Genomic DNA, 57,671 nt, shown 5'->3' with positions numbered 1-57,671 from the left:
GAGGGATTACATCTTCAAAATGGTTATAGGAATAGGTGTCCGCTTCATGACTATATGTAAAAGCACCCATACGCTCAAAACGCATCTCTTTTACAAATGCGACCAATTCTTCGAAATCCTGATCAGTTTCACCCGGGTGACCAACCATCAGGGTAGTACGCACATGAATACCCGGAACCTCTTTACGTATACGTTCAAGGAGTTCGTATGTCTGCTCTTTTGTAATATTCCTACGCATATTCTTCAGCATATTATCGCTGATATGCTGTAATGCTATATCAAGGTATTTACATACATTATCACGTTCGCGCATTACACGTAACAAATCGTAGGGGAAATGAGCCGGATAGGCATAATGAAGTCGTATCCACTCAACGCCCGGTATATCTGAAATCCGTTCAATTAATTCGGGTAAAGCCATGCGTTTATATAAATCCAACCCATAATAGGTAAGATCCTGCGCAATAACCTGGAATTCCTTTACGCCCCTTTTTACAAGCAATTTAACTTCTGCTTCAATATCCTCAATCGGTCTGGAATGATACTTACCTGTAATAATAGGAATAGAGCAATAAGAACAAGTGCGATCACAACCTTCGCCAATTTTCAAATACGCATAATGTTTGGGAGTAGTAAGCATACGGTCGTCCGACAATTCATTGTGATAGGCTTTGCCTAAATCAGACAACACCTCTTTCCAGTTGAATTTGCCGTAAAACTTATCCACCTCGGGTAATTCCCGTTTAAGGTCGTCCAGGAAGCGTTCGGTAAGGCATCCCATAGCTATCAGCTTGCCAATTTTACCATTCTTTTTGGCTTCTGCCAGTTGAAGAATCATATTAATGGATTCTTCCTGTGCATCACCAATAAAACCGCAGGTGTTAACCACTACGATTTCGCCGTTTATCTTTTTCGGATCGTGCTCCACAGTATACCCATTCGCCTTGAACTGACGCATTAACTGCTCAGAATCAACCAGGTTTTTGGAACACCCCAATGTAATAATATCAACTTTATTTTTTCTCATATATAAAAATGGAGAAAGAAGAGCAAGCCCTTCTTTGTATATTTATTCTCCGAATAATGAATTTACAAACTCTTTTCTCTGAAATACCTGAAGATCTTCCATACCTTCACCCAGTCCGATATATTTTACGGGTATTCGGAAGTGATCTGATATACCTATAACCACTCCCCCTTTAGCCGTTCCGTCTAATTTAGTGATCGCAAGTGCATTTACTTCCGTAGCAGCCGTAAACTGCTTAGCTTGTTCAAAAGCATTCTGTCCGGTCGATCCATCTAAAACCAGCAGAATTTCGTGTGGAGCATCCGGAACAACCTTCTTCATCACATTTTTTATTTTGGTAAGCTCGTTCATCAGGTTTATCTTGTTATGGAGACGTCCAGCAGTATCAATAATAACCACATCCGCATCATTGGCAACAGCCGAATTCAAGGTATCGTAAGCAACCGAAGCCGGATCAGAGCCCATCTTCTGTTTTATCACAGACACCCCTACCCGTTCGCCCCAGATTACCAACTGCTCTACCGCTGCAGCACGGAAGGTATCAGCAGCACCCAGATACACTTTTTTCCCTGCTTTTTTAAATTGATAAGCAAGTTTGCCAATTGTAGTGGTTTTACCCACGCCATTCACTCCTACAACCATAATTACATACGGCTTCTTATCATCCGGAGTTGTAAATCCCTCCGTATCTTCTGTATTGTTTTCGGTAAGCAGACTGGCTATCTCATCACGCAGAATGGCCGTAAGCTCTTGCGTATTTACAAATTTATCTGAGGCCACCCTCTTCTCGATGCGGGAAATAATTTTAAGTGTAGTATCCACTCCAACGTCCGAAGTGATAAGTACCTCCTCCAGATTATCCAATACTTCATCGTCTACCTTGCTCTTGCCGGCAATTGCCCGGGCAATCTTGGTAAATACATTTTCTTTTGTCTTCGATAATCCCTTATCTAATGTCTCTTTTTTTTCTTTACTGAAAAAGCTGAAAATACCCATACTTTATATTGCTAGTTTATACCACTCTAATTATTGCGCTAAAGTACAAAAAATATTGTTTAGAACATTAACTCATTCTGTTTTTGTAATCTTCGTAGCCAAACGATCTGTAAAGTACAAGCTCGTCCTCTTTGCTCCACAAGGCCAATGAAGGGTGTGGAATACCATTGAACATAGATGTTTTAACAATCGTATAATGAATCATATCTTCAAAAATGACTTTATCACCCACTTCAAGCGGTTTGTCGAACGACCAGTCTCCCATATAATCGCCACTCAGACAGCTGTTTCCTCCAATCCGGTAGGTAGGTTTACCTTCCACGGCGTCCGTAGCATTCCGTATAGCCGGTTTGTAAGGCATTTCAAGGCAGTCGGGCATATGACAGGTGAATGAAGCATCAATAATCGCTGTTTTAATACCTTTATTCTCCACGATATCCACCACTGTAGTAAGTAAAAAACCGGTTTGCCAGGCAAAAGCGCTTCCAGGCTCCATAATTATTTCCAGATTTGGATATTTAGTTTTAAATGCACGAAGTACAGAAACCAGGTGAGCCGTATCGTAATCTTTTCGGGTCATCAGATGACCTCCTCCCATATTCAGCCATTTAACCTGAGAAAGAAGCGTCCCGAATTTTTTATCAACCTCCTGCAAAGTCCTTTCAAGATCATACGAAGAAGATTCGCACAAGGTATGAAAATGTAACCCTTCCACTCCTTCCGGCAAAGTTTCGCCCAATAAATCACGTACGATCCCCATACGTGAACCTGGAGCGCACGGATTATACAAATCGGTCTCCACATCCGAAAATTCCGGATTAATACGTAGGCCGCATGAAATGCCACGTCCATCAGCCTTCACCAGCGGATAAAAACGGTCAAACTGAGAAAGAGAGTTGAAAGTGATGTGACTACTATACTTCAGAATAGCCGGAAAATCAGCCTCGGTATATGCAGGAGAATAGGTGTGCGCCGGGCTACCCATCTCTTCGAAAGCCAACTGCGCTTCAAATTTTGAACTGGCAGTGGAATATGGAATGTATTCCCGCACAATCGGAAACGATTTCCACAAAGCAAAAGCTTTAAAGGCAAGAATAATATTTACTCCCGCTTCCTCCTTCACTCTTTTTATTAAGGCAAGGTTATTGCGTAACAATTTTTCCTCCATTACGTAGCAAGGAGATGGAATCGCATTTAAATCTATCATACTTAAATCAATATTATCATAATTCAGGCTGCAAAGGTAATTAAAAAAACCCTAAATCACCTGCTACATCTTATATCTAAACAAGTGTAAGTTTTGCAAACTTAAGAAGCAACTGTTTTTGTCCGAAGTTATCAAATAAAACGGTTGCTTTCTGATTGGCATCTGTCCCTTCAATCTGAAGAATTTCACCCTCACCAAATCGCTCGTGACGCACCCTGCAGCCCGGTTGTAAATTACTATTCAATGCCGAAACATTCCCGCCGGAAGTAGCCGCATCATTTATTTTAGTAAGGTGTGAAACACGTTGTTGTGCAGCAGCTGTAACAGGCGAACTGAATACATCCTCGGCTTTCGTCTGATTACGGAATGAGGATAGAGCTGCCGACTGATACTCAGCTCGTTTTGATTGGAAAGTATCTTCAGTTGAAGCAACTGACGGAATATCCAAAAATTCGGCATCAATATCTTTCAGAAACCTGCTGGGCGAACAAATAGAACTCTGTCCGTTACGGAAACGGCTTTTGGCATACGTGAGCAGACAATTTTCTTCGGCGCGGGTAATAGCTACATAAAACAGGCGACGTTCCTCCTCGATAGCCCGAAGACTATCCTTAGCCATAAGCGAAGGGAAAAGATCCTCTTCCAGTCCAACTACGATTACATTTTTAAACTCCAATCCTTTAGCCGCATGAACAGTCATCATCGTCACCTTGTTGGCATTTTCATTTTTGTCGTTATCCTGATCAGTCAGCAGTGAAACCTCCGACAGGAAATCGGCCAGCTTAACTGATTCGGCTCCTTCTTCCAATTTTAATTCGGCGAACTCCGAAATACCTTTTATCAACTCCTGTAAGTTCTCCTGTTTACTGATCCCCTCCACGGAGCGGTCCTGAAAAAGAGAACCCACAATTCCCGTTTCCTTTACAACAACAGCAGCCAATTCCTCTACAGAAAGTTGATCATTTTTAAGCATAAAGCTCTCAAGAAGTTCCCTGAATGCGTTCAGTTTGTTGGCAGTACCACTGTTGACCGGCAACTTGTAGGCAGCCGGATCCTGTAATACAGTCCACAAACTCACTTCATTATCGGATGAAGCAGCAATCAACTTATTCACAGTCGTTTCGCCGATTCCTCTGGTTGGATAATTTATAATACGCTTCAGGGCCTCTTCATCGTGCGGATTAACAATCACACGGAAATAAGAAATAATATCCTTTATCTCCTTCCTCTGATAAAATGACAGTCCTCCATAAATCTTATAAGGAATGTTTCGTTTACGCAATGCCTCCTCCAGGATACGGCTTTGTGCATTCGTCCGATATAGAATGGCAAAGTCAGAATAGGTATAGTGCGTTCCAGCCATACGCATCTCGGCAATCTTTCCGGCCACCACATACCCCTCTTCATAATCCGAATACGAAGAGATTACACGAATCTTCTCTCCTACGCTATTTTCAGAATAAACCGTTTTATGAATCTGCTCTTTATTTTTATGAATTAAGCTATTGGCCGCATTTACAATAGATTGCGTAGAGCGATAATTCCGTTCAAGCTTAAATATTTTGCATCCCGGATACACATTCTTAAACTGAAGAATATTGTCAATATTAGCACCCCTGAAAGAATAGATACTTTGCGCATCATCTCCAACTACACAGATACGCTGATGTAGTTCGCTTAAGCGCTGTACAATTAAATGCTGGGCAAAATTGGTATCCTGATACTCGTCCACTAAAATATACCGAAAGAATCGTCTGTATTTTTCCAACACCTCCGGAAAATCCCGAAACAAAATATTGGTCTGCAGCAACAAATCATCAAAATCCATCGCACCGGCCTGTTTACAACGAGCCTGATATCGCTTGTAAATCTCCGCAATCAAAGGCATCTTCGAATGTTGATCGGCCTCAATCAGCTCCTTGCTTTGTTCGTAGGCCTTAACCGTAATCAACGAATTCTTAGCATTTGAGATCCTGCTCTGAACTGTACCGATCCGATATACCTTATCGTCCAGCTGCATCTCTTTCATGATAGATTTAAGCAGACTCTTCGAATCGGCCGAATCATAGATGGTAAATGCAGAAGGATACCCCAGATAAGAGGCTTCACTTCTTAAAATACGGGAAAATATGGAGTGAAACGTGCCCATCCACAGTCGGCGAGCCTGTTGTTCACCCACAATAGAGGCGATACGCTCCTTCATCTCACGGGCAGCTTTATTTGTAAATGTAAGGGCCAGAATAGATTGAGGGGGAAAACCCTGATGAAGCAGATAGGCGATTTTATAGGTAAGCACCCTCGTTTTTCCTGAACCGGCACCTGCAATAACAAGCGAAGGTCCCTCGGAATAGGTAACCGCTTGAAGCTGACTTTCGTTTAATTGACTTAGATACTCTTCCACTGAATTAAATTAAATGAATAAGATGATAAGATAGCTTATTGTAAAGCCGATTTACGAATTTCTATCAATTCGGGATCAAAGCCCTCTTTTTCCAAAAGACCAAGTATTCCGCTAATGATCAATTCAAAGCGCTCATTCGCGCGGATACAGATACTTTTAAGCACAGAAGATGGCAATTTCAATATTTCAATTGGTTCTATCAAGCCATTTTTGAACACATAATCGGCCTCCTGTGGAGAGACAAAGGATGCAATCCGCCACTCCTTTTCATCCGACAGAGCCGGATCTTTCAGCTCAAGACATGCATTGTACATCATTGAGAAAAATCTTGTTCGCACACTGAAGCGGCTGTGCTCCTCGTCAAAATCGAAAGTATCATATTCACTTTCAAATTGTTTGACAAATACATCCATCACTGCCGCGTCATCATATTTACACTTAAGTAGAAATTTATTATTATTCATACAGTATTCTACTAAGGCTTTATAATCCAATCCTACAGCAACCTGTACGGCACTTTTCCCGGCTGCTTTCCACCAAGGCATTGAATCCTGACACTCGGTAAGCAGATAGATATACATCTCTTGTTCGGGGCCGACCAACATCCTGCGGTCATTTCTAAAAAAAGGAACCTCCACCTTGCTTGATTCAGCGGGAATTTGATGATTTAACTCATACATTCCTATCGCCTTCCTCAATATAGATAAGCCATAAGGCTCTCCGGATGCATCCTTAGAATACATATAATTGGATAGCTCCATGCCTAGAAAGCCGCTTTCTCCAGCTCCGCTAAGCATTTTAAAAAAAGACTCCAATGTCGTATAATGATATAATTCCATGCTGTAAATTTCTTTTGAACCACAAATATAGCTATTGTGGAAGAAAACAAGGCAATTTAAAATAATAAAGCCGGTCTTATCACTAGGACCGGCTTATTATAAGTATTGAAAATCCCTAATCCTACCCTCGCGAACAAGATTCAGGTAAATTATATAGAATAAATCTGCAATTAAAATAAACAGCAGACCATACTCCAGTTAAATGTTAAATAATAAAGAATGTTCTATTACACTCATAAACATGGATTCATTGATATAAGTTTGAAAATATGCTATATAACAGCTCTGTATTAAAATATCGGCAATAAAAAGACTTTTACTGGTAACCTTCACATCAATAAAAAAGCCCGACTCTCACGAGCCGGACTTCTGTCTGCTTAAAATTTGAAATAAATTTCAAATTGCAAATATAATAATTTATTTATTATAGATAACTATTTTTTCTATTTATATTAAAAGTTCTATTTACTTAGTTCTATTCTTTTAAGCCAATGCTATCGAACAGCTCTGTAAGTTACATTTGAAGTAGCCTGATTTGTTGCAAGAACCAATATTTCTGCCACCTGAACATGAGCTGGCGCCGAAGCCGCAAAATAAACAGATTCGGCAACATCACTTCCTGATAAAGGTTTGATCCCTTTATAGAAATTATCTGCAGCGTCTTTATCACCTCTGTAACGTACCACCGAAAAGTTTGTCTCAACCAATCCGGGCTTAATATTCGTAACCCGCAAAGGGGTATCGACTAAATCCTGTCTAAGGCCATCGGACAAAGTCTTAACCGCAGCTTTAGTTGCACAGTAGACACTTCCCCCCGGATAAGCCGCATCACCGGCAATGGAACCGATATTTATAATATGCCCCACACCCCGTTGAACCATACCGGGGGTGACCAGCCTTGTTATATTCAGCAATCCCTTTATGTTGGTATCAATCACGATATCCCACTCTTCCAATACACCTTCAAACTCCTTATCAAAACCAATCACAAGTCCGGCATTGTTTACCAGAACATCAATCGACTTCCATTTTCCCTCCAACGATTCGATCGCCACTTTTGCTCTTTCCCGATCGCGCACATCAAAAGGTAACAACAACACCTCAATTCCAAAATCAGCTTCCAGCTCAACCTTTAACTCATTTAGTTTATCCTGGTTACGACCATTCAATATCAAGTTTGCTCCCTCTGAAGCAAACTTGCGTGCACAACCCTCACCAATGCCACTTGTAGCTCCGGTAATGAAAATTATTTTATCCTTCATTGTTCGTTTAATTTAAAATGCCCGAAAGGTAAGGAAGAATTAAAAGGCAACCAAACTAACACCTATAAAAAAAGAGAGCCCGACTCTCCCGAGCAAGACTCCCGCCTGTTTAATTATTTAAAAAATTCACTTTACAAAACTACTAAAATATTCGAAATTAAATGTATAATAGCAGTAATTAAGTCCATTTTTTGCTTAGTTAACACTTTAAATTAACATATAACATATTATAAAAGCATTAAAACTACCATTTTGCAACCTATCCTTAATCGATTCTTCCCACATTCATCTAGTAGAAAAGTAAACCATTAATCAATTTTAAATAAAAGAATCTTAATTGAAACTATCATAAATTCCGAATTTAAACTAGTTTCACCTATTTCTGGCGGGTATAATTAACCGACCAAACCTCCTTCTCACTCTTGTAAAAGACTTGTTTTGCCGTACCGTCTTTACTAAATTCCAGCGTCGCATTCATTGCTGCTTTATCCGGAGTTGCAATATCATGTATCATAACAGAATTAATCATATTATTTGCAGTAAACCACCAAGCATATACAACAGGATCCGACCCTTTAATATGTTCTGTTTCAATAAATTTACCACTTCTTTTATCATATACCACAGAAGACTTTCCTTCGGATATAAGTTTCCCCTTTACCATCATTTTAAGGTCGAAAAGTAAGACATTATCTTTGAACTCGCCATTACTAGACCAGACAAAAGAGGTATCTTTTCCCATTTCACCCTTCCATGTTCCGGCAAATTGTTTAACAAGTTCCATTTGATTCAAACCTCCAGTCGATTTATCAATCAACGGTCTTGTAATAAAGGTTTCCGAACCATATGCCATCTTCCACCCCTTATCCGTATTCTTAAACAACATGGTCCATATACCCGATTCATCCAAAGTTACGCGTCCGTCTTTATAGTGTACCGTATCCGTGTAATTAGCTACATACAGCACACTGGTATTATCCGGAAATGCAAACTGTTCATCCAGAATTGTTATTTTCTGACTCTTCATCTCGGCAAAAATAGGTATCACATTTTCAACAAACTCCTTATGAGTAATCACATTTCCATTCATCATATAGAGAAAATCGGGCGAATCAAGTATAGCTCCGGTCAGCGCATCCGCATTAACTTCATCACAGGCTTTACGAATCTCGTTGGCGGCCGCTTTTACTTCACCCTGAATTTTATCTTTTTCGGCTTTAGATAATGGAGAAGTTGATTGTGTGGTACAAGCAAATAAAGGAATAAGCAATAAAAATAACAGCCATTTAGTTTTCATAACATTTAGTTTTTAGCGTAAAACAAAACTTATAATCCACTTATAATAAAACAAATAGAAAATATATTTGTTTGATAAATCATTTACCAAAATTGTATTATCTTTGTTGTCAACCACAGAAAGAATATTCATCTTTTAAACTATTTAAGTCATGATCAGAAAAACTTTGTTTATCTTAATTTCAGGCCTGCTTTTAACTGCCTGCAACACTCCGGAAAAAGAAAAACAGGAAACTACAGACAACGCACCGGAGACTAAAATTGCAACAACCGATGCTATTACCGGAGCAAGCAGTGAACCGGCAATCATTTTAAATATTTCGAAAGAGGAAGGATTAACGAAGGTTTCCGACTTCCTGAAAGATTGTCACCCCTATTATCTGGCCACGGTAGAAAACAACATTCCAGCAGTACGGCCCATCGGGATAGCACTCAATTACGATGGTAAGCTCTGGTTCCATATAGGAGAACAAAAAGCATCGTTCAGACAAATAAAGAACAATCCCCATATCGAAATAGCCTCTCTCAACTCAAAAGGACAATGCATGAGGATATTCGGAAAAGCTGTAATCATGGAAAATGATTCAGTGGATAAAATCGTTTTCGAAAAATATCCCAACCTCAAAGAAATGTACAATACCGAGCATAAACAAAAGCTGGGACACTTTTACATCAGCGAAGGCGTAGCCAATCTCCCAACAGATTCGGGAACTGTAATAATAAAATTCTGAGAAATGAAAGTCGTATCGCTAAAATGTATCAAATCAGACTAAGCTCTTTAGCGATACGACAGGCTTCGATCGAATTATTTACCTGAAGTTTTTCCAATATATTCTGTCGGTGCCGGCTTACCGTTTTCACACTTATCGATAATAAAGAGGCAATATCTTTACTCATCTTCCCTTTATCAATCAGCTTTAAAATCTCCTTCTCCCTACCGGTTAAAAGGTCATTACAATTATGGTTTACAAGGTCGGTTTGTTGTCCCGACAATGAATCTACTATAACGTTCCGGGGGTTGGTTCCTGCAAATAAATTATAAAGGCACAAAGCCAGCCATATACTTCCGTTCGAATAGCTGGCAACATAAAACATACGATGTAATACCTGAACATAAATATCATCGGCATCACGCATCCGTATAATACTTTCCAGATAATAATCCGATCGACGGACTTTCGGTATACTTTTAAGGAAATTAAAAAACCGAAGCTCCTGTACATGCTTTTGCTTCAAATCATCAGGGTGGATACGGGTTAATATTGCCTCCTCCCAGATAGATCCAACAGTATGCATATCCCCTCGTTTGGCCATGCCCAGCTGTTCTGCTATACCTCCATAATAAATGAAGCTTACATTTGACTTCAAATCGCTTAACACTGCAATGGCATTTTCTACTTTCGAATAATTGAAAGCGATCTGTTTACAGTCATTCAGCCGTTCCTGCTGTTTTAATTCATCAGAGAATGACTGCTTCAGCAACTCTTCGCTCAGTTGACTCACAATATCCATATGGGAAGAAGTAAAATGGTTATTAATCAGTATTGCTGTATTATCAATATAGCATTACTTTTGCAAAAGTAATTAAAAGAAAGCGCATACGGTCAAGGAGATTCAGAAACCATGAGAGGTTTTTTAATCTCAACGGCAGAACCAATAATTTACAAATAATAAATAATATGAAAAAGAAAAAAGCTTTCGTGGCCCTATTAATAGCAATAGCTGTACAATCAGGATTTGCTCAGTCGTTAGAAAAGATGCAATGGTTCAACGAACCGCAAAAATGGGAAATTAAGGACAAAACTTTATCCATGCTTGTAACTCCTCAAAGCGATTACTGGAGAATTTCGCACTACGGATTTACTGTAGACGATGCCCCCTTTTACTACACTACTTACGGTGGAGAATTTGAGGTGAAAGTGAAAATTACGGGTAATTACAAAGAACGCTTTGATCAAGCCGGTTTAATGCTTCGTATTGATCATGAAAACTACATCAAAGCAGGGATTGAATACGTAGACGGCAAGTATAACCTAAGCACCGTGGTGACACATAAAACCAGCGACTGGAGTGTTATTTCACTAGAAAAATCCATCCCGTATATTTGGATAAAAGCTGTAAGGCGACTGGATGCCGTCGAAGTTTTTTATTCGTTTGACGACAAAACCTATACAATGATGCGCAATGCATGGCTGCAAGACAATACGCCGGTAATGGTAGGATTAATGGCTGCCTGTCCGGATGGAAATGGTTTTGATGTAAAATTTGAACATTTCACCGTAAAACATTTAGCAGATATGCGCAGACTGGAATGGCTGAAGAATAATACCGGTAAATAAAACGCACAAAAGATTTACTCCACCCCCATTCCGGAGATAAAGGTATCAAAGAAACCTTTAATCTTACTCAGAATGCGTTCGCTTACCAATTTGCGCTCTTTAACGGGTGGATTTCCATCATTGCGTAACTTCAGGATTTCATCCCTTAGCGGTTCACGCTGAGTGAATATGTAATCGGAAATGATTTTTTCAACTTTATCAAACAGCAGGTTTTCATCGGAGCACAACTTCATGAAAGCCTGCTGTTGTTCTTCTGTCCAAAAACGCTCAAAAGCATCCGGGATGGCATCCGAATCCTCAATAGCAGGCAAATTCTCACGAATAAACTTCTCAATCAGTTCACGTTTGCTCCGGAGCTGCGTCTCACCCGCAATCAGTTTAACAATCTCCGCATGGCGCCTCTCTTTGTCGGGATTATCCTTTAAATTGGCCAATAACTTCAGGATGTAAACCACATTGATTTCATCTTTATGAATCAGTTCCAACTCAAAATCCACATCATCCAGAATAGAAACCTTCTCCTTTTGCGAATCAGACTTAACCTTATCATGCAAATCGAGGTACTTACTTTTGTAATCATCAAAAAGCTGCTCATCCATGGGCAGATCCTCAAAGCAGAAATCAGAGAAAGTAGTCAGCACATTCTTCACCCGCATCACTTCGCGGAACGCCTTAATAAACTCCAGCTCTTCCTCTTCGCTCCGCAAATCATTCACACTATCCACCGTAGGAGTAACCTGCTGCAAATGCTCGTAAGCAGCTTCAAACCGCTTTACATACTCCTCATAAGGCTCCATTAAGATCACTTCCCTCGCATCCTTGTTGCTAAACAAAGTAATCGCATCATCTGTAGCCTGCTTCAAGTTACGGAACACCACTATATTGCCCTGCGACTTCTGTTCGTTCAGCACACGGTTGGTACGCGAATAAGCCTGAATCAAACCATGGAACTTCAAGTTCTTGTCCACATACAACGTATTAAGCGGCTTGCTATCGAAACCTGTTAGAAACATATTAACAACCAACAGAATATCAATCTCACGAGCCTTTACACGCTTTGAAATATCATTATAGTAATTATAAAACGACACACTATCCCGGGTGGAGAAATTTGTTTGGAACATGCCGTTATAATCTTCAATAAACTCGTCCAACTTCTCGCGGCTATGCACATTCAATCCATACAAAGCCCTTGCCTCCTCCACAATGGAAACCTCCTCGGGTAGAAACCCGTTAGCATCACGGTCGGCTTCATTAGCCGCATAACTAAATATCGTTGCAATACGCAGATTATGCTCTCCCGCCTTCTTTTTTGACTTAAACAATTCATAATACTGGATAAGCACATCCACACTACTCACGCAAAACATAGCCGTAAACTCCCTGCTGTGCGTTTTACGGTCGTGGTTAGCCACAATATAGTCCGCAATCTTGCCAAGTCGAGCAGGCGAACGCATCAACTCCTCTCTGTCAATATCTTCAACCTCAATATCAATATTAGTCCTGCTCCCATCCTTATTTTGGTAACGCCCTACATACTCCACCGAAAACTTCAGCACATTCTCATCCTTTATGGCATCCGTAATCACGTATTTATGTAAGCACTCGCCAAACAATTCATGGGTTGTACGCTTGCCATGCTCATTTTTAACGGCATTATCCGCAAAAATGGGAGTACCAGTAAAGCCAAAGAACTGCGTATCCTCAAAATAATTCTCAATCCGCTTGTGCGTTTCGCCAAACTGGCTCCGGTGACACTCGTCAAAAATGAAAATAATCCGTTCACTTTTGACCGACTTCAGCCGATATTCGTGGCGCTTCTTGCTGATAGCCGTATTCAATTTCTGAATGGTGGTAACAATAAGTTTGGTATTATCTTCAAGCTGGCGAACCAAAATATCCGTGCTCTCGGTACTATCGACACTCCCCTTGCTGAAACCATTAAACTCCTTGGAAGTCTGGTAATCCAAATCCCTGCGATCCACCACAAAAACCACCTTCTTCACCTCCGGCATATTCATGATAATCTGACTCGCCTTAAAGGAGGTAAGCGTCTTTCCCGAACCCGTAGTATGCCAGATATACCCATTCTTTGTAGAGTTTTTAACCCTATCTATCAAAGCCTCCACCGCATAATACTGATAAGGCCTTAACACCATCAGCACCTTATACGTCTGATTCAATACAATATACTTGCAAATCATTTTAGACACATGGCAGGTATCCAGAAATGAAAATGTAAACTTGTCGAGCTGCGTAATCAGCTTATTATTGGGGTCGCTCCAAAAGAACGTCTGCTTAAACGATTGCGATTTATTGTTGGCATAATACTTTGTATTCACACCGTTGGAGATAACAAAAATCTGAATAAACTGAAACAGAGCCAACGAAGCCCCGTAAGAATGACGATGGTAGCGATTGGTCTGATTAAAAGCCTCCTTCAGTTCAATCCCCCTGCGTTTCAGTTCTATCTGTACCAATGGCAGCCCATTAATCAGCAACGTAACATCGTACCGGTTTTTATATTTCCCCTCCATAGTAACCTGGTTGGTAACCTGGAACAAGTTCTGACACCAATTCTCCTGATTCAAGAAATCGAAATACAAATCCTCCCCATTATCCCGTACAATATGCTGTTTCTCACGCAGAGTAACTGCCTTGTCGAATACAGAACCTTTACTTAAGATATTCAGTACCCGTTGAAACTCCAACTCGGTAAATTCAATTCCGTTGTGCTTTTCCAACTGCAATTTCAAATTGCCCAACAAATCCCTTTCATCCTTGATAGGCACATACGTATAACCCAACAGCTGAAGCTGAGTCACCAAATTATTTTCCAACACTTGTTCCGGTTGAGTAGTCATTTAATTTTATAATAAGTCATTAACTAAAATACAAAACTAGTAATAATATTTTACTATTCATAAATACTATTTAAGCCATTAATATTTTGAATCATCTCCATCTTTGCTGTAACGGAGATAGAATTTATTAACTGCAGCATCCGTAAAGTGCCACTCTTTAATTTCTCTATTATCGCAATCTCTTCTGAAGACCTTTTTGATGGCCACCTTTTTGGGAAGGTTCTTTATTTCACTTATATAGAAATCATTCCTGATTTGAATATCATCGCCGGAATTTCTCATCGAATAAGTGATGATATTACTGAAGGTAACAGGCGAATTTGCCGACGTAAATTTAAGCGGTCTCACCTGTTTCTTTGAGGGAAACAACAGTAAATTACAATCACGGTAAAGAGTTTCATAAATTGAATATTCAGAAAAATATTTGGCGGTATGCGGAGGAATAGCAACGATAGGCTCCTCAGAGTAAGTAACCTGGCTTGAAGTGGCTGTAGACTTTTCCTTGGCATCTGTTCCTCCAAACAGACCAGGCATCAACACACTTAAATCGGCAATCTTAGAAGCCTTGCCATCTTCCGAAACACTATTCAGCACCGGCAATCCATTCTTGAAGCCCCACACACTGACGGTCTGCTGATTTGAAAAACTCTGTGACACACTCCTTGCGAACGTTCTGTTAAGCGAATAATCGTAAGCGATCCCATTCTTCACAAAGAAACTTTCCGCCAGATTCACATAAATAGTAAGATCCGATTTATTATGAAAAAGAAAACCAGCGTTTCCCCCCTCCGACCACAAGTTATAATACACTTTACAATTTGCATCCTCAAAGAACAAAGCATTCTGTTCTGATTTAAGGTTATCGCACTGAGTGGTAGCCACCTGAAAGAAAGTTGATTTACACGAGCTCAAAGCCAGAACTACAAACAACGAAAGAAATAAATGTTTCATAATAGTAATACGTTTATCCCTATTCCCTCTGGATAAAATTAAAATAATAAAGCGGGGAATCAACCTAGAAAGGTCCGCTTTATACTAACTGTGTGTTCAAAAAATATTGATTAAAAAAATATATGTTTCAGTCTTCAATCCTCAAAATATATCCGCAAGAATATTTAAATTCAGCAGTGCATTCTCTGCAAGGTAATGGTTTTGATTCTCTAAATTCTTCCAATGTCATTCTATTTCCTTCCATTTTTTTGCAATTTAAAGATTCATTATCACTCGTAAATAAAGTAACAAAGGGCTTTTTATCTATCTGTTTTACCATATATGCATCCCCTCTTGATTTTAATTCAAATAATAGTGTTGCATATCTTTCAGCTTCCTCCAAAAGCTCCAAATTCAAACACTTACGTAATACAATATTGCATATTTGACTAGCATCTGCAAATTCATTTTTTTTACAAAGCATGGCAATTCGAAAATCAGCATAACTTAACATAAAATTATCTTCTGTTCCAGATATATTTTCAACAAAATACTTATTCCGAAACTGATTATACTCATCCTCAGATTTCCACAACGATTGATAAATTTCATAATTTTGCTTATCAATATAAAACTTATCTAACAACATTCTTAGATGATTACCTTCAGTTTCATTAAGCAAGACTGCAATATCTTCATTGGGTTTCTTAATACGAATCATCTTCTCCTTGCAAAACTTACATTTCTGAGTTCTTACTGGGAACTTTTCAAGTTTTTTATTACAATAAGGACATATTGCTTCTTTTTGCAAACTCTTGTAAACAGAAAAATCTATCACATCAAACGGATTAAGATTCCATTTTGATTTTTCCACTACTGATGTATCTTTTACTACTACCCTACTTTTACTTAAAGCATTGTTATTGTTTTTTATCCCCCAATAAATAACATATAAAACAACAATAAATCCTATTACTAAAATTATTTCCATCACCAATCTTCATTTAAATTAATAGTTGTAAACATATTAGTAAAATCATAATTCAAGAGAGGTGCTGCACTTTTGAGGAAACTCTTTTTTAAAATACCCTTAGATGATATGGCAAAGTCTTTTAGTTTGAATTCATCGCCTTTATGGACTAATCCATTTGTAAATGAATACACTGCTTTAAGATCCCTAATAGTAACTCTGTAACGGTTATCTTTAATTTCAATTAAAACAAATCCTGTAAAACTTGAATCTCTTACATAAAGTGGAATTTGCATTGAGCTTTTGCCTTGTTTTTTATATGAAACATCAAAAGGTTTTATTGTTCCTGTAATTGTATTATCGGTTTCACTTTCTATTATCAATACTCCTTTTTGTATCAAATTCTTTTTAATATCTTCAATGGATATATCTGTATCATATATAGCCTGCCATACCAATTCACCATCTTCAGATAAAAAGTTATATGTACTATTCTCATCAATTTTCTCCTGGCTTGAATAAAATTCATAAGATTCTGATTGGATAGCTAATAAAGGGCAGAAGCTCACAAAATAGATTATCAAAATTAAGTAGGTGCTTTTCATAAATAAATTTTTAAATATTAAAATTAACAAATGTATTCAAATAATCAATTATCTAGGATTACTTATATAGAAAATATCTGATCTCTACTACGATCTTTTCCGTATTTATCATCCCATATAAATTTTATTGAAAAGTTTATTTTTGAATCTTTACTATTACAAATAATATAAATCGGTATTTCATCTCCAGGATTTACATACTCCAATGGTAATACTGATGGATTTAATTCAATAAAATTGCTATATTTACAATCTTCAGGCATTTCTACGCGAACGTTGTAAGCAATTGCTTTTCCGACATTAGATATATAATATTTTTTTTCATCAAATGTATATCCAATGATTATTGCTTTTTTATTTTCAATATTACTTTTACAATACCCAATAATTTTACATAGACTGGGAATTGATTCAATTACACTAAATAAATATTTCCACATTTATTAATTATTATTTATAAATTATATTCTATATTCATTTATTCTTCATTAACGTAAACAGCACACATTCAATAAATTAATAGAATTTATACCTTCCAGCACAAATTTTATGAATTCAACAAAACATTTGCTGTAATAATCCCTTCTTCCAGGCTTCCATCTTTTCAATCTGCGCACTGCATTGGTTTATCTTTTCATCTATGGCAGAGAGGAAAGTAGCTATTTTTTGTTGTTCTGGGAGAGAAGGAATTGTCAATTCAATTTTAAAGAAGTCTGATACTCCAATATTAAGCAATCCATGATTTCTTGCTCCTTCTTGCGCAACCTTTTCAAGTTCGTTATTTTGTAAACCTGTTTCGAAATACTGTTCAGCAAATGAATTATCAAAACAAGTTTTATTCCTAAAACAAATATAAAGAGTAGATACTACCCCTTTTTCATATCGGGTCAATCGTTTGATTGCTCCCATAGGATATCCGTTTGAATAGCTCTTATTATATGCAAAATCATTTCTATCTAGTAAATAATACCCAGTAACATCTTTTGCTGATACAGATTTATTAAAAAATTCCAACTGACTAACTAACCCATTTTGAGCTGATATTGTTAGTACATTTAAATTATTTTCTTTATTTTTAGTTATGACTCTATTTGATATTTCCCCTAATGTTTTTTCTTGCCAATCGGGGAAGTCTTGGTTGTTGTCGTCTTTGAAGCGGAATTCTTGGGAAAACAATTTTTGCATTACCCCTTTTTTATATTGTTCCAAAAGGGTTTTCTTCTTTTTCAGCTGAGTAAGTTTCTCATCTACTGCCGTTAGAAAGGTTGCTATTTTGGTTTGCTCACTCAAAGGAGGCTGATAAAGAGTTATTCCTCTAATACTTTGGAAATTCAAACCCTCTCTTCCTCCTCCTACTTGTAAGCTTTTAAATAAGTTCTGTCCTTTCTCAGAAGCAAAAATCGGTTGAAAGAAATAAGGTTCGTTATCCTTATTCAGACGTATAATACAAACATGTTGATTAACATTTCCTACAATAAAATTCTCTGGGACAACACAACTTCTTCCTAAGGAAGCTCCTGTTATATTTAAAAGAATATCTTTAGATTTAACAATACTGTTTTCCATAGTACTGTTAGTTTCTTCTGTAATAAATGTTGCATTTTCTAATGATAGCTTATTATCAAATACATTTTGGCTTCTAATAAATAATATGCCTTTATCAACATATACACTTTCTCCACCTAATGGTGTTTTCCCACTATTTACTTTCTCCGCTATCTCCCCCAACTTCTTCTCTTCCCACTCTCCTGTAAACTCGGGGAAGCGGAGTTTTGGTGTGTTCTTTTTCTTTTCCATGGTTAGAAGGGGGTTGGGATGTTTAGTTCTTTGCAATAGGAGGCGATGGTTTTGTCGGTCTCGGCCATTGCTTTATCAAGGGCTACCAGCTCGGCTGCCAGTTGGTTGATGTCGATGTTTTCTTCGGCTTCGAAGGTATCAACGTAGCGGGGGATGTTCAGATTGTAGTCGTTTCCGGCTATATCGGCTAGGGTAGCCAGTTTGCTGTATTTGGCTTCCTCGCTTCGGTTGCGGTAGGTGGTAACGATCTTTTCGATATCCTCGTTGCGTAACACATTCTGGGTTTTCACCTTTTCGAAATGCTGACTGGCATCAATAAAGAGCACGTCGTTGGGGTTCTCTCGGCATTTCTTGAATACCAGAATACAGGTGGGAATGCTTGTGCCGTAAAAGATATTGGCAGGCAGACCGATCACGGCATCCAGGTAATTACGTTCTTCAATCAGGTAGCGGCGTATCTGCAGCTCTGCCCCACCCCGGAACAAAGCTCCGTGAGGTAATACAATGGCCATGGTGCCGTTGTCTGCCAGCTGATAAACCATGTGCTGCACAAAGGCAAAGTCGGCTTTGCTGGAAGGCGCCAGCTTGCCGTAATGACTAAAGCGGTCGTCCGTCATAAAAAGCGGACTGGCACTCCAGTTGGCCGAAAAGGGAGGATTTGCCACCACCGCCTCGAAACGCTTGTCGAGGTGCTGCGGATGCTCCAGGGTATCTTCCTGGCGTATATCGAATTTGGTAAAATGCACATCGTGAAGAATCATGTTCATGCGGCAAAGGTTGTAGGTGGTCCGGTTCAGCTCCTGACCGCAGAACTCGTTCACGTCTTGCACTTCCCTGGCTACACGTAACAACAGCGAACCACTGCCGCAGGTTGGGTCGTAAACAGATTTCAGTCGGCTCTTGCCGGTGGTTACTATCTTTGCTAAAATCTTGCTGACTTCCTGAGGTGTGTAAAACTCGCCGGCTTTCTTCCCTGCCCCGCTGGCAAACTGTCCGATAAGGTATTCGTAAGCATCGCCCAGCACATCCAGCTCCGTATCTTCCAAGTGAAAATCAATCTTGTCCAGGTACACCAGCACTTTTACAATCAGCTCGTTTTTAGCCGACTCCGTTCTACCCAGCTTGGTACTGGTAAGATCCATATCTTCAAACAAATTATCAAAATCGTCTTCGCTTGCCGTACCCATGGTACTCTGCTCGATGTTGGTAAGAATACGCTTCAGATCTTCCAGTATGAAATTATCGGCACCTTCTGTATCTCCGTTTCCCCGTTTAGCCATCTGGCTGAACAGTTCCGTTGGCTTAAGAAAATACCCCAGCTTTTCCAATGCTTCGTCCCGGATTGCCTCCAGATACTCCTGTCCGGACTCCGTATGCTCGTCCACATCCACATACTTAATACCATCAGGCACAAGTATTTCGTCCGCATATCGGTTCATCTTTTCGGAAAGATATTTATAGAAAATAAAGCCAAGGATATAATCGCGGAACTCATCCGCATTCATTTTCCCGCGCAAGGTGTTGGCAATGTTCCAAAGCTGCTGTTCAAGCTGCCTTTTATGATCTTCAGACATGGTATTTTGTTAAACTGTTAGATTATAATTTGTTCACTATTTCGTAAACAAATATACGCAATTAAATTAACAATCCCTACACAAAAGCCAAATAATATATTAATTAAATCGATTCCATGTTTCCTACCCGAAGATATTCAGGGACTTCCCGAAAAAAGTGTTAGGACTTCGTGAATAAAGTGTTAGGACTTTTCACTCGAAATGTTAGGACTTTTTGTGCTAAATGTTAGGACTTTTTTCTCAAAATGTACCTGCAAATTTAGAGGCTTTTAGGTGGATGTGTTAAACAACATGTTTTATTACGTCTTAAATATTTGGTTATCCTGATATTTTGGCGTAATTTTGTTTTTTATAAATAGTGGTTCTGACAAAGGCTTAAACGTAAAGACGTCCCTAAATCCTGCTTTTAACCATTTTCTTCCCCCTCCATTCTGTTGATTTATATTAAATTCGGATTTATTTTAATACTCTATTAAAGAACATGAATACTATATTAAGAAAGGACAGGACACCAGTCAGGACAACTACCCCTTCAGATACCGTATCAATCCTAGGTTTTACCGCTGCATTCAGCGCTGCAGATTTTACAGCCCCTTTTTGCAACAGATAAATCTTATGGCTTGTTTTATTAGTGTGGCATTTGCCGCAACTAATAAATAAATATATGAGAGTCAGCACACTATTACTTTTCGGATGCTTGATTTGCTCTTCAATCCCGCCTTTGCGCGCTCAGCAGGAAGAAAAAATCAAATTGGATGGTGGAATGCCTAACCGCATTTCAATGAACGTAACGGTTGCTTCAACGAATAAACGAAGCATCAACGACGCAAAGAAAGGCATACTTAACGTGATCAAAATCGATATGACCGAAGAGGGCTGCCGGGTTTTATTTCCGGATACGGAATTCAAAATCAACATGGAGAAACTTACAATTGCTGCTACACCAGCCGAACCATCGGCACGGGTGCAAGCCGGTTTACAACAAGCCGGAAGCGCTTTGGCTCAGGGAGCACAACTTGTGGGTGGAGCATTGCCCGGTGGTTCAATTATCTCGGCGGCAGTTAGCAGTGTAAGCAGCTTGTCCGGAAGCGGTGGTGGTGCAGCGGCTGCCTCGTATGCGGCAACCGGCAGACAACAATTTGAGCCCGGATTGGTATATCCGGTTAAGGACGACGACTGCGATGCGGTACTGGATTTGCCGGATGGAAATTATACGCTGGATCTGGTTCTTGTAAAAGCAAGCAGTGGATTGAAAGATACATTGAAAACTCAGGTTAAGATATGCTTCACCAAAACCGGAAATGTATTGAAGACAAAGCACGATACAGCGAAGAACAGCATTGGAAATATTCGTTAAGCTATAAAAGTTATCCGCCCTGCCTAAACTTATAGGCAGGGCGGTGGGTTAGCATGCAACTAATCTATCTTTGTAAGGGTTATTCTACAACTTCACCTTTTTCATTCAACAGCACCGTAACCTCTTTCTGATCGGCTGTTACAACGATAACCTTATATGTCTTTTTCTCAGTTTGTGTTATAAAGGCCTTTTTGATAACCGACTCGGCGTAGGTTTTGCGAATACTTTCTACTACCGGAGCAGGAAGATCTTTCACTTCTATCACCACAAATTCATCCTGAGTTACCACTTCCTGCGGATTGATTGTTTTTTCTACCGGGTTGATTGCCTGGGTAGCGAACGAAACACTGGTTGCGATCGCCATGATCATAATTACTCTTTTCATCTCTTTTTAGTTTTAATGATTAATACTAAATCAACTTCTACACTAAAGTAATATGAAAAGACCGTGCCAAGACATCTGATAATACATTTCAAATACAAACAAAACACTATATATCAATCATGTAAATCAATTAACCACAAATTATTACATCTTTGATAATGTGTGGAAATGCTGTAGAACGTGTGGTTTAATTCTACAGAAAACGGGGAAATGCAGCTGATAAAACCATCTATATCATTATTTAAATACATGTATATAAATAATTAGGATTATAGCTGATTTTGATTCGTAAATAGTTTTTAACTTCGTTTTATTTATGTATCTTTGGGTGACCTTAAACATACAGAATTATGCTTGCTTCGATTGTCCGATTTTCTATTAAGAATAAATTTTTTGTGGGCTTAACCACACTTTTTCTGCTTATTGGCGGAGTATATGCTATGCTCACCCTGCCTATTGATGCCGTACCAGACATCACCAATAATCAGGTGCAGATTGTAACTGTTTCACCCTCATTGGCTCCTCAGGAGGTGGAACAGCTCATCACCTTCCCTATCGAAGTTGCCATGAGTAACATCATGAACGTTGTGGAGATTCGTTCGGTCTCGCGCTTCGGTCTGTCTCTGGTTACGGTAGTGTTTAAAGATCATGTAAAGACATTGGATGCCAGGCAGCTCATAAACGAACAGATACAGGCTGTATCGGGCGAGATCCCACCCGAACTGGGTGTTCCCCAACTCATGCCTATCACAACGGGACTGGGTGAAATTTACCAATACACTCTCGAGGCGGATCCTAAATTCAAAGACAAGTACAATGCTATGGAGTTGCGTACCATTCAGGACTGGATTGTTAAGAGACAACTGTCCGGTATCCCCGGGATTGTAGAGATAAACAGTTTTGGCGGCTATGTAAAACAGTACGAAGTAGCGGTAGATCCGTCGGCACTTTTTTCGCTTAATATTACAATCGGAGATGTGTACGAGGCGCTTGCAAAGAACAATCAGAACACCGGGGGCAGCTATATCGAAAAAGATAAAAAAGCTTATTATATACGGGCGGAAGGGATGATTACCCGGCCATCCGATATCGAACAAGTTGTAATTACGAACCGGAATGGGATTCCGGTGCATATAAGTGATGTTGGCCTGGTACGACTTGGGGCACCCAAGCGATTTGGGGCGATGACGAAGGATGGAAAAGGCGAATGTGTAGGCGGTATCGCCATGATGCTGAAAGGTGCGAATGCCAACGTGGTGACCCGCGAGCTGGAAAGCCGGGTGGAAAAATTGCAAAAGATATTGCCCGAAGGTGTATCAATCCAACCTTATCTGAACAGATCTAATTTAGTTAACCGAAATATCTCCACCGTTGTATTTAATTTGATCGAGGGTGCTATTATCGTTTTTCTGGTTCTTATTGTCTTTTTAGGGAATGTTCGTGCCGGAATGATTGTGGCATCTGTTATTCCCCTATCCATGTTGTTTGGCTTCATTCTGATGCGGTTGTTTAATGTGTCGGCAAACCTGATGAGTCTGGGGGCGATCGACTTTGGGATTGTGGTGGATGGTTCCATCGTAATTGTAGAGGGTATTTTGGCTCACCTGTATGGGAAGAGTATGGTTGGCAGGAATCTGTCGCAGGAGATGATGGATCGCGAAATCGAAACAGGTGCCGGCCAGGTAGTTCGCTCTGCCACATTTGCCGTTGGCATCATACTGATTGTGTACTTTCCGATTCTCACTTTGCAGGGCATAGAGGGTAAGTATTTTATACCTATGGCCAAAACACTGGTATTCTGTATTCTGGGGGCGTTGATATTGTCACTTACGTATGTACCTATGATGGCTTCGCTGTTTCTAAAAAAAGAACTGAAGCAGACGCGTACGCTGGCAGATCGTTTCTTCGACTGGTTGAATGTGTATTATCAAAAGACCTTGAACTGGTGTATGCATCATAAAACGGTTTTTATCACAACTGCCTTGGCAGCCATGGTGGGCAGTCTGATTTTGTTTACCCGCTTGGGGGCCGAGTTTATTCCTACGATGGACGAAGGCGATTTTGCCATGCAGATGACTTTACCGGCGGGCAGTTCGCTTAGTCAAAGTATTGCAATCAGCGACCAGGCCGAAAAAGTCCTGATGGATAAGTTTCCTGAGATTGTACACGTAGTGGCTAAAATTGGAACGGCTGAAGTGCCTACAGATCCCATGGCGGTGGAAGATGCCGATATTATGATTGTGATGAAGCCTTTTAAGGAGTGGACCAGTGCCTCAAGCCGGGCGGAGATGGTTCAAAAAATGAAGGACGCTCTGGCGCCTGTTACCGGTGCCGAATTCAATTTCAGTCAGCCTATCCAGCTACGGTTCAATGAATTGATGACGGGGGCCAAGGCCGACATAGCCATTAAATTGTATGGAGAAGATATGGAAGAGTTATATGCAAGGGCAAAAGAGGCAGCCACCTATGTAGAGAAAGTTCCCGGAGCTGCCGATGTGCTGGTGGAACAGGCCATGGGTCTGCCGCAGTTGCTTATTTCGTACGACCGCAGCAAAATTGCCCGGTACGGTATGAATATCCAGGAATTGAATACATTGATACGTACCGCATATGCCGGCGAGATAGCCGGTGTGGTGTTCGAGAATGAAAGACGGTTTGACCTGGTGCTCCGGCTGGATAAGGATAAGGTGTCCGACCTTAACCTGGACAAGTTATTTGTGCGTACGGCAGAGGGTGTTCAGATTCCTGTAAGCGAAATTGCCTGGATCGAACTGAAAAACGGTCCGCTGCAGATTAACCGCGATGCCACCAAACGAAGGATTGTGATTGGCGTAAACGTACGGGAGGGCGACATACAGCAGGTGGTGGCAAATATTCAATCCACCCTGGATAAGAACATCAAATTGAAACCCGGTTATTATTTTGAATACGGCGGTCAGTTTGAAAATCTTCAGAACGCCATAAAAACACTGCTGATCGTTATTCCGGTAGCATTGATGCTTATATTGCTGCTTCTGTTTTTCTCTTTCAAAAGTGTTGTTTATTCTTTGCTCGTATTCAGCACCGTTCCGCTTTCACTTATCGGCGGTATTGTTGCTTTATGGTTAAGGGGGATGCCATTCAGTATTTCTGCCGGCGTTGGTTTTATTGCTCTATTTGGTGTGGCTGTGCTGAATGGTATTTTAATGATAAATCATTTCAATGCCTTCAGGCATTCATCGCAATATACGAAAACAACCAACCGGATTATAGCCGAAGGTTGTCCGCACCTGCTACGTCCGGTATTTCTTACCGGATTGGTTGCTTCGCTTGGTTTTGTACCCATGGCCATTGCAACCAGTGCCGGCGCCGAAGTGCAGCGGCCTCTGGCAACGGTAGTGATTGGGGGATTGCTTGTTTCAACCGCACTCACGTTGCTTATCATTCCTGTATTTTACAGAATTGTAAACAGCACGGCGACCTTGAAAAGGACAAAATTTAAGAAATTCCTGTTCTTCTCTTTATTGCTTTTTGCTGCTCTACCTCTGCAGGCACAGAAAGAGGTAATGCTTAGCGATGCCATCACGATGGGAAAAATGAATCATCCCCGACTTAAAATGGCAGCTGCAGAGACCGAAAAGTATCGCAGTGCACGCAACGAAGCATGGGAGTTGGCGCCCACTTCGTTTACATATTCGTGGGGACAGCTAAACGGCGAGACACGGAAAGACCGGCAGATGGAATTTACGCAGGAAATAGGCTCACTGCTGACTCCCTTTTACAGAAATGCATTGGTAAATAAGCAAGTTACATCCGGCAGGTATTCTAGAGAAATTGTAGAAAAAGAGGTGGTTGCCGAAATAAAACGGGCCTGGTGTTATTATCTGTTTGCCCGCGAGCAGCAGGAGCTATACAAACAACAGGCCGAAATGGCCGGGCGTTTGCAACGGGCCGGAGAAATCCGTTACGAACAAGGGGATATCACATTGCTGGAAAAAAGCATGTGCAATACGATGGCTGCAGAGATGCGGAACAAATTGTTTCAGGCTAATGAAGAGCTTCGGATGGCAGCTATACGTTTAAAATGGGCTTGTTATACCGACGAAGACATAGTACCTGCCGATAAGATGCTTACGCTTCTGCCCATAGAAAAGCAGCCTGCCGGGGAGAATATCCGCATGAATCTATTGCAGAGTCAGACTGAAGAGAAAAAAGCGCTGTTGCGGATTGAACAAAGCCGATTTTTCCCGGAACTATCCATCGGATATGTCCGCCAGGATATCCTACCCCTCAAAGGACTTAATTCCTGGATGGTAGGTGTATCATTCCCTCTTTTCTTTACAGGTCAGCAGAGCCGCATCAAACAGGCCAGCATCGAATATCATATCCAGCAGATCAGACAGGAATATGGGGAAAAAGAGCTTTTAAATAAACAGGAAGAGCTTAATGCCGAACTGTTGCGGCATGGAGAGAGTATCCGGTACTATACCGTATCTGCATTGCCTGAAGCGGAGAATCTTATAAAAGCAGCATCATTACAGTTAAAAGCCAGTGATACGGATATCACACAGTTTATTCAAAGTGTAAACAGTGCATTGTCTATAAAAAAGGGATATCTTGAAACTGTTTATCTATACAACATAGCAGTCTTGGAAAGCGAATTATATAAGTAAAAATTACAACTATGAAACATACTATTCTTTGTGTACTTGCCATACTAACGGCCTGCAATTCAGCCACAAATACAAAGCAAGAGATGCCGACTTCCGTTACGGCCGATTCAGTAACCGTTATTTCACCGGATTCGACTGCCTACAGTCAACCGTACGATTCGACTTCTATTGATGGGACTACAGCTGCTACTGCTATAAACAAAGTATCTTTTAACGGTACATTGATTATTCCACCCCAGAACTTTGCTTCGGTTACGATGCTGATGGGTGGAATTATCCGTTCGACAAACCTGCTTCCCGGTAGTTATGTAAAAAAGGGAACGTTGCTTGCCACACTCGACAACCTCGATTTTATATCCTTGCAGCAGACCTTTCTTGAAAGTCAGGCGCAGACCGAATATCTGAAATCGGAATACAACCGGCAGTTAGTTCTCTCCAAAGAGGAGGTTGCTTCTGTAAAGAAACTGGAACAAAGCAAAGCCGATTATCTATCGATGAAAAGTAAAATGGAAGCCGCAGCAGCCCAGTTGTCGTTGTTAGGAATCTCAACCCAGTCGTTGTTGAAAAATGGCATCACACCTGCTCTGGAAATAAAAGCTCCTGTAAATGGATACATCGGCAAGGTTAAGGTAAATGTGGGCAAATACCTGAATGAGGGAGACATACTATGTGAGATTATAAACAAGCAAGAAACGCTTCTACGACTCACCACGTACGAAAAAGACCTGAAAGATATCCGTCTGGGTGCAAAAGTCTGGTTTAGAGTAAACGGAATGGGTACCAAAACTTTCGAAGCCAAACTTATTTCTATCGGACAAGAGGTAGATGAAACAAGCCGTTCGCTGGAAGTATTTGCCAAAGTTATAAGCGAAGACCCTACTTTCCGCCCCGGCATGTATGTTACGGCACAGATTGAAAAGAATGAAATGTGAAAAATGCGTTTCAAAACCTTAATAATAGTTGCGTGGAATAAACATTTTTTCATACCTTTGATCCCTTAATTTTAGCATATAAATTATTAATTAACAGAATTAAATTCGATGAAAAAATTCTTTACCATCGCAGCAATCTTATTGGTGGCCTTGGGTGCTAAGGCTCAGAACGTTCAGTTGCACTATGATTTCGGAAGTGCATTGTACGACAAACTGGACGGTAGACCAGCTACTACTACAACCGTTGAAATGTTTAAACCAGACAAATGGGGTAGTACGTTTTTCTTTCTGGATTTCGATTATAACAACAAAGGTGTTCAAAGTGCCTATTGGGAAATTGCACGCGAACTGAAGTTTTGGGAAGGTCCTCTTGCCGCTCATATCGAGTACAACGGTGGCCGCGGTCAGTATCCTTATTCAAACGCTTACCTGGCCGGTATCGCTTATAATTACAACAACGGCGATTTTACAAAAGGTTTTGGATTACAGGCAATGTATAAATATATCCAAAAGTCATATAAACCCAACAATTTCCAGGTTACTGGTACATGGTATATTCATTTTGCTAAAGGTGCCGGTACATTTACAGGGTTTGCCGACTTATGGAGAGAGAATACAAACATCATCTTCCTTTCAGAGCCTCAGATCTGGCTTAACTTTAACAAGTTGAAAGGTGTGGATCCGGCGTTTAACCTCAGCGTTGGTTCGGAGGTTGAAATCAGCAACAACTTTGTTTGGAACAAGTTTGGCGAAAATAATAAGTTCTATATGATTCCTACGTTGGCTCTAAAATGGTCATTTAATTAATTATGGAAACCTCATTCTTTCATAAACTGGTTGGGTTCAATCCTAAAACCATGAAGGTACGTACCGAGATACTTGCGGGCGTTACCACGTTTCTTACCATGAGCTATATTCTGGCTGTAAACCCGGATATTCTGAGTGCCACAGGAATGGACAAAGGTGCTGTTTTTACGGCTACAGCCCTTGCTTCGGCAATTGCTACCTTACTTATTGCTTTCCTGGCTAAATTACCTTTTGCGCAGGCGCCGGGTATGGGATTGAATGCATTTTTTGCGTTTACCTTAGTATTAGGCATGGGATATAGCTGGCAGACAGCTTTGGCTGCTGTATTTGCAGAAGGTATAATCTTTATTATTATTACCGTTTTGAATATTCGTGAAAAGGTAGTTAACTGTATCCCGCTCAACTTGCGTTATGCCATGTCTGTGGGTATCGGTATGTTTATCGCCTTTATCGGATTAAAAAACTCGGGTATTATTGTAGACAATCCGGCTACTTTGGTTGCTTTAGGCTCATTCACCAATGTTTCTTTAGTTGCAGTTATCGGGATTATCCTTTCGGGAGTCTTGATGGCAAAAGGCGTTAAGGGTGCTTTATTTTATACCATTCTTATCTGTACTGCCATTGGCATTCCAATGGGAGTAACTACTTTGCCCGAGAATTTCTCTCCTATTTCTATACCCCCTTCTATGGAACCCACATTCATGCATTTCGACTTTAAGTCGTTATTGAATCTGGATATGTTCTTCATCGTAATGCTGCTTGTGTTTATCGATCTGTTCAACACTATCGGTACATTGGTAGGTGCATTAGCGAAAACAGAAATGATGGATGAAAAAGGAAACGTTCCCCGCATGAAGGAAGCGTTGCTTGCCGATGCTATTGGTACTAGCGTTGGGGCTGTTTGCGGTACTTCTACAGTTACTACCTACGTTGAAAGTGCTGCAGGTATTGCAGAAGGCGGACGTTCGGGAATGACTGCTGCAGTAACAGGTGGCCTATTTCTGGTTGCCTTGTTGTTTGCTCCGGTATTCCTTTTAGTTCCAAGTGCTGCTACTACCGGAGCTCTGGTGATGGTTGGAGTATTTATGATGGATTCGATTCGCAAAGTTGAATTTGATGATGTTACCGAAACATTGCCTGTTTTTGCTACAATTCTCTTTATGGTACTCAGCTATTCAATTGCCGAAGGTATGGCATTGGGTATGATGAGCTACGCCATATTGAAATTACTTACCGGCAGATATAAGGAAGTGTCTATTACTTTATATATTCTTACTGTACTCTTAATACTTCGCTATATCTATTATTAAAATATTGTATCTTTGCCCCCATGAAAGTATGTATTGCGGAAAAGCCCAGTGTGGCGCGCGAAATAGCAGAAGTTCTGGGGGCAAGGAACAAAATGAAAGGCTATATCGAAGGGAACGGATATCAGGTTACCTGGACATTCGGCCATCTTTGTACCCTTAAAGAACCTCACGAATATACGCCCGAATGGAAGCGCTGGTCACTCAGCTCCTTACCTATGATTCCTCCCAGATTCGGGATCAAACTTATAGATTCTCCCTCGTATGTAGAGCAGTTTCAGGTAATAGAGAAACTGATGCAAAATGCCGAAATGGTGATTAACTGCGGTGATGCCGGACAGGAAGGTGAACTTATACAACGTTGGGTGATGCAAAAAGCCGGTGTTACTTGTCCGGTTTACCGTTTGTGGATCTCATCGCTTACTGAAGAAGCGATTCGCGAAGGGTTTCAAAAACTTAAAGAACAGGAATCTTTCAATAAATTATACGAAGCCGGACTGTCGCGCGCTATTGGCGATTGGTTGTTAGGTATGAATGCAACGCGCTTGTACACGCTGAAGTACGGACAAAACCGTCAGGTACTTTCCATAGGTCGTGTGCAGACCCCTACCCTGGCTTTGATAGTAAACAGGCAAAATGAGATTGCCAACTTCACTCCCGAACCCTATTGGGAATTGAAGACGGTGTACAGAAACACTACCTTTTCGTCTACCAAAGGAAAATTTACGGATAAAACCGAGGGCGAAAACTTTCTTACCGTGGTTAAGGAGGAAGATTTTGAGGTAACGGATACTTCGGAGAAAAAGGGTAAAGAATATCCTCCGCGTCTGTTCGACCTTACCTCTTTGCAGGTTGAGTGTAATAAGAAATTTGCTTTTTCGGCTGAAGACACACTTAAATTGATACAGTCTCTTTACGAAAAGAAGGTGACTACCTATCCGCGTGTGGATACAACCTTCCTGAGCGACGATATATATCCCAAAGTACCCAATACGTTAAAGGGTATGACCGATTACGCCGAACTTACCGCCCCGTTACTGGGTAAGAAATTACCTAAAAGCAAGAAAGTTTTCGATGATACCAAGGTTACCGATCACCATGCTATCATTCCCACAGGGGTACGTCCTAATAACCTTTCGGAAAACGAGCGAAAGGTATACGACCTGGTTGCCCGACGCTTCATAGCAGCTTTTTATCCGGATTGCCAGATTTCTACCACAACCGTACTGGGCAAAGTGGGGAAAGTGGAATTTAAGGTTACAGGAAAACAGATTCTGGAGCCGGGATGGCGTGTGGTGTTTGGTGCCGAACAAAAGGATCCGGATGCCGAACCGAGTGAGGAAGAGGGTATCTTGCCCGAGTTTGTTAAAGGCGAAAGAGGTCCTCACGAACCTATTCTGGGCGAAAAATGGACGCAAGCCCCCAAGCCCTATACCGAGGCTACTTTATTACGTGCCATGGAGACTGCAGGTAAGCTTGTAGATAACGACGAACTTCGGGATGCTTTAAAAGAAAATGGGATTGGTCGCCCGTCTACCCGCGCAGCAATCATAGAAACATTGTTCAAGCGTAACTACGTGCGTAAGGAAAAGAAAAACCTGATTGCCACTCCTACCGGTATGGAACTAATCGGCACCATTCAGGAAGAACTGCTCAAAAGTGCCGAGCTTACCGGATTGTGGGAAAAGAAATTAAGACAGATTGAAAAGGGAACCTACGAAGCCCGCACCTTTCTGGAAGAGTTAAAACAGCTGGTGTACCAGATTGTATCGAATGTTTTTTCGGATACGAGTGCACGCACCATTACCATACAGGAAGCGGTGGAAGAAAAGTCGGCTGCCGAAAAAGGGAAAAAGAAGACAAAGTCTAAGCCCAAAGAAAAGCCTGCGAAGGAAGTGGTTGCTCCTACTGTAACCAAACCCATATGCCCGATGTGCCGTAAAGGATCGATATTGAGAGGGAAAACAGCCTATGGTTGCTCCGAATATAAAAACGGATGTAGTTTCCGGTTGGATTACGCCACTTACGGTGAAGGTCTGTCTGATGCCCAACTGATTGATATACTGAACAAACGTTGATTACATAAAAAGGGGAAGAGTTTACAAGTTGTAGCTCCTCCCCTTTTAAGTTTACACAAAACAGTTACTTAATTTCTATCACCTGTACGGATTGTTCTTTTTCGTTGTATACCTTTTTAGGTATTGTAATTGTAAGAACTCCCTCTTCTACTTTTGCTTCGATTTTATCTTTCTCAATTTCATCAGGCAAAATCAGGTTCTGCTGAAATTTAGAATAATTGAATTCACGGCGTAAGTAACGACCGTTCTTTTTTTCCTCGTTCCGTTCGTCCTTTTTCTCCATCGTTATGTTCAACTGATTGTCTTGATCCAAACGAATGGTAAGGTCTTCTTTCTTTAATCCCGGAGCTGCTACTTCAACCTTGAATTCGTTGTCAGTTTCAAATACATTGATAGCCGGAGTAGTTGTATTTACTCGCTCCATCCATTGATTTTCAAAGAAATCGTTGAAAATACTTGGTAACCAATTCTGAGATCTTCTAACAGGCATCATAATTAAATCCTCCAATATTAAATTGTCCAACATTCTGTTTGTTTTGATTGCGGGTTGCATAAACAACTCGTTTCACCATAAAAAATACAAACCGTGTGCCAGAGCAAACGGCTGTATTTTTGACACGTTAGAACTGTAAATACTGTCCGCATTTCTGACAAATTGACAACATTCAAAACACTTATTATCTTTTGTTTAACTATTTTAATGGAGTGATGGCAATCACATACTTTGTTCGGTTTTAAAGAATCAGTGCCCCACTCCATTCGTCCAGAAGATCGGGCAAGGTGTAAATAAAATCAATTCGCTGATCGGCTGTTTTGGGAGCAAAAAGAAATATCTGAAGGTCGGCACATTTATCCTGCAAATCTTTGGCTATGGGATAGTATGAGGCCAATACCGCCTGTGAAATGTCTCCGCCATATGTTTCTCTCACTGCATCGATTTTGTAGATGTCGTTCTGACTTACGTAGCCCGACTTACATTCGATAAACATTAGTTTGAGTTCGTTGTTTAGCAGTACGTCCACTTCATTCTTGGTTCTGGTATCTTGTTTATTGGATTGAAAAAGTACGCTTTGCCATACTTCGCGTGGGGACGATTGTTTATTACTCCAGATACGTACCTGATTGGCCACCAGCGTTTCCCACCAGCGACCTTCAAAATAAAGATGACAGGCATTGGTATGCGGTAATTTCAACAACGGTTGGTTCTCTTTGTAAATAAATAGTGATCCGTCCCGCTGTTTGTATCTCAATCCGTCTTGAAAGAGTTTGGATGCCGGCAGGTTAATCAGGTCGCGACGACAAAAGATTCCAAAAAACTTCTGCAATCTAGCGTGCTCTTTAGGATGTTGCTCGATAAAGTTTTTGATGGATGCCGAAGCGTCGATATCTGCTTCGGCCAAATCTTTGGCATTATGATATTCGGCCAGGTGATTGCCGCTGAGTGAAACAATTTCATGGTTTTCGAGCGTGGTATGCATCAACTCTTTTTCGAGTGTGTCCAGATGAACAATCTCTCTGTTCGGTGTAAGATAGAAGGCTTTTGCCTGATATTTACGCACGATATAGATAGCACCCAGTGTCATCAGCTTCGTCCCTTCAGATAGATTATAGGCGAAAAAGCCTTCATTCTCTTTCTGGATCTGTTCACAAACCTGCGCAACTGTACGCGCATCATAGGGTTGTACATGATAGATTTTATGTTGAATGGATGAAGGTAACAAAGGCAAAATGCGATCGGGCAATTGGTTGGTTTCTTCCGTGCATACAAAGTGAACCATATCTGGTCCAAACTCCTTTATCCCGTGGTAAACCGACAAAATTTCTTTTCCTAGGATGACTATCTGGTGATTCATAATTTATTCAGGTTTAATATAGATTGTAATTATACAGAATCTCAGCAAAAAAGATGTGACCAGTCTTCAAACTCCTTTGGCGTATAGGTTTTAAATCCAAGGGAGGCCGCTGTTTCGCAGTTGGGAACTGCATCGTCTATCAAGAGAGTTTCTGCAGGAAGTATTCCGGCATCCTTTACAACGTGATTAAATATATCCGGATAGGGTTTCAGCATACCAAGCTGGTACGACAGGTAACAGGTGTGAAAATAATCGGAAGGTGTATGTCCATTCCACGAGAAGCGGTTACGGCATATCCAATCCCAGTGTATTGCGTTGGTATTGCTTAATAACATAACATTGTATTTTTTTCGCAACTCAAGTAACAGTTCCAATCGTGCGGGCGGCATATGATCCAGCATAGAGATCCACGCATCGTCTATTTGCTGATCGGAAAGGGGTTGATTACTAAGCTTACGGATCCCATCACGAAACTGGTCGGGCGTAATACTTCCCTCCTCTATCTTCATAAAAAGCCCTTCCTGCAGGTAGGTGGTGGTAATCAGACTGCGGATGTCACTTATTCCAATATTTTCGAACGAAGCGATGCAACGGGGGCGGTCCAGGTCTATCAGCACTCCGCCCATATCTATCAGTAGATTCTTTATATTTTTCATAGGATGCAAACTTACAAAAAAACAGCAACTTTCTATGTCTCGCGGCTGTTTATCAAATAAACATATAAATTAGAGAAAGATGAATATAGGTTTTGAAAAAGGAACTGTTCTCAATCTGGAACAGATGATTGATTATGCCGAAGGTGGTGTGGTTAGTAAACAAGTGATTAAAACAGATTCCGGTAACCTAACTCTCTTTTCGTTTGATGAGGGTCAGGGACTAACAGAGCATACTTCGCCTTACAATGCTGTAGTTCAGGTTCTGGACGGCCAAGCCGAGATTTCAATTAACCGGCAACCTCACATTCTAAAAGCCGGACAGACCATCATTATGCCGGCCAATGTACCACACGCTCTACATGCTATCAAACGGTTCAAAATGTTACTTTCCATGGTTAAAGGATAATTAAAACGCTGATTCCGGATTATTCCGGAATCAGATCGTTTTCTTTTTTATTGGCATATCCGGTAAGTGCAAGCGACAAAGCTCCGTCGCCTGTAACGTTGCATGCTGTGCCGAAACTATCCTGAAGTGCAAATATAGTAAGCAACAAGGCTGTACCGGCTTCGTCAAAGCCCAACACTGAAAGAACAATACCTAAAGAAGCCATGACTGTACCTCCCGGCACTCCGGGTGCTGCAATGGCAAATATCCCCAGCAAGAACACAAAAGTAATCATTGTTGCAAGAGGCGGTATTACTCCATATAACACTTGCGAAACTGTCATCACAAAAAAGACCTCCGTAATTACCGATCCGCAAAGATGTACATTGGCAAACAACGGGATTGAAAAATCGGTCACATCTTTGCGAAGCACATCACTTTTACCTGCACACTGAAGGGCAACGCCCAATGTTGCAGCAGATGACATAGTGCCTACTGCCGTAAGATAGGCGGGACCGTAATGTTTGAGTACCCGTAACGGATTTTTTCCTGCATAGATACCAGCCAGACCATAAAGCACAAACAACCATATGTAATGACAGACAATGGCAATAAGTATGACCGAAACAAAAATGGGAAGCTGACTGGCAATGGAGCCTTCGTAACTCAGCACACAGAAGTTTGCAGCAATAAAGAAAGGCAGTACGGGAATAAGGACACGTGTTACAAGTAGCAAAATCATTTGCTGAAACGACTCCAGCAGATCCTGAACAACAGACGATCGGATCCACACCGCCGAAATCCCGAGCATCAATGCCAATACCAATGCGCTGATTACAGACATCACAGGGGGAATATCCAGTTGAAATAGCATGGCAGGTATTTCTTTCAGGGTTGAGCCAGCAGTATCAACGTGAAGAAAGGGAATGGCTTCGTATCCAACAAACGCAGCAAACAAACCTCCGGCAACCGATGATGTGTAGGCTAAAAGCAACGCTATACCTAACATCCCTCCCACATTGTTCTTCAACCGGGCGATGGAGGGTGCCACAAAACCTAATATGATAAGTGGCACCATAAAGAAGATGAGTTGCCCTAGAATGTGTTTTACTGAAACCACTACATACATTGCCTGCTCATTGGCAACAGTTCCAAGCAATATACCTGCAATCACCCCGGCCAGCAGCTGAACGATTGTACTTGTAAAGAATTTTTTCATGTAACCTTATTATTTTATAGCATTATCTTACCCTGTAATCGAGCGCAGGCTTTCTGTCGCCCAACAAAGGATCGTATTTGAACTCGTTGCCTCTGCGTTTATCAAACTCCTCCTTTACTTCCTCAATATAAGAGGGGTTGGTATAGAGTTCGATGGCAGAAAGTGCAAAAACCTTAGCCGAATTAATAAGCGACTTGGTGCCGATGGTTGTACCGTCTGATGCAACATTTTGCCAGCTGTGTCCGGCCGATCCCGGAATAAAGGTAGCTGTTGTAAAACTTACAGTTGGAACATTCCAGCTTACATCACCCACATCAGACGAACCCCCTCCCTGGGATGGCTCTTCTTCTTTGAGGGGAGCAATCCGGGCAACTTCACTCAATGCAGAGCTATCCCGGTTTACCGTCTTCAGAATTTCTTCTGCAAATGCTCTCTCGCGTGCATCATACTTTATACCTCCTACGATTTCAAGTTTCTTTTGAACCAGTTCGGCTAGTTTACGGTTTGGAAGCTTCTCGTAAAACCCGGAAATAATTTCTGAAGAAACCTTGGTCTGAGTCCCCAATGCCGCTCCTTCGGCAGCCTTTTCTATCCAATTGGTCAGCTCCTTCAGAACTTCCCGCTTAGGACTGCGAATATAATAAGAAACTTTGGCAAATTCGGGAACAACGTTGGGAGCTTCTCCTCCATTTGTAATCACATAATGAATACGGGACGAGGTGGGAACATGTTCACGTAAAAGGTTCACCATGTAATTGAAAGCCTCTACCCCATCCAATGCCGACCTGCCTTTATCTGGTGCTCCGGCTGCATGAGATGCCTTACCTGTAAAACTATAGTCAATCATCTGAATAGCCGTTCCGGTACCCACACTCACTCTGTTTCCTGTACCCGGATGCCAGTCAAGTATTACATCCACATTTTTAAAAAAGCCATCTCTTACCATGTAAACTTTACCTCCTCCACCTTCTTCAGCCGGTGTACCGAATACCTTGATTGTGCCGGCATGCTTATGTTCGGATAGCCATTGCTTTATAGCTACGGCTCCGGCAACCGAACCTACGCCAAACACATTATGTCCGCATCCATGACCGTTGCCTCCCTCAACCAACGGTTTTCGGTAAGGAACTGTGTCTTGAGACAATCCGGGGAGCGCATCAAATTCGGCCAGAATACCTATTACCGGCTCACCGCTACCATAAGTTGCCACAAAAGCAGTAGGCATTCCTGCCACTCCAGTTTCAATATCAAAACCATTTTCCACCAGATGCTTCTGTAGCAATGAGGAGCTGAAAGTTTCCAAAAATCCTAATTCGGGATTAGCCCATATCTGCTTTTGTAATGCGTCGTATTGCTGGAAAGAATTATCCAGGTAGCTGATCGCTACATTATTAAGCGATGGTTGTTTGTTTTTCTTCGATGCGGCATATGCTGGCCATACCAGCAACAAAGCCGTTATAATAGCTATATATTGTTTCATTATCCAATTTTTTTATTTGTGACTGAGTATCTGGTCTACCTTTTTTACTAATCCATTGTATTCTTCTTCATTGAACAAACGTGTAAGGTAGACTATCTTTCCTGTTTTATCGACCAGCACATTGCGTGTTATTCCCGCTTTTGGCTGGGCATACAGAGAAAAGATTTTTCCGCCGGGATCAAGTCCTAAAGGATACGTAATTCCGGTCTGCTTTGCAAAATTGATTACGGTTTCGAGCGGTTCGTCGCGATCAATCCCAATAAATACAAAATGAGGATTGTCTTTATATTTTTGCCAGATATCTTTTTCAAGGTGAGGCATCTCCTTACGGCAAACCCCACACCAGCTAGCTGTAAACTGCAACAATACCACCTTACCCTTCAATTCCTTTGGAGTAATTTTACGCCCGTCGGTCAGCGTAATTGTAAATACAGGAGCTTTATCGCCAACTTTAACAATATATCCTGTGCTATCTTTATGCACGGCAGGGGTCGTTTCTTTTGATGAAAGCTGACTGTACAATGGTGTAGTTAATAGGACCAGAAAGGCAGCTATAAGAAATTTTTCTTTTTGTTTAAATAGATTATTCATATTGTTCAATGTTTATGATTAAATAATTCAAATCAGTAACCCGGGTTTTGAACCAGTGACGGATCTGCTGCAAGATCGTTATAAGGTATAGGGAAAATCCATTTTTGCGTATCCTTTACCCCCAATACGGTGCCAGCTCTTCCGGTTCGGACAAGATCAAACCACCTGTGTGGCTCGAAGGCAAACTCCACCCTGCGTTCTTCTTCTATGGCCAAAAGAATCTCCTCCCTGGATGTGGATTCAAATGAGGCTATCGACGAGCGGTTACGTACAGCATTCAGGTCGGCCAATGCCCCGACTAAATCGGGAGTTTCTTTTTTACTCCTTGCTTCGGAGCGAATAAGATATTGTTCGGCCAGACGGAACAGATAAGTAGGGTTATCATTATTAGATCTCCAATATAGAAGTTGTACATAGAAATCGGTTTTTGATGGTGTTGAAACATCCTTAATCAAGGCTGATCTGGCACCTCCGATCAACGGATCCCGCAGCCTGTTATATAAAGCTTTTGACGGAGCCAGTGTGTTACGGTACGCATCGGACGACCAAACCGAGAAGTAGCTACTTTTATCTGCGGTGCTGAATGCCAGCTCCCACACCGATTCCCTTGTATTCTTTCCGGAAAGGATAGTCTGCCAACTGACAAGGTCAAATGCCGTATTAACAATTACTTTGGATGCGTAGGCTTCTGCCTTATCCCATTGTTCAGTATAGAGGTATACTCTTGCCTTAAAAGCATATATGGCAGGAAGAGTAACTCTGTTGATGTTGGAATTATTTCCAATTAACTGTTCTGCTTTGTCAAGATCGCTTAGTACCTGTTTATACACCTCCTGACGATTGCTTTGTTTCAATCCGGAAAAGTCGGTTGCATTGAGGGTTGGTTGTAAAACCAAAGGGATATTTCCCCAGGCTCTGGCCAAGTCAAACTGAGCCAATGCACGTAAGGTATACGCCTCTCCCAACAATTGATTACGTTGTTGGTCTGTAAGTCCTGTTTCATTCAACAACGGTACTTTGGCAATGATATGGTTGGCTCCGTTCACCACTTTGTGGATTGCTTGCCATGAATCGTTCAGGGTACGATTATCCGCCCGGTAAGTATGAGTCACAAAGGTATTGTAGTGATTCTGGGTACCGACCCAAATCAATTCGCCACCTGCCAGATTGACGGCCGACTGAAATCCGTCTCCTCCATAATATTCGCTATGCTGTAATGCACTGTAAACGCCCAGCAAAGCTGTTTCGGCCGACTTAGCATCTACAATCGAGATATTATCGGCAATATACTGAGGCGAATCTGGTTCCAGGAAATAACTTTCGCACGAGGTAAGCAGAAGAGTTAGTGCTGCTACTCCCGTTGCTATATTTCTTCTTATATTATAATTATTCATGATTTCCGTTTTTTAATAAGTAATGTTTATTCCAAACACAAAGGTTCGTGGATGAGGAGGCGTAGAAAAATCGAGGCCCTGTACTGTAGCATTAGAAAAATCCGCTGCTGCATTTACTTCCGGGTCGGCACCGGAATATCCGGTAAACGTTAACAGATTGGTTGCATTAGCATACAACTTTACACGCTGTAGTCCGGCTTTGGCAACCATAAAGCGTGGAAGTGTATAACCTAGAGATACATTACGCAATCTAATAAAGGATCCATCCTCCAAAAACCGGCTACTTTCAAAATTATGATTATAGCTACCATCAGCATTGGCAAGTGTAGTTACCCGGGGAATGTCGGTAATATCACCCGGTTTGGTCCACCTGTCCATCATGCTTTTTTGTAAAGACCACGAAACGCCTCGTGAACCTGCATGCTCCTGAAAATAGCGATTCATATTAAACACATCGTTTCCAACGGAAAAATAGAATAATATCGACAGATCAAAATTCTTATACCGGAATGTATTACGAAGCCCTCCGGTAAAATCGGGCCAGGCATCCCCTACTATCTGCCTGTCGTCTGTTGTAATTTTCCCATCCTTGGTACGGGAATCGTCGTACACCGCATTACCGGTCTGCTGATCAACATACAATTGTTTATACAACCAGAATGAATACATAGGATATCCCTCTTCCAGACGTACCCAATCGCGGTTGTATTGGGTAAATGAAACCGGGAGTTTTTCAATTTTATTGGCATTGTGAGATAAATTAATGGAGGTAGACCATTCAAAATCGGTTTTTCGGATATTTTGTGAATTTATCTCCAATTCGAATCCTTTATTACTCATTTCACCCAGATTATCAAATGTTGAGGCAAAGCCTGTCTTAGCAGGGACAGGGACACTCAGTAATAAATCAGTTGTGTACTTGTTATAGTAATTAAGCTGTATATTGAGACGATTATTAATAAATGCCGATTCCAAACCGATATTCCACTGCCGGGTTGTTTCCCACTTTAGATCCGAATTAGCCAACTGATAGGGAGAGATGCCAGGCAAATCAAGGTAGTTGCTTCCTCCTGTCCAAAGACCCAGGGAGGCGAAATCGGCTATTTCCTGATTACCTGTCCACCCTATACTAGCCTTGACCTTTAATTCCGAAACGGCAGGCAGGTTGTCCTTGATGAATGTCTCCTGTCCTATTCTCCAGGATACACCTCCGGAAGGGAAGTATCCCCATTTGTTACTCTTTCCAAAACGGGAAGAAGCATCGGCCCGAAAATTAAAATCGGCACTGTACTTGTCGGCGTAACTATAGTTTGCTCCACCAAAATATGAGATTATGCCCGACGGGATTTTGCCCGAAGTAGATCCGGTAGTTACCGCTGCCGATGAGATAGTAGTAAATTCTATCCCGGGGAAATTTATCCCCGTAATGCTGGCACGTTCCACCACATTGCGTTGCAATGTATTACCTAAGAATAATGAGATGAAATTCTTTTCGCCAATAGATGTGTAATAGTTTATCAGCTGCTCGGCAATCCACAATTTATTGGTTGTATTTACATCGGTAGCACTGCCGTTGGTAGATTTCCCTTCATTCATTTTTGCATTGTAATAGACAAATTCATGATACGTACTGTTATCAATGCTCCATGATGTTTTAAAGGAAAGATTGTTCAATAACTGCCACTTCAGAAACGTATTTGCAATAAGATGAGAGCCATTTGCATGATGATTACTGTTTTCGAGCAACAAATAGGGATTGTTAAAACGTTCGGCACTGTTGTATGTACCATCTATATTTAATATGGGGGTTAATGTGGGTGTATGGAGACCTGTGTTAAGGATTCCTCCGGTATCTCCGGTTCGGCAGATTTCACGAAGAGTCTCTGCGTATGATGTGCTGAATCCAAACTTTAGCTGCTTCGACAGATCGTGGTCCAGATTGAGTCTAAAACCGTAACGCTGGAAGTCCTGCAATTTAATAATAGACTCCTGATCTGTATATTCTCCTGACACATAAAATCGGGTCTGTTCGTTTCCTCCCGACAAAGAAAGGTTATACGTTTGTTGCAATCCGGTACGGAACAATAATCCAAGGCGGTCGTACGTTCCCTGCTCTTCTGGTGTGCCTTGTCCCGGAACTCCGTTTACTACCTCACTTACAGGACGATAAGGTCTACTCTCATACGATTTTCCATCATTTATATGTGCTTCATTTAGTATAAGGGCATGTTCGGGACCTGTCGTAAGATCCCACAATTTATCGTAATGGGAAAAACCGAATTCAGAATTAAACTGAACTGTGGTTTTATTACCTGAAGCTCCACGTTTGGTTGTAATTATAATAACTCCATTGGCTCCCCTCGCACCATATATGGCTGTGGCGTTGGCGTCTTTTAATACCTCCACACTTTCAATATCCGCTGGATTGAGATCGGCTAGCGGATTGGTTGTCTGTCCGCCGCTACGAATTCCCTGAAGCGTTTTGTTATTCACAAATACTCCGTCTACTATATACAACGGTTCGTTACCCGCATTAATGGAAGTTGTTCCACGCAATCTTACTAACATGGCAGATCCGGGTACGCCGTTGGTGGACGATACAAGTAAACCACTGGCCTGACCCTGTAGCTTTTCGCCAAAGCTACTGCCTGAAACATCTTTAAGATCTTCCGATTTTACCTCCGTTATTGCACTGGTTCGTGCATTCTTCTTCGTTTGAGTATACCCCGTAACTACAATTTCGTCTAAACCGAGCGCATCTTCTTCCAATATTATCTGAAGTGGTTCTGATGAAGTGTTTTTGAGCTCCCTAATCAAGGGTTTGTAACCGATATATTTAATCAGTAGGGTTATTTTAGTTCTGGAAGGAATATCGGTTATAGTAAAATTACCGTCCAGATCGGTTGTAGAACCTATAGAAGTTCCTTGTACTTGAATGGTACTACCTATCAAGGGTTCGCCAGTTTTATTTCGGACGTTACCTTGCAGGAATATACCTGCTGGTTTTTCATCTGCTCTGACGTGCGACAGAAGAGGATTTAAAATAAATATAAGGATTGTTATTTTGTATATTAACTGGTTCATATTGGTATAATAATTTACGATTTATAACCTTATTAATGCGATGTTTATTACTATTTTCTTTTAAAGCGGAGTGCTGGGTTTTACACATGCTATGCATATACATAGACATATTCATCATGCTACAACACATTGTCGTGCACATGGAAGTTTTTACTTGTTTCATAATCTTTGTTTTTTTATTTAAAAATTAAACATAATTCACGATGCAAATCTATGAGCTATCAAATCCATACAAAATAACATGCTACAGGTATACGCATACCATGTTTATGGTATATGTGCAAGAATATGATTGTAATTGCAGCTAGATTTTCAAATTTAATTACCTTTGCTACTTCTAGGAAAGGAATTGGTAACACATATTAAGTCGTTGCCGGAATCTTAAAACAAATAGGTAGTTAGAAGAATGGAAGATTTTAGTTTTGAAGCCCGGGTATTAAATACCCCTTACGAAAAAGCAGATGTATATCATTCGCTTTCTATGCCTGTATATAATACAGCTGCATACGAATTCGATTCGGCTGAAGATATGGAAGCTGCTTTCTGCGGCCGTACAACCGATCATGCATATTCAAGGATCACAAATCCTACAGTACAATATTTTGAAGACCGAATCCGTATGATTACGGGCGCTATGGGGGTGACCGCTCTTAATTCCGGAATGGCAGCTATTAGCAACACATTGATGGCAATAGCATATTCTGGAGCTAATATAGTTACATCAAGACACTTATTTGGAAATACGTATTCATTTTTACTCAATACATTGGGTGCTTTTGGTGTGGAAACACGTTTCTGCGACTTAACCAACCCTGCTGAAGTAAGGAAACATGTTGATCAAAATACATGTGCGATCTTTCTCGAAGTGATTACCAATCCGCAGATGGAAGTTGCCGATCTTAAAGCTTTGAGTACGATAGGTAAAGAGGCAGGTGTTCCGCTGATAGCTGATACCACGGTAGTTCCTTTCAATATCTTTAAAGCGGTAACCTTTGGTGTGGATATTGAGATTGTATCCAGCACTAAATACATTTCTGGAGGTGCAACAAGTACAGGTGGACTAATATTGGATTACGGTACATTCGACTGGTCTAATTCTGCACGTCTTAAAGACGTATCGGCCCTGGTTGGTTCACAAAAGGCTTTTACCTTTAAAATGCGTAAAGAGATCCACCGTAACCTGGGTGCCTACATGACTCCTCAGGTGGCTTATATGCAAACGCTTGGAATCGAAACGATGTCTATCCGGTTTGAGAGGCAGGCAGCTACTTGTCTGGAACTTGCAAAGGAACTGCAGAAGTTGGAAAACATAGAATCAGTAAACTATACAGGATTGCCGGGTAATCCATACTACGACATCAGTACTTCCCAGTTCGGTCCGCTTCCGGGGGCAATGCTTACCTTTAATTTAGCTTCAAGGGAAGCATGTTTTGCATTCATGAATAAGTTAAAGCTTATTAGGCGTGCGACCAATTTATTTGACAACAAAACACTGGCAATTCATCCGGCCAGCACTATTTACGGTACCTTTACAGAGCAGCAGCGTGTTGCCATGGATGTAGATTCGAAAACCATACGTTTGTCGGTAGGACTGGAAACGGTAAACGACTTACTAACAGATATTAAGCAGGCATTACCTTAAATAAATAGAAAACATATGTCGAAGCCTTTTATCCTTGCTGATAATCAAGACATCACCAAAGCGGGTATTCTTTTTCTTTTGGAAAGAATGCCCGGTACTGTTCAATCGGTAGAAGCCGACACAAAAAAAGAGCTTATACGAGAGCTCACCGCTTTCCCCAAGGCGGTGGTGATCCTTGATTACACACTTTTTGATATAGCCGGAGCTGATGAGCTGATTATTCTAAGCGAACGCTTCAAAGATGCTGAGTGGATCCTGTTTTCGGACGAGCTTAGTGAAGAATTTATGCGTCGCATCGTTTTCAGCTCCGATAAATTCAGTGTGGTAATGAAAGACTGTGACAAAGAGGAAATTGAAGCAGCTCTGCAATATGCGATAGATTCGGAACGTTTTATTTGTCACCGTATTACCAATTTATTGTTAAGCAAAAAAGTAATGGCTGAAAAGCAAGATAGTATTCTCACTTCTACAGAACAAGAAATTCTTAAACTGATTGCATTGGGAAGGACAACAAAAGAGATTGCCTCCGAGCGTTTTTCCAGCACGCATACCATAATCACTCATCGAAAAAATATATTTCGTAAACTTGCTGTAAACAATGTGCACGAAGCTACAAAATACGCCCTTCGTGCTGGGATAGTTGATTCTGCTGAATACTATATTTAATAAAAATCCAACCGGATATCCTCTATCACGGTTGGATTTTTACTAATCACATAAACTATCTCGATAATCTGCAATTATTAAGATTCGATATATAACCACATCTCCACAACCTGTATTTTGCACTTTTTCACACATTTAAGGATATAAATCTATATAATAACACTATATTTGCTAAATCTTTATATGCTTAGCCTACAATTAATACCTAAATACACAATATGAAACGTCGTGATTTCTTAAAGACCAGTGCAGTGGCGGGTGCTGCATTATCATTAAATTTTGATGGCTTGCAGGCAGCCTTATCTTCTAATACAGTTGCTGTAGAGAAGGCTCCCGACTTAGTTGCCGTAATGGGTGGAGAACCTGCAGCAATGTTAGACAAAGCTCTTGAGGCTTTAGGCGGAATTGGCAAATTTGTAAAGAAAGGACAAAAGGTTGTAATTAAACCGAATATCGGATGGGACCGCGCTCCGGAAATGGCAGGAAATACAAATCCGGAATTAGTAGCCGCTTTAGTAAAGAAATGTCTTGGTGCCGGAGCCCAGAAAGTAACCGTATTTGACCATACGTGCGATAACTGGCAGAAATGTTATGAAACCAGCGGGATATCAGATGCTGTTAAAAAGGCCGGAGGTATCATGATGCCTGGTAATGATGAAAAATATTACAAAGAAGTAGCAATACCCGGAGGCGTTACGCTTAAGAATGCCAAAATTCATGAATCTCTTATTGAAGCTGATGTCTGGATAAATGTACCGGTGCTTAAAAATCATGGTGGTGCCAAGCTTACCTGTGCAATGAAAAATTACATGGGGATTGTTTGGGACAGACGTTATTTCCATTCAAATGATTTGCAGCAATGTATTGCCGACATATGTACATGGAATAAAAAACCGGTACTGAATATTGTGGATGCATATCGAATCATGCATAAAAACGGTCCACAAGGAAAAAGCCTTTCGGATGTAGCTCAACTTAAAACATTGATCGCATCTACCAATATTGTTGCTACAGACACAGCTGCGTTGAGATTCTTTAATCAGGTTGAGAAATTAGATATTAGTGCCGTAGGACACATAGGTAAAGGAGAAGCCCTTAAACTAGGCACCTCAAACCTGGATAAATTAACGATCAAACGTATTAAGATATAATGAAACAAACTAGCTTATTGAAGAGGTTGCGAGTTATTCTCGCAATCCTCTTTTTTGTACCTATCATTTTGTATTTTGTAGATTTTGCAAATCTATTACCCGATAGTTTGCATGGCCTTCTGCATTTGCAGATAGTACCAGCCATCCTTGCAGGCATACTGTGGATAATCATTGCGCAGTTATTGCTTGTTCTGGTTTTTGGAAGGCTTTATTGCTCTGTTATTTGTCCTGCAGGTGTTTTGCAGGACATCATTAACCGGATTTATTGTATCGGTAAAAAGAAAAAGAATGGAAAACGCCGGTTCAGATATAAAAAACCCATGAACTGGTTTCGTTACGGATTACTTGCCCTAACGACCTTGTTGGCTGTAGCCGGATCTATCGAATTATTACTATTGCTTGATCCATACAGTAACTTCGGCAGGGTGGCTGCCAACCTATTCAGACCGTTGGTTATATGGGGTAACAACCTGATAGCCGATGTATTGATGAAGTTCGACAATTATACACTGTACCATGTAACAATTGAAACGATTACTATACCTTCCTTGATTGCAGGTGCAGTTGTTCTATTACTTTTCATCGGTCTGGTAGCCTGGAGAGGTCGTTTATTCTGTAACACACTTTGTCCGGTAGGATCTTTACTTGGACTCATTTCACGCTATTCACTGTTGAATATCAATTTTGATAAAAACGCATGTATTCAATGTGGTAAATGTGAGAAATCATGTAAAGCCGAGGCAATTGACATGGCAAGTATGCATGTGGACAACTCACGGTGCGTAGATTGTTTTAATTGCATATCATCATGCTCGAAAGATGCGCTTCATTACAGTATAAATCCTTTATTTAAAAATAAAGAAATCAATAAGGATACCGTAAAAACTGCAAATGTATCGTCAAGCAGGCGTTCATTCTTGTCTACAGGCATCACCGTTGCCTCCACCGTCCCTTTAGCAGCTGCGCTTGCTGAACAGGTAAACGGACAAAAAAGACATAGAGAAAGAGCTCATGGAGAAGAAAATGAAGCTAATTGGTCGCCTGTAACTCCTCCCGGATCAATCAGTCTGGAACGATTTAAGGATACATGTACCGGCTGTCATTTATGTGTAGTGCAATGCCCTACTCATATTTTAAAACCTGCCGGACTGGAATATGGATTTGATTACCTTTTAAAACCGCATCTTTCGTACAACAGCAGCTATTGCAATTACGAATGCACGGTTTGTTCGGATGTTTGTCCGAATCACGCAATCAAACCACTAACAGTCGAACAAAAGATAACAACACAGGTTGGTATTGCGCATTTCATTAAACATCGGTGTATTGTCGAGATTGATGGAACAGATTGCGGTGCTTGTTCGGAACACTGCCCCACTCAGGCCGTAAAAATGGTTCCCTATAAGGGTGATTTGAGAATTCCGCAAGTTGAACCGGAAATATGTATCGGGTGCGGTGGTTGCGAATCAATTTGCCCGGCACGTCCGGCTAGGGCCATCATCATTAAAGCAAACGAAGTGCATCTTCTCGCTGAAAAGCCAAAAGAAGAAGAAATCAAAGAGGTAGTCGTTGACGAATTCGGTTTTTAGGCTTTCTTCTTTTGCTCCTTATGAAGGAAAGAAGTAACTTTGCGTAAAATTTTACCGAATGAAATTCGAACTTCAATACAAAGATACTAAAACAAATGCAAGGGCGGGCTTGATTACTACCGATCACGGGGTAATTGAGACGCCCATTTTTATGCCTGTTGGAACCCAGGGCTCTGTTAAGGCTGTTCATATGACCGAGCTGAAGGAAGATATCAAAGCTCAGATTATTTTGGGTAATACTTATCACCTTTATCTGCGACCGGGACTCGAAATACTGAAACAAGCCGGAGGTTTACATAAGTTTAATAGCTGGAATGGACCTATTCTGACAGACAGTGGAGGTTTTCAAGTGTTTTCATTAGCGGAAAACCGCAAATTGCATGAAGAAGGAGCCGAATTCCGTTCCCACATTGATGGTTCTAAACATTTATTTACTCCGGAAAAAGTAATGGATATTGAAAGAACCATTGGAGCCGATATCATTATGGCATTTGATGAATGTTGTCCAGGTGACGCCGATTATAACTATGCCAAAGAATCGCTGGGACTTACAGAGCGTTGGCTAGATCGTTGCTTTAACCGCTTCAACAGCACTGATCCCATGTATGGATATAACCAAAGCCTTTTTCCGATTGTACAAGGATGTGTTTATCCTGATTTGCGGATACGTGCTGCAGAAAACGTAGCTTCTAAGGGCGCCGATGGAAATGCAATTGGTGGATTGGCTGTAGGTGAGCCTACTGAAAAGATGTACGAAATGATTGAAGTCGTCAACGATATCCTTCCTAAAGACAAGCCACGCTATCTGATGGGAGTTGGAACACCTGTAAATTTGTTGGAAGCCATAGAAAGGGGCGTTGATATGTTTGACTGTATCATGCCAACAAGAAACGGACGTAATGGGCAGCTTTTCACCAAATATGGAACAATGAATATGCGTAACCAGAAATGGGAAAACGACTTCTCACCTCTTGATACAGAAGGCACATCGTATGTAGACTCGCTTTACAGCAAGGCTTATGTACGACATCTTTTCAAAACAAATGAATTGCTTGGCCTGCAGATAGCTTCAATACATAACCTGGCATTCTATTTATGGTTAGTGGGTGAAGCTCGGAAGCACATTATCGCCGGCGATTTCTCAATATGGAAAAGTGGTATGATTACTCAACTTTCAAACAGATTATAATCCATGAAATTCAAATTGAAACGGATCGACAAATACATTATCAAGCAGTTCCTTGGAACCTATGTATTTGCCATAATGTTGATCATCTCCATTTCGGTTGTGTTCGATATTAATGAGAAAATTGACAAGTTTCTGCAGCCTAACGTTCCGTTGAAAGATATCATTCTGGACTACTACCTGAATTTTATTCCTTATTTCGCCAATCTGTTTAGTCCCCTGTTTACTTTTATCGCCGTAATCTTTTTTACGTCGAAGTTGGCAGACAATTCAGAAATAATTGCAATGTTGGCCAGTGGAATGAGTTTCAGGCGGCTTATGATGCCCTATGCCGTTTCGGCAGCAATCATAGCAACCTTAACATTTGTATTAAACAGTTTTATCATACCCCCGGCAAATAGTACGCGTATCGATTTCCAGAACAAATACATAAAGAATAAGCAAATGTTGTATGCTAAGAACGTACAGCTTGAAGTTGAACCCGGAGTTTTTGCCTATTTCGATCGCTACGAGGCCCGGTCCAATATGGGGTATCGTTTTTCGTTGGAACATTTTAAAGATAAAAAATTAATCTCCCGTCTTACAGCCAACTCAATCAAGTATGATTCCCTGTATCAATGGACAGTCATCGATTACATGATACGTGATTTTGAGGGGATGCGCGAAACCATACAAAGCGGCAGTCGTAAAGATACCACCCTTACTATTGTACCTTCCGATTTTCTTATATCGGTTAACGATTGCGAAACGATGACAACTCCACAGTTGGAAGTCTACATCAACCGGCAGAAGAAAAGAGGTATTGGGAATATACAGACATTCCAAATTGAATATCACAAGCGTTTTGCCACAGTGATGGCCGCATTTATTCTTACAACGATTGGAGCATCTCTCTCTTCGCGTAAAATTAAAGGGGGAATGGGACTTAACATCGGGATTGGACTTGCTCTAAGTTTTTCTTATATTCTGTTTATGACTGTAACATCCACCTTTGCTATAAACGGCTATGTTAGTCCGTTTGTTGCCGCTTGGATTCCAAATATTATTTATACGATGATTGCTGTTTTCCTATACAGGAGGGCTCCCAGATAATATACGAATGAAAATATAAAAAAAAGGAGGGTGAATCAATATTGATTCACCCTCTTTGCATACTCATTGTAGATTAATCTTTTCTTAATTCTTCAGGGAGATTTTTTGGAGAAACATTCACTGCGACTATTACACCTTTGTCGTCAATTAAAAAGTTCCTAAATCCTTTTTTCAAGCCATACTTCTTGTACAACTCTGATTCAGCACCCTGTTCGTCACGAAATTGATTTTCCTGATTCAACCTGTCTGCTTTAACTGTTTCTGAGAAAACAGAAGGGCTCTTGTCGTAAGAGATTGAAATCATTTCAATTTCTGATGAATTCAACTTGTTAACCTCATTCCACAACTGAATGTTTCGCGCCCTGGATTCCGCATCATACGCAGCCCAAAAATTTAACAGCGTGTATTTGCCGGAATGATTCTGGAAACGTACCTCACGGCCGTTATCCATGGACTCTATTCTCGGAGCAAGATTTCCCGGAGTGTTACCTTCGGACAGACTCGCTTTTTTTGTAGAAGCAGACATAGTCAATATACCTGCAAATACAAGGAGAACATAAGCTCTAACCTTCATAATGTAATTTTTACGTTAAACTTAATCGATTTGCAACATAACTTTCAAACAAACAATTCCTTCATTTCCGAAGGCTGCATATCATTTTATCACAAAACCGACTCCTGATTTTCAGGAAAGTAAAACGGTCCTATCTTTCTCTAAAGAATAGTTTCTGTCGTTTTACGGCGGCAAATATAGGTGCAAATTGGTTTACAGTCCAAATCTTAAACCAATTTTCTGCATAAAAACAACTTTTTTTATATGTTTTATAGAACAAAACACGCCACTCAAAGATGTTATTTAACATGTAAACAAACCTAAATAGTCTGGCTTAAACTATAAAACGATTGAAAATAATAATGTCAAAGGGTTACAGAGTAAGGTAAAATATAAATTAAAAAAACTCTTCGTGTTCATACACATGCTTTGATTGGGTTAAATGCGAACCATCGCAGTAGGGTAGGTTTTTGGAATTGCCACATCTGCATATAGCACACATATCCCTTACTACAACCATTCCATCGGGAGTTGTAACCTTAACAGGTCCATGTATTACAACCGGACCTTTTTCAATAATCTTCACTTCAACAATTGATTGTTTGCTTTCGTTATCTCCCATAGGATTCTGATTGGAATTTTATCAACCTACAGTTATAACATAGTGAGAGTTTGATATGTTTACGCTTTTTTTGTCATAATCTGCAACACAAGCTTGTCGGTAGCCTCCATCCCTATCGACCCAATAGCCGTTAAATTGGCAATAGACTTGTCAACATCGTCGTCTATAATACCTTCTGAAGAGGTAACCACCTTATTTTCTATCGCCATAAGGGCCGAAAGCATGGCCGTAGAAACGCCGCTGGATACTTTCATGGCACAACTTGGCTTAGCCCCATCACAAATCATACCTGTGATGTTTCCAATCATATTTTTTATAGCATAGGATAATTGCAACTTAGTCCCTCCCATCAGGTAAGTTATTCCACAACTCGCTCCTGTAGCAGCGACTACACATCCGCATAAAGCAGATAAACGGCCCAAACTCTGTTTAATATAAATAACCATCAGGTGGCTTAAAGTAAGAGCCCTTATTAGTTGCTCCTGCGAACATTTAATATCGTCGGCAAAACTTAACACAGGTAACGTAGCGGCTATTCCCTGGTTTCCACTCCCCGAATTACTCATTACTGGAATAAAAGCGCCATCCATTCGGGCATCACATGCTGCAGCAGTCATAGAAAGCATATGCGTAAAAGCCGAATCTCCCAAATACTTTTTCCCATTTACTCCAGACACTGTTTTACAAACAGTGTGTCCATAGCTTCCATTAATTGATGAAATGGCAGCACGACGATTAAGTTCGGCCGATTCAAGCATAAATTCAAGGTCGTGAACAGGCGTTTGAGTCGCAAAATCGAATACTTTGGAGAAGGTCAATGCAACTTCGTCTTCCTGAAGGTTGGTATCAAGTGTATCGCTTTCTTGTTTATCAAGTTGTTTTTCGCCGTTCTTTTCAACCAAAACCACCTGTGTATGCTCTTTCTGAATAATTACTTTTGAATACTCAGCCTCATAACGACAGATTACTTCTATATATAGCTTATCAACATTATCTTTCAATGATATATCAATACATCGTTTCTCAATCATATTTTTTCCTTCTTCAAGACTTTGAGGAGTAATATCTCTCAATACCTCCAGTCCGTATTCGGATTTACCAATCAAAGCTCCTAAAGCAACAGCAATAGGCAATCCGATCATACCTGTTCCGGGAATACCAACACCCATTGCATTCTTAAGAACATTTGCACTAAGAAATACTTCTATTTTCTGAGGTGTTTTGGCTAGAGTTTCAGATGCTTTAGCTACTGCAAGTGCCACGGCCATAGGCTCGGTACATCCGATGGCGGGAACCACTTCGCGTTTAATTAGTTCTATGATCTGTTTCTGTATTGTAATATCCATATGTAATTCATGCTTATTTGTGTTATGCAAAGGTATCTAATATTTCTTTCAGCTCCATATAAATAGTATCAATTTGTATAATCAGACAGTCTGTAATACTTTTGTAATATTTATTTCATTACGCCGAAACAAAATAAGAGTTCTTTTGCATAAAATAATTATTTTTGTAATAAACTATTTAACATATTGAATTATGGCAACTACCCGTATTCTTGTTGTAGATGATGAAGAAGATTTGTGCGAAATATTAAAATTTAATCTCGAAATTGAGGGTTACGATGTTGATACCGCATTTAGCGCCGAAGATGCCCTGAAATTAGATATAAGCTCCTATAATTTATTACTTCTGGATGTAATGATGGGAGAAATATCCGGATTCAAGTTGGCAAACATGCTTCGGAAAAATGAAAAGACAGCCAAAATGCCCATCATATTTCTGACGGCCAAAGATACGGAAAATGATCTTCTTACCGGTTTCAATCTGGGTGCCGACGATTACATCTCCAAACCTTTTTCAATCCGTCAGGTTGTTGCCCGGGTTAAGGCCGTATTAAGGCGTACAGCATCCAAACCTCTTGAACAAGAACCCGAATTATTAGCCTACGAGACTCTGATTCTGGACACCAAGCGCATTAAAGCTTCCGTAAACGGACAAGAGGTTCCTTTAACAAAAAAAGAATTCGAAATTTTAAAGCTGTTGCTCGAAAATAAAGGAAATGTATTTTCAAGAGAAGAGATTTTATCGCGCATATGGAAAGACGAAGTGTATGTTCTTGATCGCACGATTGATGTAAATATTACCCGGCTACGAAAAAAAATAGGTATCTACGGTAAAAACATAGTTACCAGACTTGGTTTTGGTTATTGTTTTGAATATTAAAGTAACGAAGATGGTTCAAATTGAAAAAACAACCGATAACAGAATTCCATTTAGCCAGCGTCTGTTTTGGTCGGTCTTCTCCATGTTTCTTGGATTTACATTTTGCTTCCTGCTATTTCAGTTTCAGCGCGAAAAAGAATTTTCGCAGGATAAGCTTAATAAAGTCCTCGAAAATTACAATTATCAAATTTACCAACGCACCCATCAGTCGGCCAATATAGATTCTACATTAGCTCAGTTTCTGACTGAAATTCCGCAAAAAGAGCTTAGAATTACGATTATTGATCCTACGGGATTGGTCGTATTCGACAACATCCATCCGGAAGAATTAAACAATCACAACAACCGAAGTGAAGTTAAAAGTGCAAGAATAAACAATAAAGGATTTGCCATCCGCAAGTCTACTACAACCGGATTACGCTATTTCTATTCGGCCAATTTGATAGATAATTATATCTACCGTTCGGCATTACCTTATGATACGTACGTAAAAAGCGAACTATCTATTGATAAGGATTTTATATACTTTATGATTCTGATGACTACCATCTTCTTTATCGTCCTTTCCCGGTTTACTTTTAGCATCGGACGTACGATTTCCAAGCTGCGGAATTTTGCCCATGTGATGGAAAAAGACAGGGTTGTAGAGACTGCCTACACATTTTCCAATGATGAATTAGGTGATATTTCGCAGAATATAGTTACACTTTATCATAAGCAGCAAATAGCTAAAGATGCATTGTCGATGGAAAGAGAAAAGCTGATCAAACATTTTCAGTATTCGAAAGAGGGGTTTGCCATGTTTTCTGGCGAAGGCAAGGAAACCTTATCCAATATTCTTTTCAATCAATATATAAATGTAATATCCGATAAACAGATCAAAAATGCGGAAGAAGCTATTTCCATCCCGGAAATGGAACCGATAAGAAGTTTTCTGAGACGTAGTATGGTTGACCCGAATCGTAAAAGAAAAGTGCTTAGAGAATCGCTTACTGTGGATAAAAACGGAAAGATTTTTCTCATTGAATGTATTTTATTCCTGGATAACAGCTACGAATTGTCAATAAGCGACATTTCGCGTCAGGAAGAAGAGAGCCGGATGAAACGTCAGCTTACCCAGAATGTAGCGCACGAACTTAAAACACCTGTAAGCAGTATTCAGGGATACCTCGAGACCATTATCGCCAATCCTAATCTGGCACCTGAGAAACGACAGTTTTTTATAGAACGTTGCTATTCGCAAAGTACCCGACTAACAGGATTGCTAAGGGATATTTCCGTTCTGAATCGCCTGGATGAAGCGTCTGACATGTTTGACCTGAGTGAAATCAGTATCAAAAGATTACTAGGCGAAATACAAAAGGAGTGTTCAAAAGAATTAGCCGAAAAGAGAATTGAAACCAATATTATTCTTCCGGGCAATCCCGTAATTTACGGAAATTACTCCTTATTATATTCAATCTTCCGGAATCTGTACGACAATGCCATCGCTTATGCCGGCGAAGGGATAACTATTACAGTTAATTGTTACAAAGAAGATCCGAAGTATTACTATTTCAGTTTTGCCGATAATGGTATAGGAATAAGCGAAGAACATATAAATCGCATATTTGAACGGTTTTACAGAGTGGATAAAGGTAGAAGCCGAAAGGTAGGCGGAACAGGACTTGGCTTGTCTATCGTAAAGAATGGTGTTAACTTTCACAAAGGACAAATCCTTGCCAAAAATCGCCCCGAGGGAGGATTAGAGTTTTTATTTACCCTAAAGAAGCGAGTGTAAACGAAGAATAGTTTTTTTCATTACGAAGATCTAATCGTTGGACCATGGTTGAAATATCGTTGAACCATGGTCCAACGATATCTTGACCTAGGTTCAACGATAAATAGACCATGGTCCAACGATTAGCTTATATAAGTAAAAAAAAATAGATTATGGCAGGAATCTGCCTAAGTTCTTAATAGTCCAAATGTTGTTAATTACTACAAAATTGTTTTGAAGTACTTTATAGTTTCTTTTAGTCCCTCTTCCAGATTAACTTTAGGCTCCCACCCTCCCAGTTTTTCTTTAGCCAGAGTAATATCCGGTTTACGTTGTTTGGGATCGTCACCCGGTAAAGGTCTGAAAACAATTTTAGATTTAGTACCAGTCATCTCAATAACCTTTTGGGCCAACTCAAGCATAGAGAATTCTCCCGGATTACCGATATTAACCGGACCCGTAAAATCATCGTCCGTTTGCATCATACGTACCATCCCTTCAATCAGGTCGTCTACATACTGAAAACTACGGGTCTGCGTGCCATCGCCATAAATTGTAATGTCGATGCCTTGCAATGCCTGAACTATAAAATTAGATACAACACGCCCATCATTGGCGCTCATATACGGGCCATAGGTATTAAATATCCGGATTATCTTTATACGGACATCATTCTGCCGGTGGTAATCCATGAAAAGGGTTTCGGCACATCGCTTTCCTTCGTCGTAACAGGAACGGGGACCAATCGGATTTACATTACCCCAATAACTTTCGGTCTGCGGATGCACAAACGGATCTCCGTATACTTCGCTTGTTGACGCCTGTAATATTTTGGCTTTTTTTCGTTTTGCCAGTCCAAGCATATTAATAGCTCCCATAACAGAAGTCTTAACTGTCTGAATGGGGTCTTCCTGATAATACACAGGAGAAGCCGGACAAGCCAGGTTGTAAATCTCTTCAACCTCGGCCGAAAAAGGAGTGGTTATATCATGACGTACAAATTCGAAAAAAGGATTCTGCTGAAGATGGAGTATGTTTTTTACAGATCCGGTAAAGAAATTATCCAGACAGATCACATAATTGCCTTCCTTCAATAAGCGGGCACACAAGTGCGACCCAATAAAACCGGCTCCCCCGGTTACCAGTATTTGCTTCATTTAATCAATTTTTAATAATCCATACGATAAGGAATAGCCGATCTGAACTTAGCTGCATCTAAGTAAGGCATTTTAGGATATATCAAATCCAGGTATCTCAAATCTGGTATACCCGGAACAACCTCTACCCTAACCCTTTCAATTCCTTTACTTATAAAGCCCAGCAATTCGGCAGCACTATAGGAAACATCGATAATTCGGCTTTTTCGTCGCGGTCCGCGATCTGTAACACATACAATAACACTTTTGAGATTGCTTAAATTTGTAACGCGAAGAAAGGTTCCGAAAGGATGGGTACGATGAGCAGCAACTAACTCCTCTGCATCATGAATCCGTCCGCTGGACGAAACTTTTCCATGAAACCGTTTGTGATAATAGGATGCAAGCCCTTCTTCTTGTGCGTGTAAACCATCCAGACTAAACCAGACAAGAATCGATAAAGAAAGAAATCGCATTAGATTAGCCATAAATCAGCTTGTTATTGTACGCAAATGTAATTTTATTTTCTTAAAAACAACCAATCCTATCTCATTTCTTTCATTATAAAAGCCTATATATTGATAAAACAGTGTATTTTTGTATTTTATAATATGTAAAATAAAAAGTTGAACAAAATGTTTAAGAACAAGACCCTTTGGATTATTATTGCCGTTGTTTTAGTGCTTTTCTTTTGGGTAAGAGGAGTCTATAACTCAATGGTCACTCAGGACGAAAGTGTAAAAACAGCCTGGAGCCAGGTAGAAAATCAGTATCAGCGAAGATTAGACCTGATTCCGAATCTGGTAAATACAGTAAAAGGATATGCATCACACGAACGGGCCACGCTTGAGGGGGTAATAAACGCACGTGCAAATGCAACGAAAACAACCATCGACCCTACCAATCTTAACGAAGAAACTATGAAACAGTTTCAGGCTGCTCAGGGTGAACTTAGTAGTGCTTTATCCCGTTTAATGGTTGTGGTTGAACGTTATCCCGATTTGAAGGCTAATCAGAACTTTATGGAATTACAAGCACAGCTGGAAGGTACGGAAAACAGAATTTCGGTAGAACGTAAGCGCTTCAATGAAGTTGCACAAAATTACAATACCAATATCCGTAGTTTCCCTACTAATATTCTGGCCGGCATGTTTGGATTTCATCCAAAAGCTTACTTCGCAGCCGAATCAGGTGCAGAAAAAGCTCCAACCGTTGAATTTTAATGTATAAACTATGCTTTTAAATAAGATTAAATTCACAAGCAGACGGGTTGCCGGTCTGCTTGTGTTATTTTTGGCAATCAGTTGCTTTCAATCGTCAGTACAGGCTGCTTCGTACACCATCGAGACAGTCCCCAATGCCCATGTAAGCGATCGCAACAACAGGGTTAGCAATCCGGATGGTATCATTTTGCCGGAGGATGTTACCACAATCAACCAAATGCTGCAGCTTGTAGAGGATTCGCTGTCCATCGAAGTTGCTGTGGTAGCCATTGAGTCGATTGGAGATAATGATGCCCGCATGTTTGCTACGGATTTATTTAAACATTGGGGTATTGGGAAAAAAGGAGAAGACAACGGACTACTTATATTGCTTGTAACAGACCCGGCACAACGCGCTGTCGTATTTGAGACCGGCTATGGCATTGAAGGAATTTTGCCTGACGCTATTTGCTACCGGTTACAACAAAACTATATGATCCCAGATCTGAAAGCTGGTAATTTTAGTCAGGGTATGGCTAAAGGTGTTGCCGCAGTGGGAG

Annotated in this window: 48 protein-coding genes (1 of these 48 running past the window's edge); 19 read left to right on the top strand and 29 right to left on the bottom strand. The window is 40.6% G+C overall.

Annotated elements, in window-relative coordinates; translation table 11 throughout:
• From rimO to AB7E53_RS00615, 7 genes are all read right to left on the bottom strand, one after another.
• A protein-coding gene (gene rimO, locus AB7E53_RS00645; RefSeq protein WP_068185319.1) for a 30S ribosomal protein S12 methylthiotransferase RimO crosses the window boundary here: on the bottom strand, nt 1-1,027 show its 5' portion. 272 nt of this gene lie to the left of the window's left edge; the window shows 1,027 of its 1,299 coding nt (coding positions 1-1,027); it begins with the start codon at nt 1,025-1,027; its stop codon lies off the left edge, out of view.
• Nucleotides 1,028-1,069: 42 nt separating this feature from the next.
• Nucleotides 1,070-2,023: a signal recognition particle-docking protein FtsY gene (gene ftsY, locus AB7E53_RS00640; RefSeq protein ID WP_079683104.1), complete on the bottom strand. Its 954-nt coding sequence runs from the start codon at nt 2,021-2,023 to the stop codon at nt 1,070-1,072.
• Between the two features lie 67 nt (nt 2,024-2,090).
• Nucleotides 2,091-3,230, bottom strand: coding sequence for a carboxynorspermidine decarboxylase (nspC, locus tag AB7E53_RS00635; protein ID WP_079683105.1), 1,140 nt, complete (start codon nt 3,228-3,230; stop codon nt 2,091-2,093).
• A 76-nt stretch (nt 3,231-3,306) separates the two neighbouring features.
• Complete coding sequence (locus AB7E53_RS00630; RefSeq protein ID WP_446773593.1) at nt 3,307-5,631, bottom strand: ATP-dependent helicase; 2,325 nt, start codon at nt 5,629-5,631, stop codon at nt 3,307-3,309.
• A gap of 35 nt (nt 5,632-5,666) precedes the next feature.
• Nucleotides 5,667-6,470 (bottom strand): hypothetical protein, encoded by an 804-nt coding sequence (locus AB7E53_RS00625; RefSeq protein ID WP_446773591.1) that lies wholly within the window; start codon nt 6,468-6,470, stop codon nt 5,667-5,669.
• A gap of 494 nt (nt 6,471-6,964) precedes the next feature.
• Nucleotides 6,965-7,732 (bottom strand): SDR family NAD(P)-dependent oxidoreductase, encoded by a 768-nt coding sequence (locus AB7E53_RS00620; protein WP_421467275.1) that lies wholly within the window; start codon nt 7,730-7,732, stop codon nt 6,965-6,967.
• A gap of 376 nt (nt 7,733-8,108) precedes the next feature.
• Complete coding sequence (locus AB7E53_RS00615; RefSeq protein ID WP_446773589.1) at nt 8,109-9,029, bottom strand: nuclear transport factor 2 family protein; 921 nt, start codon at nt 9,027-9,029, stop codon at nt 8,109-8,111.
• 151 nt (nt 9,030-9,180) lie between these two features.
• On the opposite strand from AB7E53_RS00615, the gene AB7E53_RS00610 reads away from it, so the two are divergent.
• Nucleotides 9,181-9,759, top strand: a complete 579-nt coding sequence (locus tag AB7E53_RS00610; protein ID WP_446772517.1) for a pyridoxamine 5'-phosphate oxidase family protein — start codon at nt 9,181-9,183, stop codon at nt 9,757-9,759.
• Between the two features lie 28 nt (nt 9,760-9,787).
• On the opposite strand, the gene AB7E53_RS00605 is transcribed toward AB7E53_RS00610, so the two are convergent.
• Nucleotides 9,788-10,540, bottom strand: coding sequence for a response regulator transcription factor (locus AB7E53_RS00605; RefSeq protein WP_446773586.1), 753 nt, complete (start codon nt 10,538-10,540; stop codon nt 9,788-9,790).
• Between the two features lie 167 nt (nt 10,541-10,707).
• Here AB7E53_RS00605 and AB7E53_RS00600 point away from each other — a divergent pair, with 167 nt between their 5' ends.
• The gene (locus AB7E53_RS00600; RefSeq protein WP_446773584.1) at nt 10,708-11,367 is read left to right on the top strand and encodes a DUF1349 domain-containing protein; all 660 of its coding nucleotides are present in this window, start codon (nt 10,708-10,710) and stop codon (nt 11,365-11,367) included.
• Between the two features lie 14 nt (nt 11,368-11,381).
• On the opposite strand, the gene AB7E53_RS00595 is transcribed toward AB7E53_RS00600, so the two are convergent.
• From AB7E53_RS00595 to AB7E53_RS00565, 7 genes are all read right to left on the bottom strand, one after another.
• Nucleotides 11,382-14,231 (bottom strand): type I restriction endonuclease subunit R, encoded by a 2,850-nt coding sequence (locus tag AB7E53_RS00595; protein WP_446773582.1) that lies wholly within the window; start codon nt 14,229-14,231, stop codon nt 11,382-11,384.
• Nucleotides 14,232-14,309: 78 nt separating this feature from the next.
• Nucleotides 14,310-15,182, bottom strand: coding sequence for a hypothetical protein (locus AB7E53_RS00590; RefSeq protein ID WP_446773580.1), 873 nt, complete (start codon nt 15,180-15,182; stop codon nt 14,310-14,312).
• Between the two features lie 127 nt (nt 15,183-15,309).
• A complete protein-coding gene (locus AB7E53_RS00585) occupies nt 15,310-16,152 on the bottom strand; it encodes a hypothetical protein (RefSeq protein ID WP_446773578.1) in 843 nt (280 codons plus the stop codon).
• On the bottom strand, nt 16,152-16,736 hold the full coding sequence (locus AB7E53_RS00580; RefSeq protein ID WP_446773576.1) for a hypothetical protein: 585 nt from the start codon (nt 16,734-16,736) through the stop codon (nt 16,152-16,154). Before AB7E53_RS00580 ends, AB7E53_RS00585 begins: the two co-directional genes overlap by 1 nt.
• A 62-nt stretch (nt 16,737-16,798) precedes the next feature.
• Complete coding sequence (locus AB7E53_RS00575; RefSeq protein ID WP_446773574.1) at nt 16,799-17,176, bottom strand: hypothetical protein; 378 nt, start codon at nt 17,174-17,176, stop codon at nt 16,799-16,801.
• A 115-nt stretch (nt 17,177-17,291) separates the two neighbouring features.
• Nucleotides 17,292-18,533 carry a restriction endonuclease subunit S gene (locus tag AB7E53_RS00570; protein WP_446773572.1) on the bottom strand — a complete coding sequence of 414 codons (1,242 nt, stop codon included), beginning with the start codon at nt 18,531-18,533 and terminating at the stop codon, nt 17,292-17,294.
• A 2-nt stretch (nt 18,534-18,535) separates the two neighbouring features.
• Nucleotides 18,536-20,107 carry a type I restriction-modification system subunit M gene (locus AB7E53_RS00565; RefSeq protein WP_446773570.1) on the bottom strand — a complete coding sequence of 524 codons (1,572 nt, stop codon included), beginning with the start codon at nt 20,105-20,107 and terminating at the stop codon, nt 18,536-18,538.
• Nucleotides 20,108-20,771: 664 nt separating this feature from the next.
• Between AB7E53_RS00565 and AB7E53_RS00560 the strand changes: the two genes are divergently transcribed.
• Nucleotides 20,772-21,464 carry a hypothetical protein gene (locus AB7E53_RS00560; protein WP_446773568.1) on the top strand — a complete coding sequence of 231 codons (693 nt, stop codon included), beginning with the start codon at nt 20,772-20,774 and terminating at the stop codon, nt 21,462-21,464.
• 79 nt (nt 21,465-21,543) lie between these two features.
• Here the strand turns inward: AB7E53_RS00560 and AB7E53_RS00555 are convergent, their stop codons facing one another.
• Nucleotides 21,544-21,849: a hypothetical protein gene (locus AB7E53_RS00555; protein WP_068185372.1), complete on the bottom strand. Its 306-nt coding sequence runs from the start codon at nt 21,847-21,849 to the stop codon at nt 21,544-21,546.
• Nucleotides 21,850-22,199: 350 nt separating this feature from the next.
• Between AB7E53_RS00555 and AB7E53_RS00550 the strand changes: the two genes are divergently transcribed.
• From AB7E53_RS00550 to AB7E53_RS00530, 5 genes are all read left to right on the top strand, one after another.
• The gene (locus AB7E53_RS00550) at nt 22,200-26,501 is read left to right on the top strand and encodes a CusA/CzcA family heavy metal efflux RND transporter (protein WP_446773566.1); all 4,302 of its coding nucleotides are present in this window, start codon (nt 22,200-22,202) and stop codon (nt 26,499-26,501) included.
• 11 nt (nt 26,502-26,512) lie between these two features.
• A complete protein-coding gene (locus tag AB7E53_RS00545; RefSeq protein ID WP_446773564.1) occupies nt 26,513-27,433 on the top strand; it encodes an efflux RND transporter periplasmic adaptor subunit in 921 nt (306 codons plus the stop codon).
• 108 nt (nt 27,434-27,541) lie between these two features.
• Nucleotides 27,542-28,240, top strand: a complete 699-nt coding sequence (locus tag AB7E53_RS00540; protein WP_179398371.1) for a nucleoside-specific channel-forming Tsx family protein — start codon at nt 27,542-27,544, stop codon at nt 28,238-28,240.
• 2 nt (nt 28,241-28,242) lie between these two features.
• Nucleotides 28,243-29,550 (top strand): NCS2 family permease, encoded by a 1,308-nt coding sequence (locus AB7E53_RS00535; protein ID WP_179398372.1) that lies wholly within the window; start codon nt 28,243-28,245, stop codon nt 29,548-29,550.
• A 20-nt stretch (nt 29,551-29,570) separates the two neighbouring features.
• Nucleotides 29,571-31,625 (top strand): DNA topoisomerase 3, encoded by a 2,055-nt coding sequence (locus AB7E53_RS00530; protein ID WP_446773562.1) that lies wholly within the window; start codon nt 29,571-29,573, stop codon nt 31,623-31,625.
• Nucleotides 31,626-31,689: 64 nt separating this feature from the next.
• Here the strand turns inward: AB7E53_RS00530 and AB7E53_RS00525 are convergent, their stop codons facing one another.
• The 3 genes from AB7E53_RS00525 to AB7E53_RS00515 form a co-directional block, all read right to left on the bottom strand.
• Nucleotides 31,690-32,118 (bottom strand): Hsp20/alpha crystallin family protein, encoded by a 429-nt coding sequence (locus tag AB7E53_RS00525; protein ID WP_446773617.1) that lies wholly within the window; start codon nt 32,116-32,118, stop codon nt 31,690-31,692.
• A 241-nt stretch (nt 32,119-32,359) separates the two neighbouring features.
• Nucleotides 32,360-33,478 (bottom strand): Card1-like endonuclease domain-containing protein, encoded by a 1,119-nt coding sequence (locus AB7E53_RS00520; protein ID WP_446773560.1) that lies wholly within the window; start codon nt 33,476-33,478, stop codon nt 32,360-32,362.
• 41 nt (nt 33,479-33,519) lie between these two features.
• Entirely contained in the window at nt 33,520-34,134 is a 615-nt protein-coding gene (locus AB7E53_RS00515) for an HAD family hydrolase (protein ID WP_446773558.1), read from the bottom strand.
• A gap of 79 nt (nt 34,135-34,213) precedes the next feature.
• Here AB7E53_RS00515 and AB7E53_RS00510 point away from each other — a divergent pair, with 79 nt between their 5' ends.
• Nucleotides 34,214-34,540, top strand: a complete 327-nt coding sequence (locus AB7E53_RS00510; RefSeq protein WP_068185403.1) for a cupin domain-containing protein — start codon at nt 34,214-34,216, stop codon at nt 34,538-34,540.
• A 19-nt stretch (nt 34,541-34,559) separates the two neighbouring features.
• Here the strand turns inward: AB7E53_RS00510 and AB7E53_RS00505 are convergent, their stop codons facing one another.
• Genes AB7E53_RS00505 through AB7E53_RS00485 form a run of 5 tightly spaced genes read right to left on the bottom strand, consistent with a single transcriptional unit; the run spans nt 34,560 to nt 42,287 of the window.
• Nucleotides 34,560-35,738: a dicarboxylate/amino acid:cation symporter gene (locus AB7E53_RS00505; protein ID WP_068185408.1), complete on the bottom strand. Its 1,179-nt coding sequence runs from the start codon at nt 35,736-35,738 to the stop codon at nt 34,560-34,562.
• A gap of 22 nt (nt 35,739-35,760) precedes the next feature.
• Nucleotides 35,761-37,218: an amidohydrolase gene (locus AB7E53_RS00500; RefSeq protein WP_446773556.1), complete on the bottom strand. Its 1,458-nt coding sequence runs from the start codon at nt 37,216-37,218 to the stop codon at nt 35,761-35,763.
• 12 nt (nt 37,219-37,230) lie between these two features.
• A complete protein-coding gene (locus AB7E53_RS00495; RefSeq protein ID WP_350457092.1) occupies nt 37,231-37,809 on the bottom strand; it encodes a TlpA disulfide reductase family protein in 579 nt (192 codons plus the stop codon).
• A gap of 32 nt (nt 37,810-37,841) precedes the next feature.
• Nucleotides 37,842-39,203 carry a RagB/SusD family nutrient uptake outer membrane protein gene (locus AB7E53_RS00490; RefSeq protein ID WP_446773554.1) on the bottom strand — a complete coding sequence of 454 codons (1,362 nt, stop codon included), beginning with the start codon at nt 39,201-39,203 and terminating at the stop codon, nt 37,842-37,844.
• Nucleotides 39,204-39,215: 12 nt separating this feature from the next.
• Nucleotides 39,216-42,287 (bottom strand): SusC/RagA family TonB-linked outer membrane protein, encoded by a 3,072-nt coding sequence (locus AB7E53_RS00485; protein WP_446773552.1) that lies wholly within the window; start codon nt 42,285-42,287, stop codon nt 39,216-39,218.
• A gap of 406 nt (nt 42,288-42,693) precedes the next feature.
• On the opposite strand from AB7E53_RS00485, the gene AB7E53_RS00480 reads away from it, so the two are divergent.
• The 6 genes from AB7E53_RS00480 to AB7E53_RS00455 all read left to right on the top strand — a co-directional run bounded on the left by AB7E53_RS00480 (nt 42,694) and on the right by AB7E53_RS00455 (nt 49,613).
• Nucleotides 42,694-43,929 carry a PLP-dependent transferase gene (locus AB7E53_RS00480; protein WP_371689572.1) on the top strand — a complete coding sequence of 412 codons (1,236 nt, stop codon included), beginning with the start codon at nt 42,694-42,696 and terminating at the stop codon, nt 43,927-43,929.
• 15 nt (nt 43,930-43,944) lie between these two features.
• Entirely contained in the window at nt 43,945-44,595 is a 651-nt protein-coding gene (locus AB7E53_RS00475; RefSeq protein ID WP_179398381.1) for a response regulator transcription factor, read from the top strand.
• Nucleotides 44,596-44,813: 218 nt separating this feature from the next.
• Nucleotides 44,814-45,746, top strand: a complete 933-nt coding sequence (locus AB7E53_RS00470) for a DUF362 domain-containing protein (protein ID WP_068185452.1) — start codon at nt 44,814-44,816, stop codon at nt 45,744-45,746.
• A complete protein-coding gene (locus AB7E53_RS00465) occupies nt 45,746-47,335 on the top strand; it encodes a 4Fe-4S dicluster domain-containing protein (RefSeq protein WP_446772328.1) in 1,590 nt (529 codons plus the stop codon). Before AB7E53_RS00470 ends, AB7E53_RS00465 begins: the two co-directional genes overlap by 1 nt.
• Nucleotides 47,336-47,393: 58 nt before the next feature.
• On the top strand, nt 47,394-48,524 hold the full coding sequence (gene tgt / locus AB7E53_RS00460) for a tRNA guanosine(34) transglycosylase Tgt (protein WP_446772327.1): 1,131 nt from the start codon (nt 47,394-47,396) through the stop codon (nt 48,522-48,524).
• A 3-nt stretch (nt 48,525-48,527) separates the two neighbouring features.
• The gene (locus tag AB7E53_RS00455) at nt 48,528-49,613 is read left to right on the top strand and encodes an LptF/LptG family permease (protein ID WP_068185461.1); all 1,086 of its coding nucleotides are present in this window, start codon (nt 48,528-48,530) and stop codon (nt 49,611-49,613) included.
• 73 nt (nt 49,614-49,686) lie between these two features.
• Here AB7E53_RS00455 and AB7E53_RS00450 read toward each other — a convergent pair whose 3' ends face one another.
• The 3 genes from AB7E53_RS00450 to AB7E53_RS00440 form a co-directional block, all read right to left on the bottom strand.
• Nucleotides 49,687-50,187, bottom strand: coding sequence for a thioredoxin family protein (locus AB7E53_RS00450; protein WP_068185464.1), 501 nt, complete (start codon nt 50,185-50,187; stop codon nt 49,687-49,689).
• A gap of 376 nt (nt 50,188-50,563) precedes the next feature.
• A complete protein-coding gene (locus AB7E53_RS00445) occupies nt 50,564-50,788 on the bottom strand; it encodes a CDGSH iron-sulfur domain-containing protein (protein WP_068185467.1) in 225 nt (74 codons plus the stop codon).
• A gap of 59 nt (nt 50,789-50,847) precedes the next feature.
• Nucleotides 50,848-52,134 (bottom strand): L-cysteine desulfidase family protein, encoded by a 1,287-nt coding sequence (locus AB7E53_RS00440; protein ID WP_446773549.1) that lies wholly within the window; start codon nt 52,132-52,134, stop codon nt 50,848-50,850.
• Nucleotides 52,135-52,327: 193 nt separating this feature from the next.
• Between AB7E53_RS00440 and AB7E53_RS00435 the strand changes: the two genes are divergently transcribed.
• Together AB7E53_RS00435 and AB7E53_RS00430 are read left to right on the top strand one after the other, a co-directional pair.
• Nucleotides 52,328-53,014, top strand: a complete 687-nt coding sequence (locus AB7E53_RS00435) for a response regulator transcription factor (protein WP_446773548.1) — start codon at nt 52,328-52,330, stop codon at nt 53,012-53,014.
• Nucleotides 53,015-53,024: 10 nt separating this feature from the next.
• Complete coding sequence (locus AB7E53_RS00430; RefSeq protein ID WP_068185496.1) at nt 53,025-54,794, top strand: sensor histidine kinase; 1,770 nt, start codon at nt 53,025-53,027, stop codon at nt 54,792-54,794.
• Between the two features lie 200 nt (nt 54,795-54,994).
• On the opposite strand, the gene AB7E53_RS00425 is transcribed toward AB7E53_RS00430, so the two are convergent.
• Nucleotides 54,995-55,930 carry a UDP-glucuronic acid decarboxylase family protein gene (locus AB7E53_RS00425; protein ID WP_446773546.1) on the bottom strand — a complete coding sequence of 312 codons (936 nt, stop codon included), beginning with the start codon at nt 55,928-55,930 and terminating at the stop codon, nt 54,995-54,997.
• A gap of 11 nt (nt 55,931-55,941) precedes the next feature.
• On the bottom strand, nt 55,942-56,397 hold the full coding sequence (locus AB7E53_RS00420) for a septal ring lytic transglycosylase RlpA family protein (protein WP_089418928.1): 456 nt from the start codon (nt 56,395-56,397) through the stop codon (nt 55,942-55,944).
• A 147-nt stretch (nt 56,398-56,544) separates the two neighbouring features.
• Here AB7E53_RS00420 and AB7E53_RS00415 point away from each other — a divergent pair, with 147 nt between their 5' ends.
• Entirely contained in the window at nt 56,545-57,132 is a 588-nt protein-coding gene (locus tag AB7E53_RS00415; protein ID WP_446771152.1) for a LemA family protein, read from the top strand.
• 10 nt (nt 57,133-57,142) lie between these two features.
• Nucleotides 57,143-57,671: TPM domain-containing protein (locus AB7E53_RS00410; protein ID WP_446773543.1), on the top strand; the 529-nt coding region annotated here is incomplete at its 3' end.

The organism is Macellibacteroides sp. (genome assembly GCF_050251695.1).
In the GTDB taxonomy this organism is placed as follows: Bacteria; Bacteroidota; Bacteroidia; order Bacteroidales; family Tannerellaceae; genus Macellibacteroides; species Macellibacteroides fermentans.
Note: the sequence above shows the minus strand (reverse complement) of the source record. Positions and strands in the feature narration are given on the sequence as shown.

Coding starts and splice junctions, on each gene's coding strand:
- AB7E53_RS00475 (WP_179398381.1), top strand. CDS start 43,945: ATGTCGAAGCCTTTTATCCTTGCTGATAATCAAGACATCACCAAAGCG.
- AB7E53_RS00495 (WP_350457092.1), bottom strand. CDS start 37,809: ATGAATAATCTATTTAAACAAAAAGAAAAATTTCTTATAGCTGCCTTT.
- AB7E53_RS00445 (WP_068185467.1), bottom strand. CDS start 50,788: ATGGGAGATAACGAAAGCAAACAATCAATTGTTGAAGTGAAGATTATT.
- AB7E53_RS00505 (WP_068185408.1), bottom strand. CDS start 35,738: ATGAAAAAATTCTTTACAAGTACAATCGTTCAGCTGCTGGCCGGGGTG.
- AB7E53_RS00440 (WP_446773549.1), bottom strand. CDS start 52,134: ATGGATATTACAATACAGAAACAGATCATAGAACTAATTAAACGCGAA.
- ftsY (WP_079683104.1), bottom strand. CDS start 2,023: ATGGGTATTTTCAGCTTTTTCAGTAAAGAAAAAAAAGAGACATTAGAT.
- AB7E53_RS00565 (WP_446773570.1), bottom strand. CDS start 20,107: ATGTCTGAAGATCATAAAAGGCAGCTTGAACAGCAGCTTTGGAACATT.
- AB7E53_RS00605 (WP_446773586.1), bottom strand. CDS start 10,540: ATGGATATTGTGAGTCAACTGAGCGAAGAGTTGCTGAAGCAGTCATTC.
- AB7E53_RS00485 (WP_446773552.1), bottom strand. CDS start 42,287: ATGAACCAGTTAATATACAAAATAACAATCCTTATATTTATTTTAAAT.
- AB7E53_RS00590 (WP_446773580.1), bottom strand. CDS start 15,182: ATGAAACATTTATTTCTTTCGTTGTTTGTAGTTCTGGCTTTGAGCTCG.
- AB7E53_RS00610 (WP_446772517.1), top strand. CDS start 9,181: ATGATCAGAAAAACTTTGTTTATCTTAATTTCAGGCCTGCTTTTAACT.
- AB7E53_RS00615 (WP_446773589.1), bottom strand. CDS start 9,029: ATGAAAACTAAATGGCTGTTATTTTTATTGCTTATTCCTTTATTTGCT.
- AB7E53_RS00450 (WP_068185464.1), bottom strand. CDS start 50,187: ATGAAGGTTAGAGCTTATGTTCTCCTTGTATTTGCAGGTATATTGACT.
- AB7E53_RS00595 (WP_446773582.1), bottom strand. CDS start 14,231: ATGACTACTCAACCGGAACAAGTGTTGGAAAATAATTTGGTGACTCAG.
- AB7E53_RS00550 (WP_446773566.1), top strand. CDS start 22,200: ATGCTTGCTTCGATTGTCCGATTTTCTATTAAGAATAAATTTTTTGTG.
- AB7E53_RS00415 (WP_446771152.1), top strand. CDS start 56,545: ATGTTTAAGAACAAGACCCTTTGGATTATTATTGCCGTTGTTTTAGTG.
- AB7E53_RS00580 (WP_446773576.1), bottom strand. CDS start 16,736: ATGAAAAGCACCTACTTAATTTTGATAATCTATTTTGTGAGCTTCTGC.
- AB7E53_RS00480 (WP_371689572.1), top strand. CDS start 42,694: ATGGAAGATTTTAGTTTTGAAGCCCGGGTATTAAATACCCCTTACGAA.
- AB7E53_RS00525 (WP_446773617.1), bottom strand. CDS start 32,118: ATGATGCCTGTTAGAAGATCTCAGAATTGGTTACCAAGTATTTTCAAC.
- AB7E53_RS00575 (WP_446773574.1), bottom strand. CDS start 17,176: ATGTGGAAATATTTATTTAGTGTAATTGAATCAATTCCCAGTCTATGT.
- AB7E53_RS00540 (WP_179398371.1), top strand. CDS start 27,542: ATGAAAAAATTCTTTACCATCGCAGCAATCTTATTGGTGGCCTTGGGT.
- AB7E53_RS00435 (WP_446773548.1), top strand. CDS start 52,328: ATGGCAACTACCCGTATTCTTGTTGTAGATGATGAAGAAGATTTGTGC.
- tgt (WP_446772327.1), top strand. CDS start 47,394: ATGAAATTCGAACTTCAATACAAAGATACTAAAACAAATGCAAGGGCG.
- AB7E53_RS00625 (WP_446773591.1), bottom strand. CDS start 6,470: ATGGAATTATATCATTATACGACATTGGAGTCTTTTTTTAAAATGCTT.
- AB7E53_RS00545 (WP_446773564.1), top strand. CDS start 26,513: ATGAAACATACTATTCTTTGTGTACTTGCCATACTAACGGCCTGCAAT.
- AB7E53_RS00500 (WP_446773556.1), bottom strand. CDS start 37,218: ATGAAACAATATATAGCTATTATAACGGCTTTGTTGCTGGTATGGCCA.
- AB7E53_RS00585 (WP_446773578.1), bottom strand. CDS start 16,152: ATGGAAATAATTTTAGTAATAGGATTTATTGTTGTTTTATATGTTATT.
- AB7E53_RS00530 (WP_446773562.1), top strand. CDS start 29,571: ATGAAAGTATGTATTGCGGAAAAGCCCAGTGTGGCGCGCGAAATAGCA.
- AB7E53_RS00520 (WP_446773560.1), bottom strand. CDS start 33,478: ATGAATCACCAGATAGTCATCCTAGGAAAAGAAATTTTGTCGGTTTAC.
- AB7E53_RS00420 (WP_089418928.1), bottom strand. CDS start 56,397: ATGGCTAATCTAATGCGATTTCTTTCTTTATCGATTCTTGTCTGGTTT.
- AB7E53_RS00555 (WP_068185372.1), bottom strand. CDS start 21,849: ATGAAAAGAGTAATTATGATCATGGCGATCGCAACCAGTGTTTCGTTC.
- AB7E53_RS00535 (WP_179398372.1), top strand. CDS start 28,243: ATGGAAACCTCATTCTTTCATAAACTGGTTGGGTTCAATCCTAAAACC.
- AB7E53_RS00425 (WP_446773546.1), bottom strand. CDS start 55,930: ATGAAGCAAATACTGGTAACCGGGGGAGCCGGTTTTATTGGGTCGCAC.
- AB7E53_RS00490 (WP_446773554.1), bottom strand. CDS start 39,203: ATGAATAATTATAATATAAGAAGAAATATAGCAACGGGAGTAGCAGCA.
- AB7E53_RS00470 (WP_068185452.1), top strand. CDS start 44,814: ATGAAACGTCGTGATTTCTTAAAGACCAGTGCAGTGGCGGGTGCTGCA.
- nspC (WP_079683105.1), bottom strand. CDS start 3,230: ATGATAGATTTAAATGCGATTCCATCTCCTTGCTACGTAATGGAGGAA.
- AB7E53_RS00600 (WP_446773584.1), top strand. CDS start 10,708: ATGAAAAAGAAAAAAGCTTTCGTGGCCCTATTAATAGCAATAGCTGTA.
- AB7E53_RS00515 (WP_446773558.1), bottom strand. CDS start 34,134: ATGAAAAATATAAAGAATCTACTGATAGATATGGGCGGAGTGCTGATA.
- AB7E53_RS00570 (WP_446773572.1), bottom strand. CDS start 18,533: ATGGAAAAGAAAAAGAACACACCAAAACTCCGCTTCCCCGAGTTTACA.
- AB7E53_RS00560 (WP_446773568.1), top strand. CDS start 20,772: ATGAGAGTCAGCACACTATTACTTTTCGGATGCTTGATTTGCTCTTCA.
- AB7E53_RS00620 (WP_421467275.1), bottom strand. CDS start 7,732: ATGAAGGATAAAATAATTTTCATTACCGGAGCTACAAGTGGCATTGGT.
- AB7E53_RS00465 (WP_446772328.1), top strand. CDS start 45,746: ATGAAACAAACTAGCTTATTGAAGAGGTTGCGAGTTATTCTCGCAATC.
- AB7E53_RS00430 (WP_068185496.1), top strand. CDS start 53,025: ATGGTTCAAATTGAAAAAACAACCGATAACAGAATTCCATTTAGCCAG.
- AB7E53_RS00455 (WP_068185461.1), top strand. CDS start 48,528: ATGAAATTCAAATTGAAACGGATCGACAAATACATTATCAAGCAGTTC.
- AB7E53_RS00510 (WP_068185403.1), top strand. CDS start 34,214: ATGAATATAGGTTTTGAAAAAGGAACTGTTCTCAATCTGGAACAGATG.